Origin of the sequence: Thermus composti (assembly GCF_014647535.1) — a bacterium.
Lineage (GTDB): Bacteria > Deinococcota > Deinococci > Deinococcales > Thermaceae > Thermus > Thermus composti.
Genome location: NZ_BMPJ01000006.1, coordinates 1 through 54,499 on the forward strand (window position 1 = coordinate 1; position 54,499 = coordinate 54,499).

Here is a 54,499-nt window from a genome sequence, read left to right on the forward strand (position 1 = left end):
GTATTTACCCAAGCCCCCTTCTTTATTGGCGTGTCAATGGATATGCGGGTGAATATCCGAAAGGGGGGTTCTTATAGGCTAAGGTCATGGACTGGGAAATCCAAAAGGACCCCGAACGGCTCCTAAAGACCTTCCGCTTCCGGAACTTTCAAGAGGCTCTGGCCTTCGCCCAAAAGGTGGGGGAGTTGGCCGAGCGGCACAACCATCACCCCCGCCTCACCGTGGAGTGGGGAAAGGTAACGGTGGAGTGGTGGACCCACTCCGCAGGGGGGATCACCGAGAAGGACCGGGAGATGGCGCGCCTCACCGATGCCCTCCTTGAGGTAGGGTGAGGGGGATGGAGGCGCGGACCCTCGAGCTGGTCTTCCCCGAGCACACCAACCCTTTGGGGGCCGCCTTCGGCGGTTTCGTCCTGGGGCTCATGGACAAGGTGGGTTCTTACGCCGCCGCCCGGAGGGCCAAAAGGCCCGTGGTCACGGTGGCGGTGAGCAGCGTGGAGTTCAAGGTCCCCATCCGCACGGGGGACCTTCTGGAGGTGGTGGCCCAGGTGGTGCGGGTGGGGCGCACCTCCCTCACCGTGGAGGTAAAGGTGTACAAGGAACGTTTCGGCGAGGAAAATGGGCGCGTCCTCGCCACCCAAGGGGTCCTCACCTACGTGGCGGTGAACGAGAAGGGGGAGCCCGTCCCGGTGGAGGCCCATGCGGGTGCTGATTGACGGGGCCTGCCCCTACTGCCGGGCCTTGGGGCGCACCCTTAAGGCCCTAGATCTAGGGGAGCGCCTTCGGGTAGAACCCCTGCAGGAGGCTAAGGACCTAGATCCCGAGGCCCTCCTCGAGGCCCTCCACGTCCTGGAGGGCGAGCGGGTTCACCGGGGCTTCGCCGCCCTTCTGGCCCTTGCCCGAGGCCTGCCCCTCCTATGGCCCCTCTACCCCTTCCTTCTCCTCCTTAAGCCTATGGACCTAGGGGAGCGGCTTTACCGCTTCCTGGCCCAAAGGAGACCCCGTGCCTGAGCTCCCCGAGGTGGAGACCACCCGAAGGCGGCTTCTCCCCCTTCTTCTGGGCCGTCGGATCCTGGCCTTAGACCACGGGGATCCCAAGCGGTACCGCCACACGGAAAAGGCCCGGGGAAAGCGGGTGGAGGGGCTTTCCCGGCGGGGGAAGTTTCTCCTTCTGGAGCTTTCGGAGGGTTTGGAGGCGGTCATCCACCTGGGGATGACCGGGGGGTTCCGCCTGGAACGGACCCCCCACACCCGCCTGGTCTTCCGGCTGGACCAGGGGGCGCTCTTCTTCCACGACCCCCGCCGCTTCGGCCGGATCTGGGTGGTGGAAAGGGGCGACTACCGGGAAATCCCCCTCCTCACCCGCCTCGGCCCCGAACCCCTTTCCGAGGACTTCCGCTTCCCCACCTTTTGGGAGGAGCTACGGCGTAGCGCCAAACCCCTCAAGGCCCTCCTTCTGGAGCAGCGTTTGGCGGCGGGGGTGGGAAACATCTACGCGGACGAGGCCCTCTTCAGGGCCCGCCTCTCCCCTTTCCTAAAAGGGAAGGAGGTGGAGAAGGAGGAGGCGAAGAGGCTTTTCCTGGCCCTCAAGGCGGTGCTGGCCGAGGCGGTGGCCCTTGGGGGAAGCACCCTCTCCGACCGAAGCTACCAGCAACCCGACGGCCTCCCCGGGGGCTTTCAGGAACGCCACGCCGTCTACGGAAGGGCGGGCCTTCCCTGCCCCGCCTGCGGGACGCCCATCGCCAAGGATGTGGTGGCGGGGCGGGGGACCCACTTCTGCCCCCGGTGTCAGCCCCAGCGCCCCCGGCCCCGGTCCAAGAGGTAGAAGAGGAGGCCGGAAAGAAAGGCCAGGAGGAGGGCGGCGGCCTGGGCCTCCCGGAAGGGACCTTCCCCAGGGCGGCCCAGGCGCTCGTAGATGGCCAGGGTCAGGGTAGTCCACTCAGGCCGCCAAAGGACCAGGCTCGCCCCGAACTCCCCCAGGACGGTGGCCAGGGCCAGGGCCACCCCCGAGGCCAAGGCGGGAAGGATCAGGGGAAGCTCCACCCGAAGAAAGGCCCGAAGGGGCGTGGCCCCCAGGGTCCTCGCCGCCTCCTGGAGGCTCGGAGGAAGGCTCCTCAGGGCGGGGAGGAGGGCCCGGGCGAGGAGGGGGTAGGCCAGGAGGGCGTAGGCGGCGAGGAGGAGGAAGAGGGAGCCCCTTAGGCCGGGGTAGGCCACCAGGTACCCAAGCCCCACGGCCACCGGGCTCACCATGAGGGGAAGGAGGCCGAGGAGGTCTAAAAGGCCGCTTCGCCTGGCGGCCACCCCGTAGGCCACGCCCAAGGGAAGAACGAGGAGAAGGGCGAGGAAGGCGAAGCGAAGGCTGTTGACCAGGGCCAGGGAAAGGGGGGTGAAGGCCTCCGAGGTCCAGGCCCTGGCCAAAGCCTCGAGGTCCAGGCCTGCGAGGAGGGCCCAAAGGGGGGCGTAGAGAAGGGCGAAAAAGCCCCCAAGCCCCAAAGCCCTTCCCCACCCCCCTCCCCCCAGGACCTCTCCCGGGGCCAAGGGAAAGGGGCGGAGGCGGAGGTAAAGGAGGGTGGCCAGGCCCAGGGTCAGGATCTGGAGGGCCATGAGGGCGCTGGCCTCGGGAAAGGCCAGGCGGTAGGCCAAAAGGGTGTAGACCTCCACCTCGAGGGTGGCGTGGCGGGGCCCCCCGAGGAGAAGGGGCACCCCGAAGGCGGAAAAGGCGTAGAGGAAGACGAGAAGCCCCGCCCCCCCGATGGCGGGGAGGAGCAGGGGAAGCCCCACCCGGAGGAAGGCCCGAAAGGGGGTGGCCCCCAGGGTCCTCGCCGCCTGCAAGGGGCCCTCGAGGGCCAAGGCCACGGGGAGAAGCACCCTCAGGGCCAGGCCCAGGTTGTAGAAGACCGCCGCCCAAAGGAGGAGGGCCAGGGTGCCGTAGAGGTCCAGGCCGAGAAGACCCCTAGGCCCCACCAGGGCCAAAAACCCCAGGGCCACCACCGGCGTGGGGAGAACGAAGGGCAAAGTGGAAAGGGCGAGGAAAAGGCCCCTCAAGGGAAAGCGCCGCCGGAATACGAAGGCCAAAGGCAAGGCCACGGCCAGGGTCAGCCCGGCGGAGAGGAGGCCGTAGGCCAGGCTAAAGCGGTAGCGCTCCCAGTAGTAGGGGTTGGCCAGGGCCAGGGCAAACCCCTCCCCCACCCCCAGGGCCAGGACCCGCCCCAGGGGGTAGAAGAGGGCGAAGGCCAGGAAGAGGAGGACGACCCCTCCCGCCAGCCGGGCCACGGGCCTCCTAGCGCCGCCCCCGGCGCACCGCCTCCGGGCTTTGCCCTTGGAGGACCACCTTGGTCCACTCCTCAATCCAGCGCTCCCGGTTCGCCCCTATGGCCTTGGGATCCATCCGTACGCTTCCCAAAGGCTCCGGGGCGAAGCGGAACACCTGGGGAAGCCGGGCGTCCCGGCGGGCAGGGTACATCCACATCTCCGTGGGGAGGTTCTCCTGAACGGGGCGGGAGAGGAGCCAGTCCACAAGCTTCCTGGCCCCTTCCGGGTTTTTAGCCCCCTTGAGGATCCCTACGAACTCCACCTGGAAGAAGGCCAGCTCCGGGAAGAGGTTCCCGGTGGGAGGCTCCTGGTACCGGCCTTCGGAGTAGTAGACCTCGGCGGCGGGGCTTGTGGTGTAGGAGACCACCAGGGGCCTATCCCCCTTGTAGAGGGTGAAGTGGGTGTAGTAGGCCTCGCTCCAGCCCTTGGCCACCCGCACCCCGCCGTCCCGGAGCCTGGCCCAGAAGTCCAGGTACCCGTCCTCCCCGAAGCGGGCTACCGTGGCCATGAGGAAGGCTAGGCCCGGGGAGCTGGTGGCGGGGTTTTGCACCACGAGAAGCCGGGCGTACTCCGGACGGGCCAGGTCCTGAGGGACCTTGGGCAAGGGGCGGTCCTTGAAGAAGGCCTTGTCGTAGTTCAGGCTCACCCAGCCGTAGTCCACGGGGAGGGCCCGGAAGGTGGGGTCCAGGAGGAGGGTGGCCTTGAGGTTCCGGATCTCGGGGCTCCGGTAGGGGACGAGGATGTCCGCCTCGAGGGCCCGGGAAAGGAAGGTGTTGTCAAAGCCGTAAAGGACGTCGGCGATGGGGGCCCCCTTGGTGAGGATGGCCCGGTTCAGGGTCTCCCCCGCATCCCCCGCCTTGAGGATGCGGAGCTTCAGGCCGGTTTCCCGCTCAAACTGGGCGATGAGGTTTTTGTCCAGGGAGAAGCTTTGGTGGGTGAGAAGCGTGACCTCTTGTTGGGCTAGACCGAAGGCCAAAAGGAAGAAGAGCGCCAGGACTTTACGCATAAAACCCCTCCTTGTCACCGGGAGGGGCCCGTCACCTTCCCTACGCCGGCATTACCCGGATCAGGTTCCAAGGGTATCTCTCAGCCCCTTTTGGGGCACCCCCGGTGACAGGTCCAGTCTACCACCTGGGGGCGAGCACCTGGGCCAAGGCGGCGCGGAAGGCCTCGGCGAAGGCCTCGGGGGCGTCTATCCAGGGGTAGTGGCCCGCCCCCGGCACCACCTGGATGGGGGCCTTGAGGCGCTCCGCCACCTCCTCGGCGTAGGGGTAGCTGGTGCCGTCCTTTTCCCCCACCACCAGGGCGACGGGCTTCCGGGAAGGGGTTAGGTAGGGGGTGTAGTCCAGGCGCCAGAGGCCGTTATGCAAAAAGCCCCAGGCGGGGGTGTCAGGGCCCAGGATCCCCGAGCCCTCCGCCAGCCACTCGTACTCCAGGCGGCCCCTGGGGCTTGGGAACATGAGGCGGTCAAAGAGGATTTTGGGCTCCGCCCGCTCCAAAGCCGCCTTCAGGTTCGCCTCGGGGTCGGGTAAGGGCGCTAGCCCCGCCGCCTCCGCCAGGCGGGCGGCAAGCCAGGGGAAGCTCACCCAGGGCCCCAAAAGAAGGGCGCCCTCCGCCTCGGGGTAGCGGCGGAGGACCTCCAGGGTCACCAGGGCCCCGAAGCCGTGGGCGAGGAGGCCGAAGCGCTCAATCCCCAGGGCCTCGGCCAAGGCCAGGGTGTCCTCCACCAAAGCGTCCACGGTGAAAAGCCTGGGGTCTTGGGGCAGCTCCAGGCTACGCCCCGAGCCCCGCTGGTCAAAGTAGACCACCCGGAAGCCCTCCAAATACTCCTGGAGGCCCTCCCGGAGCACGTAGGCGTTCCCCCCGGGCCCCCCGTGGAGGACCAAAAGGGCGGGGGCGTGCTCGTCCCCTACGTCCTCCACGTAAAGCTCCGCCTCCCCTACGGGGATGTACCCGATCTCTTCCCGCATCCCCTATACACTACCCCATCCCGAAGGGCGAAGGCCCAGACCCTGACCCCGGGAAGCCCTTCCGCCTTGGCCTTGGCCTCCTCCGTGGCCCCGAAGACCTGGAGAAGGTAGACCCCCTCCCCCTCCAGAAGCCAGTAGGGGTGGGGAAGCCCCTCGGCCAAGGCCTTAAGGGCCTCGAGGTCCTTCCCCTCCACGAAGAGCACCCTCATCCCTTCCATAGCCTGTGGTAAAGGAGGATCTCGGCGCTCTCCTCCAGGGTGGTCATGAGGCTATAGGCCTGGAGAAGGGCCTCCTCGGGCCTCTCCTTGTCCCCCCGGGCGAAGGCGCCGTGCCCTCTGAGCAAACAGACCGGGTGCCCCTTAAGGGCCTCGGCCACCGCCCTGGCCGCCTCCTCCGTGGCGGAGGTGGTGCCGGGGGCGAGGACGGGGACCTCCTTGAGGTAGTGGGCTCCCTCCAGGTCCAAGGGCACCACCCGGTCCAGGCTCAAGGAGAGGGCCACGGCCACCCGGGGGTGGGCGTGGACCAGGGCCTTGGCCTCCGTTTGCCGGTAGACCTCCCGGTGGATGACGCTTTCCACGCTGGCCCCTTGGGGGAAGGGGCCTTCCAGGGGCACCTCCACCAGGTCCTCCGGGGTGAGCCTCGCCTTCTGCACCCCGCTTTTGGTGATGAGAAACCCCTCCTTGGTGCGCACGGAGAAGTTGCCGGCGGTGGCGGAGATGAGCCTTTGGGCGAAGAGGTCCTCCCCCACCTGACGGAAGGCGTTGTAGAGGCGGGCCAGCACGGGCCCATTATAAAGGCCCCCCGGCGGGACCGGGGGGCTATTGCCTAAGGGGCGGACCCCTAGGCCTGCTTCCCGGGCTGCTCCCGGCGGGGGGCCCGGCGGACGGGGGCCTCCTTGGTGGCCTCCACCGCCTCCTTGCGGGCCTCCTCAATGGCCCTCAGGGTCTTCCGGTCCACCACCTGGGTGAAGCGGACAAAGTCCGAGCCCGTGCCCGCGGGGATCAGGCGGCCCAGGATGACGTTCTCCTTGAGGCCGATGAGCTCGTCCTTCTTGCCGGCGATGGCCGCCTCGGTGAGGACGTGGGTGGTGTTCTGGAAGCTGGCGGCGGAGAGCCAGCTCTTGGTGGAGAGGGCGCTCTTGGTCACCCCCATGAGGAGGGGTTTCCAGGCCACCGGGGTCTTGCCCTCGGCGATGAGGCGCTCGTTCAGGGCCTCCACGTCCCACTTCTCCAGGACCTGGCCCTCGAGGAGGCGGCTATCCCCGGGGTCGGTGACCTCCACGTACTTCATCATCTGGCGCACCACGATCTCAATGTGCTTGTCGTGGAGCTTCACCCCCTGGGCCCGGTAGACCTTCTGGATCTCCTCCACCAGGTAGCGCTCCACCGCCTCGGGGCCCTTGGCCTCCAAAAGCTGGTGGGGGTCAATGGCCCCGCGGGTCAGGGGCTGGCCCGCCTCCACGTAGTCCCCGTCCTTGACGAGAAGGCGGGCGTCCTTGGGGAGCCTGTACTCCTTGGAGAAGCCCTCGGACTCCACGAAGACGGAAAGCTTCTCCTCCGTCTCCTCAATGCGCACCACCCCGTCAATCTCCGAGATCACCGCCTTGGCCTTGGGGCGGCGGGCCTCAAAGAGCTCAATCACGCGGGGCAGACCCTGGGTGATGTCCGCCGCTCCCGCCACGCCGCCCGTGTGGAAGGTGCGCATGGTGAGCTGAGTCCCAGGCTCCCCGATGGACTGGGCGGCCACGATACCCACCGCCTCGCCGATGGAGACGGGCCGGGCCATGGAGAGGTCGTACCCGTAGCACTTCTGGCAGACCCCGTAGCGGGTCTGGCAGGTGAGGGGGCTGCGGACCGGGACCTCCTGGATCTCCCCCGCCTCGGCGGCCCGGATGAGGAGATAGACGTCCTCCATGGTGAGGTAGCGGCCCTCCTCGAGGCGCACCCCCAGGACCTCCACCTCCCGGGCCAGGACCCGCCCGTAAAGCCCCGCCTCAATGTCCGAGCGCTTCCTGAGGCGCAAGGAGCGGGTCACCTCGTCGGGCTGGAAGAGGGGGACGGAGATGTAGTTGGTGGTGCCGCAGTCCGCCTCCCGCACCACGATCTCGTGGGCCACGTCCACCAGCTTCCGGGTGAGGTAGCCGGAGTCGGCGGTGCGGAGGGCGGTGTCCGCCCCGCCTTTACGGGCCCCGTGGCTGGAGATGAAGTACTCCAAGACGGTGAGGCCCTCGCGGAAGGAGGAGCGCACCGGCACCTCAAAGGTCTCCCCCGAGGGCTTCTGCATGAGGCCGCGCATGCCGCAGAGCTGGCGGATCTGCTGGGGGTTACCCCGGGCCCCGGACTGGGCCATCACGTAGAGGGGGTTGAAGGGGTAGTTCTCCTCAAAGTTCTTGAAGACCGCCTGGGTGACCTTCTCCGTGGTCTCGGTCCAGAGCTGGATGATCTGGTCGTACCGCTCCCGGTCGGTGAGGAAGCCCATCTCGTAGGCCTGCTCAATCTGGCGGAGCTTCCGGTCGGCCTCCTCCAGGTACTGCTTCTTCTCCTCCGGGATCACGGCGTCGTCAATGCCGATGGTGATGCCGCTCGTGGTGGAGAAGGCGAAGCCATAGTACTTGAGGGCGTCCAGGAGCCTAGCGGTCTTCTCAATCCCCAGGCGGAGGAAGGCCTGGTAAACCAGGTCCTTGAGGGAGTTCTTCTCCTGGGGCACGTCCAGCTGGATGAGCTCCCAAGCCACCTCCTCGTCCTCCACCGCCTCGGCCACGATGCGGGCGAAGAGGATGCGGCCCGGGCTCGTCTCCAGCCGCTTACCCCGGTAGCGGATGGTGACCAGGTCCTGGAGGTCCAAAAGGCCGTGGGCCACGGCAAGAAGGGCCTCGTCGGGGTTGGCGAAGACGAACTTGAGCCGGCCCACGCTGGTCTCCTTGCCCGCCACCTTGATGGGGGCGTTCAGGTCCACCTCGCCCCGCTCGTAGGCCTCTAGGGCCTCCTCGGGGGTGGCGAACTCCAGGCCCGCGCCCTTCTTCCCCTTACGCACCTGGGTGATGTAGTAGAGGCCCAGGATGATGTCCCGGCTGGGCTTGGCCAGGGGCTCCCCGGAGGCCGGGGAGAGGAGGTTGTGGGCGGAGAGCATCTGGATGCGGGCCTCCGCCTGGGCGAAGGAGGAGAGGGGCACGTGGACCGCCATCTGGTCCCCGTCAAAGTCGGCGTTGAAGGCCTCGCACACCAGGGGGTGGAGCTGGATGGACTGCCCCTCCACCAAGACGGGCTGGAAGGCCTGGATGCCCAAGCGGTGCAGGGTGGGGGCGCGGTTTAGGAGGACCACCTTGCCGTGGATCACCTCCTCCAGGGCGTCCCAGACCTCGTCCTTGATGTCCCGCTGCCGCTCTAGCATGCGCCTCGCCGCCTTGACGTTGGGGGCGATGCCCTTCTCCTCCATCTTCTTGAGGAGGAAGGGCTTGAAGAGCTCCAGGGCCATGCGCTTGGGTAGGCCGCACTGGTGGAGCTTAAGCTGCGGCCCCACCACGATGACGCTCCGGCCCGAGTAGTCCACCCGCTTGCCCAGGAGGTTCTGCCGGAAGCGGCCCTGCTTGCCGGAGAGGATGTCCGTGAGGCTACGGAGGGGCCGGTCGGAGCCGGGGTTGGTCACGGGGGCGCCGCGGCGGCCGTTATCAATGACCGCGTCCACCGCCTCCTGGAGCATCCGCTTCTCGTTGCGGATGATGATCTCCGGGGCGCCCTGGGTCAAAAGCTTCTTCAGGCGGTTGTTGCGGTTGATGAGGCGGCGATAGAGGTCGTTGAGGTCACTGGTGGCGAAGCGGCCCCCGTCCACCTGGACCATGGGGCGGAGGTCCGGGGGAAGGACGGGCACCGCCTCGAGGATCATCCACTCGGGGCGGTTCCCGGAGTCCAGGAAGGCCCGCACGATCTCCAGGCGCTTCCTGGCCTTGGCCCGCCGGGCCCGGGAGGGGTGCTTCATCTCCTCCAAAAGCTCCTTCTCCAGAGCCTCGAGGTCCAGCTCCTTCAGGAGGATCTGGATGGCCTCGGCCCCCATGCGGGCGTCTATGTCGTAGGACTCCACCACCCGCACCACGTTGCGGACCAGGTCCACCTCCACCCGGCCGTGGACCTCGCTTTTCACCTTGCCCCCATCCGCCAGCACGTCCCCCGGGGCCACCCGGTCCCCGGTGGAGACCTCCACGTCGTCCTCAAAGGGGTAGACCCGGGCCTTGACCACCAGGATGCTGGCGGGCTCGTGGAGGTGGACGATCCCCTCGGCCTCGGCGATGACCTCCTCCTCGGGGTCAATGGCGGCCACGATCTTGTCCCCCGCCTCCACCCGGGCCCCCTCGGGCACCACCACGTTCATATGGGGGGCCACCCGGTAGTCCTTGGGCTCGGTCCACTCCAGGAAGAGGGTGAGGTAGACCCGATCCCCCTCCTCCTCGGCCTCCACCTCCCGCACCCTGAGGTGCCGGGGCAGGCGCAAAAGCCCCTTCCCCTCGGCCAGGGGCTGGCCTTTCTCCACCACCTCCCCCTGGACCACCAAGGGGGTAAGCCCCACGGGGAGGAAGTAGGTGGCCACGGGGACGTCCTCCTGGAGGATCCGGAGGATGGCCCCCTCCTCCAGCTCCCTAAGCTCCACCACCCCCTCCTCCTCGGCCCTGAGGAGGTAGGGCTCGGGAAGCTCCGCCAGGACCTCCCCCGGCTTGTAGCTTTCCTTCTCCACCCAGGCGGCGAGGGGCAGGATGAGGGCGGCCCGCTCCTTCCTCAGGTACTCTACCCGGACCCGCCGGGGGAAGCGGTAAAGGGCCACCCCGTCCATGCGGCTCACCACCCCGGGGGCGAGCTCCTGCCCCTTCACCACCTCCTCCCCGTCCTTCACCAGGGCGTCCACCCCAGGGGGCAGGGGGTAGGTCTCCTGCTTGCCGTAGCGGAGCTCCCGGTACTCCTCGTCGGTGAGGAGCTGCCGCTTCTGCACGGGGATGCCGTTTAGGACCGCCCCCTTGGGGTCCAAGACGATGTACTTGTTGAAGTAGAGCACCTGCTCAAGCTCCGTGGCGGAGAGGTCCAAAAGGGTGCCGATCTTGGAGGGGACGTCCTTGACGAACCAGATGTGGGCGGCGGGGGTGGCGAGCTCAATGTGGCCCATGCGGTAGCGGCGGACGATGCTCTTGGTCACCTCCACCCCGCAGCGCTCGCACACCTTGCCCTCAAAGCGCTGGCGCTTGTACTTGCCGCAGGCGCACTCGTAATCCTTGGTGGGACCGAAGATGCGCTCGTCAAAGAGGCCGTCCCGCTCAGGCTTGAGGGTGCGGTAGTTGATGGTCTCGGGCTTCTCCACCTCCCCGTAGCTCCAGGAGCGGATCTTCTCCGGGGAGGCCAAGGCGATGCGGACTTTACGGACTTCTTTTTTCATCGCTCCTCCGCTTTTAGCGCTTAGAGGCCAAGCCCTCAAAGATGTCCACGGGGTTGTCCTTCTCGTCCAGGGTCTGCACGTCCAGGGCCAGGGCCTGGAGCTCCTTCACCAAGACCCGGAAGGACTCGGGCACGCTGGGCTCAGGCACGTCCTCGCCCTTGATGATGGCCTCGTAGGCGGCGTTCCTGCCCTCAATGTCGTCGGACTTGAGGGTGAGCATCTCCTGCAGGGTGTGGGCCGCCCCGTAGGCCTCGAGGGCCCACACCTCCATCTCCCCGAAGCGCTGGCCGCCGAACTGGGCCTTCCCGCCCAAAGGCTGCTGGGTGATGAGGGAGTAGGGACCGGTGGAGCGGGCGTGCATCTTGTCCTCCACCATGTGGTAGAGCTTCATGATGAACATCTGCCCCACCACGATGGGGCCCTCAATGGGCTCCCCGGTGCGGCCGTCGTAGAGGACCACCTTCCCCTGCATGAAGAGCTCCTTAAGCTGCTCCTCCGGGGGCTTGCCCGGGGTGACAAGGCCGAGCTTCTCCGCCCGGCGGAGGACCTCTATCTCCCGCTTGTCCACCCCGAAGCCCTCGACCTTGCGCTTGCCGAAGTAGACCTCAAAGGCCTGGGCGAGGAGTTCCTTGATCTCGGGTTCCTTGGCCCCGTCAAAGATGGGGGAGATGTAGCGCTGGTTCAGGAAGTAGCCGGCGAGGCCCAAATGGGTCTCCAGGATCTGCCCCAGGTTCATCCGGCTGGGGACGCCCAAGGGGTTCAGGATCACGTCCACCGGGGTGCCGTCGGGCAGGTGGGGCATGTCCTCCACGGGGAGGATCTTGGCCACCACCCCCTTGTTCCCGTGGCGGTTGGCCAGCTTGTCCCCCACCTGAAGCTTGCGCTTCTGGGCCACGTAGACCCGCACCACCTCCCGCACCCCGGGCTTGAGCTCCACCCCGGGGTCGCCCCGGCGGAGGCGGGAGGTGCCCACCACGATCCCCCCTTCCCCCGGGGGCACCCGGAGGGAGGTGTCCTTCACGTCCTTGGCCTTTTCCCCGAAGATGGAGCGGAGAAGCCTCTCCTCGGGGGAAGGCTCCTGCTCGCCCTTGAAGCTGGTGCGCCCCACCAGGATGTCCCCCGCCTTCACCTCGGCGCCGATGCGCACGATGCCCTCCTCGTCCAGGTCCCTTAGAGCGGCCTCGGAGAGGTGGGGGATGTCCCGGGTGATGCGCTCGGGGCCCAGCTTGGTGTCCCGGGCCTCAATCTCGTAGCGCTCAATGTGGATGGAGGTGTAGAAGTCCCGCTTGAGGAGCTCCTCGCTGATGATGATGGCGTCCTCAAAGTTGTACCCGTCAAAGGGCATGATGGCCACCAGGACGTTCTGCCCTAGGGCCAAAAAGCCGTTCTCCGAGGCGGGGCCGTCCGCCAGGAGGTCCCCCTTGCGCACCTTCTGCCCCACCCGCACCCTCGGGCGCTGGTCCAAGGCGGTGCCCTGGTTGGAGCGGTAGAAGCGGCGCAAGGGGTACTCCACCAGGCGGCCGTCCTGGTAGCGCACGGCGATGCGGCGGCCGTCCGACGCCACCACCTCCCCGTCCTCCTCGGCGTAGAGGGCGGCCAGGGAGTCCCGCACCACCCGGTCCTCAATCCCCGTCATCACCACCGGGGCCTGGGCCCGGATGAGGGGCACCGCCTGGGTCTGCATGTTGGACCCCATGAGGGCCCGGTTGGCGTCGTCGTGCTCCAGGAAGGGGATGAGGTTGGTGTTCACGGAGAAGACCTGCTTGGGGGAGACGTCCATGAACTCCACCTCTTCCGGGCTAACGATCACGGGCTCCCCCCGCCTCCGGGCCACCACCCGGTCGGTGGCGATGCGGTCGCCCTCCAGGGGGGTGTTGGCCTGGGCGATGGTGTAGCGGTCCTCCTCGGTGGCGGTCATGTAGACCACCTCGTCGGTGACCACCCCGTCCTTCACCCGGCGGTAGGGGGTGCGGATGAAGCCCAGCTCGTCCACCCGGGCGTAGGCGGCCAAGGAGGTGATGAGGCCGATGTTGGCGCCCTCGGGGGTCTCCACCGGGCAGATGCGGCCGTAGTGGGTCCGGTGGACGTCCCGCACGTCAAACCCCGCCCGCTCCCGGGTGAGGCCACCCGGGCCCAGGGCGGAGATCCGGCGCTTGTGGCGCAGGGAGGAAAGGGGGTTGGTCTCGTCCTTGAACTGAGAGAGCTGGCTACGGCTGAAGAACTCCCGGATGGCGGCCTCGAGGGGGCGGTTGTTCACCAGCTTGGCGGGGGTGAGGGAGTCCGGCGTGCCCATGAGCATCCGCTCCCGCACCCCCCGGGCCAGCCGGGCGAGGCCCACCCGGAACTGGTCCGCCATGAGCTCACCCACGGTGCGGATGCGGCGGTTGCCCAGGTGGTCAATGTCGTCCACCTCGTGGCCCGGCACCCCGGCGGTGAGGGCGAAGAGGTAGCGCAGGGTTGGGAGGAAGACCTCGTCCTTGAACTCCCCGTCCTCAAAGCGCACCAAGGTGCGCCCGGAAAGCCGGATCCCCAGCTTCTCCTCCGCCTTGTACCGCCCCGCCTCCCCCAGGTCGTACCGCCTGGGGTCGGCCAGGAGGCCGTGGATGTAGGCCAGGGCCTTTTCCCGCTTGGGCGGGTCCCCGGGGCGGAGGAGGGTGAAGAGGCGGACCATGGCCTCCTCGGGGCGCATGGAAAGCACCGCCTCGTCCAAAAGCCCCTGGACCAGCTCCCCGTAGGCCCCAAGCTCCCGGTTCAGGGCCTCGGCGTCGTACCCCAGGACCCTTAGGAGGAGGACCAGGGGAAACTTGCGCTTGTTGACCTTCATGGAGACGGTGCCGTTTTGTTCCAGCTCCAGGTCAATCCAGGGACCCCGCTTGGGCAAGGGGATAATGCTGGCGATGTAGCGCCCGGGACGGGCGGGGTCGGGGGTGAAGTAGATTCCGGGGGAGCGGTGGATCTGGGAGACGATAACCCGGTCGGCCCCGTTGATGATGAAGGAGCCGTCCTCGGTCATCAGGGGGATGTGCCCCAGGAAGACCTCGTCCTCCTTGATGAGGCCAGTGTCCTTGTGGATGAGCTGGAGCCGGGCGTAAAGAGGGGCCTGGTAGGTAAGGTCCTTCTCCCGGCACTCGTCCTGGGAGAAGGGAGGGTCGCCGATGCGGTACTCCAGGAAGTCCAGGACCAGGCCGCCCTTGCCCTTGTCCCCCTCCTCTATGGGGAAGGTTTCCTTAAAGGCCGCCTGGATGCCGATGTTCTCCCGCTTCTCGGGAGGGACATCGGCCTGGAGCGCCCGTTTGTAGGAAGCCACCTGGATTTCCGTAAGGGGAGGGAGGGGAATAACCTCTCGGATGCGACCAAACCGCTTGATCTCCATGCGCCACCTCTAACGTGGGAAAGCGGGCCGCCCGAGGTAAGCTAACAGGGTTCTTCCGCGGGGGACATCCCCATCCCGCGGCGGCTGGCTCTTACCGTGCTCCCTTGGCCCGACCAAAGAGCACAAACCTTAGCTTAAGGGGTATTCCCGATCCCCGTCAAGCCCAATGGACCCCGAAAGCCTCTTCCGCCTACCGTTCCACCTCCACCTTGATTTTATAGTTGCCCCGCCGGGTTTCGCCAAGCACCTCCAAGAGCTTCAGGCTCCCAAGCCCCTCGGCGAAGAGGGTGTCCCCCGGGGCCATCTCGTCCTTGGGGGAGGCAGGGCGCCCCCTCAAGCGCACCTTCCCCGCCTTGACCCCCTGGGCGAAGTAGCTGCGGGAGACGCCGAAGCCCTTGGCCCCCACCACGTCCACCCGCAAGGAGGGGACCACCAGGGTCCTCACCCTTTCCGTGGCGTCCCGCAAGGCCCCCTCAGGGGGAGCAAGAAGGTCAAGGCCCGCCTCCCTCAGGGCCTGCTCCCCCTCGGGGAGCACCGCCACCAGATACCCATCCTCCCAGGGCACCACGTCCCCTAAGGCCTCTCCCAGGTCCGGGGGCGGCTCCTTCAGGAAGTAGACCCGCACGGGGTCGTCCACCCCGGGGACCTCGGGGGGGTGGAGGACGGCCGCCTTGCGCCGGGCCAAAGGGAAACCCCCGAAGAAGGCCACCTTAAGGCCCTCCTCCCGGGCCCTTCGCTCCAGGAGGGCCTGGGCTTCCAGGTCCAAAAACCCGGTGCGCACCACCCGGCCGCCCCGGGCCCGCTTGAGGTACGCCTCCATCAGGCCTCCTTGAGGGCGAAGCTTAAGGTGGCGCTGGCCCTTTCCTCTCCCTCCACCAAGGCCCGCACCGCCACCTTCCCCAAGCCCCGGCGGAAGAAGAGGACCTCCCCCTCCAGGACCAAAGCGTCCCCGGGGACCACGGGCTTTTTGAAGCGGGCCTCCTCCACCCCCACCAGGAACACAAGCCCCCCGGGCTTGAAGCCGGGCTGCCGGGCGATGGAGCCCACCGCCGCCTGGGCCATGGCCTCGAGGATCAAGACCCCGGGCATGATGGGGTAGCCGGGGAAGTGCCCCTGGAAGTGGGGCTCGTTGTAGGTGACGTTCTTAAGGGCGCGGAAGCCCTTCTCGTCCGCGTGGAGGACCCGGTCTATGAGGAGGAAGGGGTAGCGGTGGGGCAAAAGCCTAAGGATCTCCTGGATGTCCAAGGGGCCTCACCTCCTCAGGACGTCGTCGGAGGAAAGGATGGTGTCCTCGAGGACGTGGAGCATCTCCAGGGCCTTCCCCGTGCCCAGGGCCACGGCCTCTATGGGGTTTTCCGCCACCACCACCGGCACCCCCGTGGCCTCCTGCAGGGCCACGTCCAGGTTCTTCAAAAGCGCCCCGCCCCCGGTGAGGAGGATGCCTCGCTCGTAGATGTCCGAGGCCAGCTCCGGGGGCGTGGTCTCCAGGACGTTCTTCACCCCCTGGAAGATCTTGCTTAGAGGCTCCTGGAGGGCCTCCACCACGTCCTCGGCGGGGATCTCGGCGGTGCGGGGAAGCCCGGAGACCAGGTCCCGGCCCCGGACCTCGGCCACCTCCTTCTCCTCCCCGGGAAGGAGCTTGGCCCGGCCCAGCCGGATCTTCAGCTCCTCGGCGGTGCGCTCCCCGATGAGGAGGTTGTACTTCTGGCGAATGTGGAGGATGATGGCCTGGTCCATCTCGTTCCCGGCGATACGAAGGCTTTCCGAGCGCACGATCCCCCCCAGGGAGATGACGGCGATGTCCGTGGAGCCCCCGCCGATGTCCACCACCATGCTCCCCGTGGGCTCGGCCACGTTGATCCCGGCCCCGATGGCCGCCGCCAGGGGCTCCTCAATGAGGTAGACCTTCTGGGCCAGGGCGGAGACCGCCTGGACCACCGCCCGCCTCTCCACGTCCGTGACCCCCGAGGGCACGCCCACCATCACCCGGGGCTTGAAGAAGCGGCTCATGGGGGAGAGCACCTTTTGCAGGAAGAGGAGGAGCATCCGCTCGGTGAGGGCGTAGTCGGCGATGACCCCGTCCTTCAAGGGGCGCACGGCCACGATGTTGCCGGGGGTGCGCCCCAGCATCCGGTAGGCCTCGGCCCCCACCGCCTTCACCTCCTTCTTCCCCTGGACCACGGCGATCACCGAGGGCTCCTTGAGGACAATGCCCTTCCCCCGCACGTAGATGAGGACGCTGGCCGTCCCCAGGTCAATCCCGATGTCCTCGCCCCGAAGCATATCGCCCCATTTTAGCCTACCGGGCGTACTCCACCGCCCGGGTCTCCCGCACCACGGTCACCTGGACCTGGCCGGGGTAGTTCATCTCCCGCTCAATGCGGTTCGCGATCTCCCGGGCCAAAAGCGTGGCCTTGGCGTCGGAAACCTTCTCGGGCTTGACGATGACCCGCACCTCCCGGCCCGCCTGGACGGCGAAGGCCTGCTCCACCCCGGGGAAGGAGAGGGCGATGCGCTCCAGGGCCTCCAGGCGCTGGAGGTACTCCTCGAGGCTCTCCCGCCTGGCCCCGGGCCGCGCCGCCGAGAGGGCGTCCGCCGCCGCCACCAAGACGGCGTAGGTGGTCTCGGCGTTCTCCGGGTCGTGGTGGTGGGCGATGGCGTCCACCACCTCCTTGGGCTCCCCGAAGCGGCGGGCCAGGGCGATGCCGATCTCCACGTGGCTTCCCTCCACCTCCCGGTCCACGCTCTTGCCGATATCGTGTAGAAGCCCGGCCCTCCGGGCGAGGGCGGCATCCAGGCCCAGCTCCGCCGCCATGATCCCGGCGAGGTGGGCCACCTGGACCGAGTGTTTGAGGACGTTTTGGCCGTAGCTAGAGCGGAAGTGGAGCCTCCCCAAAAGCTGGATGAGGCCGGGTTTCAGGCTCACCACCCCCGCCTCCAAGGCGGCCTCCTCGCCCCTCTCGTAGATGAAGGTCTTCATCTCCTGCTTGGCCTTCTCCACCACCTCCTCAATGCGGCTCGGGTGGATGCGCCCGTCCTTCAAGAGTTCCTCCAGGGCCATGCGGGCGATCTCCCGGCGCACGGGGTTGAAGGAGGAAAGCAGGACCGCCTCGGGGGTGTCGTCAATGATCAGGTCCACCCCGGTTAAAGCCTCAAAGGTGCGGATGTTCCGCCCCTCCCGGCCGATGATCCGGCCCTTCATGGCGTCGGAGGGAATGGGCACCACGGTGACGGCAAGCTGGGCGGCGGTCTCCGAGGCCTGGCGCTGCATGGCCTGGGCCAGGATCTTCTGGGCCTCCCGCTTGGCCTCGAGGCGCGCCTTTTCTAGGGCGGCCCGCACCTTCTGGGCCTTCTCCTCCTCCAACTCCTGGTCTAATTTCTCCAGGATGCGCCGCCTGGCCTCCTCCGGGGAGAGGCCCGCCACCTCGTAAAGCTTCCGCTCCACCTCCTTTTCCCGCTCAAAAAGGGCCGCCTCCCGGGCCTTTAAGGCCTCCTCCTGGGCGTCCAGCTTCAGGGCCCGGGCGTCCAGGGCCTCCCCCCGCTTGGAAAGCCTTTCCGCCTCGCGGCGGAGTTCCTCCCTTTCTTCTTTTAGGCGCTCCCTCTCAGCCTTAAGCTCCTCCTGGAGGGCTTTAAGCCGCTCTCTCTCCGCCTTAAGCTCTTCCCGCTCCAGCCTTAGGCGCTCCTCCCGCCCGGCGAGGCGCTCCTTAAGCTCCGCCTCCAAGGCCTCCGCCCTTTGGCGGAACGCCTCTTCCAGCTCCCGCCTGCGGGCCTGGAGCTGGGCCTCGGTCTCCTCCCGGAGGGCCCTGGCCTCCCTTTGGGCCGCCTCGAGGATCTCCCGGGCCTCCTTGCGGGCCGTCTCCAAAGCCTCCTGGGCCTCGGCCTTGGCCGCCTCCAGGAGGCGCTTGGCCTCGAGGGCCGAGGCCTCGTCCCCCCGGCGCCGCCAGAAGAGGGCCCCGGCGAGGGCCAGGACCAAAAGGAGAAGGACCGCATCCAAGGGGCTCATTCCGCCTCCTCGTCCCCGCTTGCCGCCAGGACCACCTGGTCGGAACGTTCCAGCACCTTGGCCCGGATCTCCTCCAGAAGCTCAGGGCGCTCCCTCAGGTACTCGGCCGCCTTCTCCTTGCCCTGGCCCAAGCGGTGCTCCCCGTAGGAGAACCAGCTCCCCGCCTTCTCAATGACCCCGGCGGCCACGGCCACGTTCACCAGGTCCATGACCGGGTCCAAGCCTCTGCCGAAGTAGATCTCCAGCTCCGCCTCGCGGAAGGGGGGGGCCAGCTTGTTCTTCACCACCTTGACCTTGACCCGGATGCCCACCGCCTCGTTGCCCACCTTGATGGGCTGGCCGCTCCTGCGCACGTCCAGGCGCACGCTGGCGTAGAACTTGAGGGCCCTCCCCCCGGGGGTGGTCTCGGGGTTGCCGTACATCACCCCCACCTTCTCCCGCACCTGGTTGATGAAGATGGCGGCGGTGTTGCTCTTGGCGAGGACGGCGGTGAGCTTCCTTAAGGCCTGGCTCATGAGCCTGGCCTGGAGGCCCACGTGCTGGTCCCCCATCTCCCCCTCAATCTCCGCCTTGGGCACCAGGGCGGCCACCGAGTCCACCACCACCACGTCCACCGCCCCCGAGCGGGCGAGGAGCTCCACGATCTCCAAAGCCTGCTCCCCGGTGTCGGGCTGGGAGACCAGGAGGTTCTCCACGTCCACCCCGAGCCGCTTGGCGTAGAGGGGGTCTAGGGCGTGCTCCGCGTCCACGAAGGCGGCCACCCCCCCCTGCTTCTGGGCCTGGGCGATGATGGTGAGGGCCAGGGTGGTCTTGCCCCCGGACTCCGGGCCGTAGATCTCAATGACCCGTCCCCGGGGGATCCCCCCGATCCCCAAGGCCAGGTCCAGACCCAAGGAGCCCGTGGGGATCACGTCCACCTGGAGCCTGGGCATCTCCCCCAGGCGCATGATGGCCCCCTTGCCAAACTCCTTTTCAATGGTCTTCAGGGCGTTTTCCAGGGCTTTCCTCTTGTTCTCGTCCATGCTCACCTCTTAAGGGGAATTTTTCCAGAATCGTGTAGATGGGGCCCTTGGGCTTGAGCTCCGAGCGCACCAGGGCGAACTCCGTCACCGGCCACTCCAGGCCGAAGACCACGGGGGGCACCCTAGGGGCCGGGGCCTTGCGGCGGGCCAGGGTGATGTGGGGCTTGAAGGGCTTGTCCCCCCCCGCCCTTAAGGCCTCCTCCCCCAAGGCCTCCGCCACCCCCTCCCGCAAGGCCTCGGCCAGGAAAGCGAAGCCCTCCCCTTCCGCCTTGGCGAACCAGACCCGGGGGGTGCCCTCGTTGGGGAAGTAGCCCGTGCCCCGGATGCGGGCGGTGAAGGGAGGGAAGTTCCGCCCCAGGCGGTGGCCCAGGGCGATGAGGTCCTCCAGGTCCCTTTCGGGCCTTTCCCCCAGGAAAAGGAGGGTGAGGTGGAGCTGGTGGGGCGGGACCTCCTTCCAGCCCTTGAAGGGGGCCACCTTCCCCTGGGCCTCCACCAGGGCCCGCCGCACGTCCTCGGGAAGAAAAACCGCGAAGAAGAGCCTCATGTCAGTAAAAGGGCCAAAGCCGCGTAGACACTCCGCCACCTTACCGCCTCCCGGTCCCCGGGGAAGCGGTAGCGCCGGGCCTCCACCCCTTTAGGCCCCGCCAGGGCCACGTAGACCACGCCCGGGGGCTCGCCCTCGAGGGGATCCGGCCCCGCCACCCCGGTGGTGGCCAGGGCGTAGGTGGCGCCGAAGAGCCTCCGGCAGGCCTCCGCCATGGCCTTGGCCGTCTCGGCGGAAACCGTCTTGGAAAGGAGGTCCTCCGGCACACCGAAGCGGGCCTTGGCCCCTACGGAATAGGATACCACGCCCCCCAAATAAAAGCGGCTTGCCCCCGGCACGCGGGTGATCTCCGCTCCCAAAAGCCCCCCGGTGAGGCTTTCCATGGTGGAAAGGGTAGCCCCTTCCCGCTCCAAGCGCCTTTTCACCGCCTCGGCCAGGGTGATCTCCCCCTCGCCCCAGATCTCCTTGAGGAGCTTCTTCTTGATCTTCTCCGCAAGCTCCGCCACCCGGTCCTCCCGGCCCCGGATCACCACCTCCACCCCGTGGAGCTTGGGGTAGGTGCCCACCTCCACCTCCTCTTCCCGCGCGAAGAGGGGCCCAAGCCGCTCCACGATGTCCGACTCCCCGATGCCCCAGGTCTTGAGCACGCGCTCGGCGTAGGGCCTTTGGGGAAGGCCCAGCTTGGGCAAAACCTCCCGCCACATGGGCCGCCACTCCATGGGAGGCCCCGGCAAAAGCACCAGGTCCTTCCCCTCCTTGCGCACCCACCACCCGGGGGCGGTGCCCAAGGGGTTGGGGAGCCAGGTGGCGGAGGGGATATTCAGGGCCTGCTTGCGGTTGGCCTCGGGCATGGCCCGGCCCCGGGCGCGGAAGAGGGCCTCTATCGCCTTAAGCATGGCCTCGTCCAGCTCCAAGGGCTCCCCTAGGGCCAGGGCCACCGCCTCCCGGGTCACGTCGTCGGGGGTGGGGCCGAGCCCCCCGGAGAGCACCACGAGCCTGGCCCGCTCCCAGGCCGCCCGCACCTCCCGGGCCAGGACCTCGGGCTCGTCGGCCACCCGGAGGGTCCTTTCCACCTTGAGGGCGTAGGGCTTGAGGCTCCTTGCGATCTCCGCCGTGTTGGTGTCCAAGGTTTCCCCGTAAAGAAGCTCGGTGCCTACCCCCAGGATCTCCGCCCTCATGCCGCCTCCTTGAAGGGGAGGCCCTCCAGGAGGTACCGCCCCCCCTTCCCTTCCACCACCGCCCCCAGGGGCACCTCCTTCCGCACCACGGCAAGGCCCAGGAGGCCGAAGGGGGTCTCTAAAAGGCGCTTCGCCTCTCCCACCCGCTTTCCCTCCAGGAAAAGCTCCGCCGGGGCCTCGCCCCCCTCCAGGGCCCTAAGGCCCACCAGGCGGTAGGGCACCTCCTTGCCCTCGGTGCGGGCCATGATCTCCTGGCCCACGTAGCACCCCTTGCCGTAGTCCACCAGGTGGAGGAGACCCACGCTTTGGGGGAGTTCCCCTTGGATGTCCGAGAGGAGGGGAAGGCCCTTGAGGAGGGTGTAGAGGGGGTAGAGCTCCATAGGAAGCGCCCCTTCGGCCCCTTCGGCGAGCACTTCCCGCCCGTCGGCGTAGAGGAGGCGGAAGAGGGGAAGCGCCACAAGCTCCACCTGGTCAAAGACGATGTAGCGCCGCAGGCGTTTTTCCAAGCCCTCGAGGCTCCCCCAAGGGGCGAGGAGGAAGCCCTCGGGGTGGGGGAAGAGGGTGGCCGCCTCCTCTATCTGCCCCTTGTGGTTGAGGAAAAGGGCCCCCGCGGGCCCCTGAAGCCGCCTTAGGTCCCGGGTGCACTGCCCCTGGAGGAAGGAGAAGGCATCGGGCCCCCGCACCAGCAAAACCCCCGGGAAGGCGAAGAAGCCTTCCCCGGAGAGGGCCTTGGCCAGAAGGGCCTCCATGCCTCCCATTATTGACCAAAGGGTCAGGAAAGAGGAGAATGCGGTCCGTGCGGTTTTTCTGGGGCTCCTTCCTGGCGATTTTTCTGGTGGGGGTGATCGTGGCCCTCCCGGGGGCGGCCCTGCCCCTCTGGCGGGCGCGGTACGGGGTGGGGGGAGAGGTCTCCTTTTTCTACACCGCCCTTCTTTTAGGCCTTCTCCTGGGGGTGCGCTTGGGCCAGGGGGAAAAGCGCCATCCTCTTTTCCCTTTAGCCTTGGGCCTGGTAGGGCTCGCCTTCCTGGGCCTGGCCTTAGCCCCCACCTACGCCTGGGTGGTGCCCTTAGCCTTCCTTTTGGGCCTGGGGGAAGGGATGGTAAACGTCCACGGGAATAGCCTGGTGGGGGAGCTCTACCCGGAAAGGCGGGTGGAGCTTCTGAACCGGGTGAACGTGGCCTTCGGCCTGGGGGCGGTCTTCACCCCCCTGGCCCTCACCTTCCTCCCCTACCCCCTCCTCCTGGTCCTGGCGGGGGGGCTGGCCTGGGCGGCAGCCTTCCTGGTCTGGAAGGCGCCCAAGGTGGCCCAGACCCCCAGGGAGCGAAGGGGTGCCCTCTGGCCCTTTTTGCTCCTGGTGGGCCTGTACACGGGCCTCGAGGGGGCGTTGGCCACCTGGAACCGGGTGTGGCTCGAGGCCCTGGGCCACGCCACCGCCCTGGGGGGCCTTCTCCTAAGCCTTTACTGGCTCTTTTTGGCCCTGGGAAGGCTTCTCCTGGCTAGGCGGGTGGCGAAGGACCCCTTGAGGGCCCTCCAAAGGCTCCTCCTCGGGGTGATGGGCCTTCTCCTCCTTAACCTCCACCCCAAGGCCGCCCTCCTCTTCCCCCTGGCGGGCTTCCTGCTAGGGCCCCTCTTCTCCACCCTCTTTGCCCTGGTCCAGGCCCGCTTCGGCCACCGGGCCCTGGGAGGGCTCATGTACGCCGGGGCGGCGGGGAGCACCCTGATCCCCGGGCTTTTCGCCCTCCTCCCCGTTTCCGGGATCCCCTGGGGCCTCCTCGCCCTAAGCCTCGCCCTTTATCTCCTGCTTTGGGAAATGGCCCGGGAGGTGAGCCGTGGTTAAGGCCATCCTCTTTGACCTAGACGGCACCTTAGCGGACACCGACCCCTTGCACCTCCTCGCCTGGCGGGAGGTCCTTAGGCCCTATGGCCTTACGGTGGACCCCGCCTTCTACCGGGAAAGGATCTCGGGAAGGCTTAACCCCGAGATCGTGCGGGACCTCCTGGGCCTGGAAGGGGAGGAGGCGGAAAGCCTCATCGCGGCCAAGGAGGCCCGCTTCCGGGAGCTCGCCCAAGGGCTAAAGCCCCTCCCGGGCCTCCCCGAGTTCCTGGAAAGGATACGGGAAAAGGGGCTTTCCTGGGGCGTGGTGACCAACGCCCCTAAGGAAAACGCTCACCACGTCCTGAAGGCCCTGGGGCTAAAGCCGCCTCTTCTCATCCTGGCGGAGGAGGTGGGCCGGGGGAAGCCCGACCCCCTCCCCTACCGGGTGGCCTTGGAGCGCCTGGGGGTGGCCCCCGAGGAGGCTTTGGCCTTTGAGGACTCCCCTTCCGGGGTGAGAAGCGCCGTGGGGGCGGGGATTCCCACCTACGCCCTCCTCACAGGGCACGGGGTGGAGGCCCTCCTCGAGGCGGGGGCCAAGGGGGTTTTCCGGGACTTCCGGGAAGCCCTAAGCCTCCTTTAGGGCGTACCGGGCGAAGGCCTCCTCGTCAAAGCGGCCCTCCACCAGGTCCTCCCAGTAAAGCCACCCCTCCCGGAAGGCGGGGAAGGGGAAGAAGCTCCCCTCGGCCTTGAGGTGGAAGGCGAGCTCCGAGGGCTCGGTGACCCCCTGTTGGAAGGCGAGGAGGGCCGACTGGTAGGCCCCGAAACTGCTTTGGGCCTGGCTTCCCACCATGGCCTTTTTGCCCTTCTCCCGGGCCAAGGCCAGCATCTCCAGGGTCCAGGTGATGCCGGTGCGCGCGGGCTTGAGGTTCAGGATGTCAAAGGTGTTGAGCTCAAGCTCCCGCCTGAGGTCCTTGGGGGTCATGGCGGAGTCGTCGGCGATGAGGGGGAGGATGCCCTTTTCCCGAAGCCTTTTCCGGGCCTCCACCCGCTCTATGAGCAAGGGCTCTTCCACGTAGAGGAGGCCTAGCTCCTTCCAGGCCCAAAGGTAGCGCTCCGCCTCCTCGGGGGAGAGGGTCTCGTTGGCGTCGGCGTAGAACTGGGCCTCGGGGAGGGCTTCCTTAAGGCGAAGGAGGCGCTTCGTGTCCGCCTCGAGGTCCCGCCCCACCTTCACCTTGAAGACCTTCACCCCCGCCCCGTAGGCCATGCGGGCGTCCTCCAAAACCTCCTCCTCGGACCCAAGGCCCAGGATGTAGGCCACCCGCACCCGGTGCTTGGCGGGCTTCAGGACCTGGTGAAGCTCCTCCCCCTCGCTCCTCGCCCAAGCCTCCCAGATGGCGGTGTCCAAGGCCCCTTTAAGGCCAAAGTTGTAGGGAAAGGCCTCGAGGACCTTACGGATCCCCTCCTGGTCGTCGGCCTCGAGGCCCAAAAGCTTGGGCTTCAGGTACGCAAGCCCCGCCCTCACGCTCCCCAGGGTCTCACCGTAGATGGTGGGCCTTATGGCCACCTCCGCCCGGCCCACGGAGCCATCGGCAAGCTCCACCTCCAAAAGGGCGTGCTCCAAGGCGGCAAGCTCCGAGGCCTTCCCCCAGCGCAAGGGGGCTTTTAGGGGAATGCGAAAGGGGATGAGGCGGATCGCCTTCAGGGTCGGCATAGACCTCATTCTAAAAGGCCCCTTTCCCGGAGGAAGCGCTTTACCTTCTGGACCTCCTCTCCCGGGGACAGGGCCTCGGTGTCTAGGACCAGGGCCCGGGGGTGGCCCGAAAGGAGGCGCAAGGGGCCCTCGGGGTCGTAGTTCCGCTTCTCCTCGGCCACGATCTTGAGCTTGGCCAAAACCTCCTCCCACGGGGCCAAGGCCAGGGCCTCCGCAAGCTCCTCGGGGGCCAGGACCCCTTCCGCCAGGGCCTTAAGGGCGGCAAGCTCCTCCGCCTTCAGAGCCACCCGGTCAAAGGCGTCCTTCCGGGCGAGGAGCCTTTTAAGCCGGGTGGCCTCCCGGGCGTGGAGGAGGACGAAATGGGCCTTGGGGAGGTTTTCCAGGGCGAAGGCCACCTCCTTCTCCCCCCTTAGGCCGTCAAAGAGGAGGAGGGGCTTAGGGGCCGCGTAGCCCCGGGCCAAAACCTCCGCCACCCCGCCCGGAAACTCCTCCCGGAAAAGCCGGGTGTAGCGGAAGCGCTCCTCCCGGGGGATGGGGGGCTTGGCCCCGTAGCGGGGGAGGACGTAGCGGTCCACGAGCTCCCGGCGGTCGGGAAGCCGGGGAAGGCCTAAGGCCTCCACCAGGGTGCTCTTCCCCACCCCGGTGAGGCCCACCAGGACGAGAAGGGGCACCTCCCGCACGGGAACCAGGGAGGAAAGGGGCTTTAGGGAAAAGGCCACCTCCATGGCCCCATCCTACCTGGTAGGATGGAAGGGCTATGAAGCGGCTTCTGGCCCTTTTGGCCTTGGCCCTGGGCCTCGCCCTGGCCCAGGCCCCCGCCTACCCGGAAAACACCCTGGGCCTAGGCTACGCCCCGGAAAAGGGCTTCTACCTGCAAGGAGGCCTCCTCCTGCCCTTCAACCCCTTGGGCATAGACACGGGCCTGGACGCCCAGGTCCTCCTTTCCCAAAGCCCCGAGGCCTACGCCCTCCTCAAGGCCAACCTCTTCCCCGGCCTCGTGGTGGAAAGCCTCTTCGCCTCGGTGGGCCTCGGCCTGGACCTCCGCTACCCCTTCGGGGCCCACGTGGGGCCGGTGGCCAGCCTGGAGCTTCCCGGGGGGGCCCTCTCGGGAACCCTGGGCCTCGGCTACCAGGCGGGAAGCGGCCTCCACCTGGCCTGGGGAGCGGGCTTCAGGCTCTACCTGGAGCCTTTGGCCCTGGAGGTCTCGGCTTCGGACCGCTTTCCCTTCCTCCTGAGCCTCCTCTACCTCTGGTAGCCCGTGCGGCGGATCCCCCTTCTCCTCTTCTCCCTCCCGGCCCTGGCCACCCTGGGGCTTTTCGTCCTCTACCCCTTTTTGGACGTCCTTCGCTTTTCCACCTGGGAGTGGTCGGGGCTTTCCGAGCCCAAGCCCGTGGGGCTTAGGAACTACCGGGACCTCCTCCAAGACCCCGCCTTCTGGGGAAGCCTCTGGGTCACCCTGAAGTTTTGGCTCCTGGCCCTCCCCCCCTTCCTCGGCCTCTCCCTCCTTCTCGCCTTCCTCCTAGAGGGCACCCCCTACGAGCGCCTGGCCAAGGGGCTCCTCTTCCTCCCGGGCCTCGTCACCCTCGGGGGGGCCACCCTCTCCTGGTACACCCTCTTCACCCCCGAGTACGGGGCCTTGGCCTCCTTCCTTCCCATCCCCCCCTGGGACCGGGAGGGGTTTTGGGCTTTGGTGATGGTGGTGGTCTTCACCCTCTGGCGGCACCTGGGCTACGGGGTTCTGGTGGCCTCGGCCCGGCTTAAGGCCATCCCCAAAACCCTTCTGGAAGCCGCCTACGTGGACGGGGCGGGGCCTTTGGAGGCCTTGCGCTACGTGGTCCTCCCCCTCATGCGCCCGGCGGTGGCCTTCTTGGTGGTGGTGGGGACGATCCTCTCCCTGCAGTCCTACGCCGCCGTCTTCCTCCTCACCCGAGGGGGGCCCTACGGGGCCACCCGGGTTTTGGGCTACTACCTCTACGAGGCGGGCTTTGAGAACTTCCGCCTGGGCTACGCCGCCGCCCTCACCGTGGTGATCCTCCTCCTCACCCTGTTTTTCGCCTACGCCCAGCTAAGGCTTTTGCGCTACGGGGAGGAGTAGCGGTGGCGGGCCAGGTCGCGGAGGTGGCCGGCGAAGTCCACGTTGAGGAAGAGCTTTCCCTGGGCGTGGAAGAAGTAGAGGTAGGGCCGGCCCTTCTCGTCCTGCCGCACCGGGTTTAAGACGGAAAGAAGCGCCCTCTGCCCCGGGTTGCCGATGGGCCCTGGGGGGAGGCCCCTATAGCGGTAGGTGTTGTAGGGGGAGTCCACGGCGAAGTCCCCATCGGGCCGGGAAAGCTCGGGAAGCCTTTTCCCCAGGGCGTAGGCCACGGTGGGGTCCGCCTGGAGGGGCATCCCCCGCTCCAGGCGGTTCAGGAAGACCCCGGCGATGTAGGGCATCTCCTCGGGGCTTCCCGCCTCGGCCTGGACGATGGAGGCCAGGGTCACCCACTGGTGGACGGAAAGCCCCCGCTCGGCCAGCAAAGCCCGCACCGGGGGGGTGAGCTCCTGGGCGAAGCGGCGGAGCATGGCCAAAACCACCTCCTCGGGGGTGGCCAGGAGGTCAAAGGTGTAGGTGGCGGGGAAGAGGTAGCCCTCCAGGGTCTTGCCCTCCACGTAAGGGGGCTTGAGGGCCCCGGGGTTTTCCACGAGCCTGAGGAAGCCCTCCCCGTCAAGCCCCGCCCGGGTAAGCCTTTGGGCGTAGTCCACCGCCCTCTCCCCCTCGGGGAAGACCAGGGTGACGCTTAAGGGCTTCTCCCCGCCGGTGAGGGCCCGGGCCAGGCGGAAAGCCCCCTCCCCCTTCAGGCGGTAGACCCCGGGAACGAGGCGCTTGGCCCGGCCCGAGAAGCGGAGGTAGGCGGAGAAGAGGTAGCCCGAGCGCAAAAGCCCGGCCTCCTCCAGGATCCGGGCGGCCTCCGCCCCCGTGGCCCCCCGGGGGATGCGCACCACCGCCTCCTTTCCCGTGGGACCGAGAAGCCACAGGGCGTAGAGGAGGAGGAGGGCGAAGGTGAGGAAGAGGGCGAAGACACCCCTAAGGATCCAAACCCTAGAGCCTTCGGGCAAGGTAGTCCTCCAGGAGCACCACGGCCGAAAGCTCGTCCAGCTTGCCCTTGTCCCGGCGCACCCTTTTGGGGGCGTTTTGCAAGCGCCTTTGGGCGAGCTTCGTGGTGAAGCGCTCGTCTAAAAGCTCCACCTCGAGGCCCTCCCGCCTTAGGGCTTCCACCAAGGGGAGGACCTTCTGGGCCTGGGGGCTTTCCTTGAGGTCGGTGCGCAAGGGAAGGCCCACCACGAGCTTCCCAAGCCCTTCCCGCCGCGCGAAGTCCAAAATAGCCGCCACATCCGCCTCCAGGCCCTTTCGCACCAGGTAGCCCCGGCCGAAGGCGAAGGGGCTTCCCTCCTCGCCCACGGCGAGGCCGATCCGGGCCTCCCCCACGTCCAGGGCGCCCACCCGCATGGGCTCAGGGCAAAAGCCCGGGCAGGGCCTCCCGGGCCTTCTCCGCCTCCAGCCCCGCCCCCTGGGCCAAGGCCCCCTTGCCGCCCCCCCGGCCCCCCGCCGCCTGGGTGAGGGCGCGGAAGAGGGCGCCGGCCTCGAGGCCCTTTTCCTGGGCCTTCGGGGAAAGCTTCAGCACCGCCTGCCCCCCGGAAAGCACCAAGGCCACGTCCGCCCCCCGGGCCACCAGGTCGTCTGCCGCCTGGCGGAGGGCCTTGGCGTCCAGGCCGGGAAGCTCCGCCACCGTCCACTTCAGGCCCCCCTTCTCCTCCAGGGAAGGCCCCCCGCCCCCCAAGGCCGCCTGGACCAAGCGGGCCTTGAGGCGTTCCACCTCCCGCTCCTTCTCCTTGAGCTCGGCAAGGAGCTTCTCCAGCCGCTCCTCCAGGGCAGCCTCCCCCACCTCGAGGCGCTCGGCAAGGGCCTTCAGGCGGTTTAGGCTCCCCCGGGCGAAGCGGATGGCGGCCTCCCCCGCCACCGCCTCTATACGGCGCACCCCGGCGGAGACCGCCTCCTCGCTCCGGATGAGGAAGGCCCCGATCTCCCCGGTACGGCGCACGTGGCACCCGCCGCAAAGCTCCTTGGACTCGAGGCCGGGCAGGGGGCTTCCCTCCACCCGCACCACGCGGACCACCTCCCCGTACTTCTCCCCGAAGAGGGCCATGGCCCCCTCCTTCTTGGCCTCCTCCAGGGGCATGTAGCGCCAGGTGACGGGGAAGTCGGCCATGATCCAGCGGTTGATGAGAAGCTCAATCCGCTCCAGCTCCTCGGGCTTCAAGGGCTCGGGGTGGGTGAAGTCAAAGCGGAGGCGGTCTGGGGCCACCAGGCTTCCCGCCTGGCGCACGTGGGGGCCCAAGACCGCCCGAAGGGCGGCGTGGAGGAGGTGGGTGGCGGTGTGGTGGCGCTCGGTATCCCGCCTTTTCGGGTCCACCACCGCCCGCACCCGCTCCCCTACCCTCAGCACCCCTTCCTCCACCCGGGCCTTATGGAGAAAGATCCCCCGCTCGGTCTTCTTGGTGGTCTCCACCCGGGCCCGGCCCCCCGGCCACTCCAGAAGGCCAAAGTCCCCGATCTGGCCGCCTCCCTCGGCATAGAAGGGGGTCTTGTCCAGAACCACCTGGACCTCGGTGCCGGGGCCCGCCTCCAAAAGGCTTTGGTCCCCGGCGAGGAGGGCCAGGACCTCGGCCTCGGCCTCAAGGGTGTTGTAGCCCAGAAACTCCGTGGCCCCCCGCTCGGCGTAAAGCTCCTCCAGGACCTGGGCGCTTTTCTTGAAGATCTCCCGCTCAAAGGCCATGGCGGCCCGGGAGCGCTCTTGTTGCTCCTCCAGGGCCTCCTTAAACCCCTCGGTGTCCACGCCGAAGCCCCTTTCGGCGGCGATCTCCACGGTGAGGTCCAGGGGGAAGCCGTAGGTGTCGTAAAGCCTGAAGGCCTCCCGCCCGGGCAGCACCTCCCCCGGCTTCAGCCCGGAAAGGAGGGCGTCCAGGCGCTTGAGGCCCCCCTCCAGGGTCTCCAGGAAGCGCTCCTCCTCGAGGCGGATCTGCTTCTCCACCGCCGGGAGGTTTTCCCGCATCTCCGGGTAGAAGTCCCCAAGAAGCTCGGCCACCAGGGGGGCGAGCCGGTGGAGGAAGGGCTCGGCAAGCCCCAGGAGGTAGCCGTGCCTAAGGGCCCGGCGGAGGAGGCGGCGGATCACGTAGCCCCGGCCGGTGTTGGAAAAGGTCACCCCGTCGGCCAAGGCCGCCACCACCGCCCGCACGTGGTCGGCGATGACCCGGTGGCTCACGCTTTCCTTGCCCTGGTAGGGCTTGCCGCTCCAGCGGGCCACCTCCTCAATGAGGGGGTAGAAGGTGTCCGTGCGGTAGAAGTCTTCCACGTCCTGGAGGATGGCCGCCACCCGGTAGAGGCCCATGCCCGTGTCGATGTTCTTCTGAGGCAGGGGCTTGAGGATCCCGGGGCCGGGGATGGGGCCTTGGCGGTCGTACTGGGTGAAGACCAGGTTCCAGATCTCCACGAAGCGGTCCCCGCTTCCCGTGTTGGGGCCGGTCTCGTCGGGGGTGCCGTAGGCGGGGCCCCGGTCGTAGAAGATCTCCGAGCAGGGGCCGCTAGGCCCGTTGGGCCCGTGGGTGATGGCCCCGCCCGGCCAGTAGTTCTCGTCCTCGCCGAAGCGGCCAATCCTCTCCTCGGGAACCCCCACCAGGTCGCGCCAGATCCCGTAGGCCTCGTCGTCGTCCTGGAAGACGGTGACCCAAAGCCGGTTGGGGTCCAGCTTCAGGTGCTCCGTGAGGAACTCCCAGGCCCAGAGGATGGCCTCCTTCTTGAAGTAGTCCCCGAAGGAGAAGTTGCCCAGCATCTCAAAGAAGGTGTTGTGCCGCCCCGTGCGGCCCACGTTCTCTATGTCCCCCACCCTCAGGCACTTCTGGCAGGTGGTGACCCGGCGCCACTCCTTGCCGAAGAAGATGGGCTTCGCCCCCAGGAAGTAGGGCTTCAAGGGGGCCATCCCCGCCGAGGTGAAGAGAAGGGAAGGGTCGTTCTCGGGGATCAGGCTAAAGGAGGGAAGCCGTAGGTGGCCCTTGCCCTCAAAGAAGGAAAGAAACGCCTCTCGGATCTCCGCCGTGCGCATCCCTCTGATTATAGGACCACGAGGGGCACCTCCTCCCCCTCGGGGAGGAGGAAGGCCCGGACCCCGTCGGTGCCGAAGATCACGTAGGGCACCCGCCAGCGGGCCTCCTTGCGGTCCGTGGGACTGGGAAAGGCAGGCCCCCTGGGGTGGGAGTGGTAGATGGCGAGGAGGCTCAAGCCCTCCCCTTCCAGCGCCTTGAGGGCCTTGAGGAGGGCTAGAGGCTCCGCCAGGTAGCCCACCTCCGGGTGGGGGTGGACGTTGGGCAAGGGGATGACCTTTTCCACCTCCCGCCTACCCCCCCAAAGCCCCACCCCCTCCTTGGGGGCCTCCCTTTGCAGGTGGGCCCGGGTTTCTTGCAAAAGCCTCCTGGGAACGTAGAGGACCTGGGACAATCGCCCCCTCCTTAGCCCTATACTATGGGCACCAAGAAGGAGGGAACATGATCCGGACCCTCGCCCTGGTGGGCCACGCGAGAAGCGGCAAAACCACCCTCACGGAAGCGCTCCTTTACCACACGGGGGTCAAGGAGCGCATGGGGCGGGTGGAGGAGGGCACCACCACCACCGACTACACCCCCGAGGCCAAGCTCCACCGCACCACGGTGCGCACCGGGGTGGCCCCCCTCCTTTACCGGGGCCACCGCCTCTTCCTCCTGGACGCCCCCGGCTACGGGGACTTCGTGGGGGAGATCCGGGGGGCTTTGGAGGCGGCGGACGCCGCCCTCGTGGCGGTCTCAGCGGAAAGCGGGGTCCAGGTGGGGACGGAGAGGGCCTGGACCGTGGCGGAAAGGCTCGGCCTCCCCCGGATGGTGGTGGTGACCAAGCTGGACAAGGGCGGGGACTACTACGCCCTCCTCCAGGACCTCCGGGCCACCTTGGGGCCCATCCTCCCCATAGACCTGCCCCTCTACGAGGGGGGGAAGTGGGTGGGCCTCGTGGACGTCTTCCACGGCAAGGCCTACCGCTACGAGGGCGGCAAGGAGGTGGAGGTGGCGGTGCCCGAGGAGGAAAAGACCCGGGTGGAAAGCTTCCGCCAGGAGGTCCTCGAGGCCATCGTGGAGACGGACGAGGGCCTTTTGGAGAAGTACCTGGAAGGGGAGGAGGTCACGGGGGAAGCCCTGGAGAAGGCCTTCCACGAGGCGGTGCGGAAAGGCCTCCTCTACCCTGTGGCCCTGGCCTCCGGGGAAACGGGCATCGGGGTCCTGCCCCTTTTGGACCTGGTCCTGGAGGCCCTCCCCTCCCCCACGGAGCGCTTCGGGGAGGGCCCCGCCCTGGCCAAGGTCTTCAAGGTGCAGGTGGACCCCTTCATGGGCCAGGTGGCCTACGTGCGCCTCTACCGGGGCCAGCTAAGCCCCGGGGACACCCTCCAAAGCGAGGCCGGGCCGGTGCGCCTCCCCCACCTCTACGTGCCCATGGGGAAGGATCTTCTGGAGGTGGAGGCGGCCGAGGCCGGGTACATCCTGGGCCTCCCCAAAGCGGACGGGCTCCACCGGGGCATGGTCCTCTGGCAAGGGGAAAAGCCGGAAAGCGAGGCCGTTCCCTTCGCCCGCCTGCCCGACCCCAACGTCCCCGTGACCTTAAGACCCAAGGGGCGCACGGACGAGGCCAGGCTGGGGGAGGCCTTGAGGAAGCTTCTAGAGGAGGACCCAAGCCTGAAGCTAGAGCGGCAGGAGGAGACCGGGGAGCTTCTCCTGTGGGGGCACGGGGAGCTCCACCTCACCACCGCCAAGGAGCGCCTTTCGGACCACGGGGTGGAGGTGGAGTTCTCCGTGCCCAAGGTGCCCTACCGGGAGGCCATCAAGAAGGTGGCCGAGGGCCAGGGCAAGTACAAGAAGCAAACCGGGGGCCACGGCCAGTACGGGGACGTGTGGCTGAGGCTGGAGCCCGCAAGCGCCTACAGCTTTGAGTGGCGGATCACCGGCGGGGTCATCCCCAGCAAGTACCAGGAGGCCATAGAGAAGGGGATCCTCGAGGCCGCCAAAAAGGGCGTTCTTGCGGGCTACCCGGTGATGGGCTTCAGGGCCATCGTCTACAACGGCTCCTACCACGAGGTGGACTCCTCCGACCTCGCCTTCCAGATCGCCGCCAGCCTCGCCTTCAAAAAGGTCATGGCCGAGGCGAACCCCACGCTCCTGGAGCCCATCTACCGCCTCAAGGTCCTCGTCCCCCAGGAGCGGGTGGGGGATGTCCTCTCCGACCTTCAAGCCCGGCGGGGCCGCATCCTGGGCATGGAGCAGGAGGGGGCCCTGAGCGTGGTCCAGGCGGAGGTGCCCTTGGCCGAGGTCCTGGAGTACTACAAGGCCCTCCCCAGCCTCACCGGGGGGGCGGGGGCCTACACCCTGGAGTTCAGCCACTACGCCGAGGTGCCCCCCCACCTGGCCCAAAGGATCGTCCAGGAGCGCCGCGCCCAGGGGGAGTAGATGGAAGCCCTAAGGCGCCTCCAGGAGGCTTTAAACCAGACCCTCTTCGGCCAGGAGGAGGCCATAGAGGCCCTCCTGGCCACCCTCCTCGCCGGCGGGCACGCCCTTTTGGAGGGGATGCCGGGCCTTGGGAAGACCCTCTTGGCGGAAAGCTTCGCCCGGGGAAGCGGCCTAAGCTACAAGCGCATCCAGTTCACCCCGGACCTCCTCCCCCAGGACCTCACGGGGAGCGAGGTTTTCCGGGAAGGCCGCTTCGTCTTCGTCCCGGGCCCCCTCTTCGCCCAGGTGGTCCTGGCGGACGAGATCAACCGGGCCCCGCCCAAGGTGCAGTCGGCCCTCCTCGAGGCCATGCAGGAGCGGGCGGTGACCGCAGGGGGGGTGCGCCACCCCCTGCCCGAGCCCTTCTTCGTCATCGCCACGCAAAACCCCCTGGAGCTGGAGGGCACCTACCCCTTGCCCGAGGCCCAGCTGGACCGCTTCACCGCCAAGATCTCCTTCCGCCCCCCAAGGCGGGAGGTGTGGCTTCGGATCCTCACCGAGGAGCCCAAGGCCCCAGACCCCCTCCCCGTGGACTTCCCTAAGGCCCAAAGGGAGGCGAAGGAGGTGCGGGTGGCCAAGGAGGCCCTTTCGGCCATCACCCACGTGGCCTTCCTCACCCAGGAGGACAGGCGCCTCCGCATGGGGCTTTCCCCCCGGGGGGCCAAGGCCTGGCTCGCCCTGGCCAAGGCCCTGGCCTACCTCCGGGAAAAGCCCTTCGTGGACTGGAAGGAGCTCAAGGACGCCGCCTTCCTCGCCCTCCCCCACCGCCTCTTCCTCACGGAGGAAGCCCTCTACGAGGGGGAAAGCGCCGAGGAGGTGCTGCGGGAAGCTTTAAGGAAAGGAGGGATTCCATGAGGTGGGTGCGGTTTTTCCACGAGGTGGGCCTCGAGGATGTGCCCCTGGTGGGCGGCAAAAACGCCTCCTTGGGGGAGATGATCCGGGAGCTTTCCCCCCTAGGGGTCAAGGTGCCCGGGGGGTTTGCCACCACCAGCGAGGCCTACTGGCACTTTCTGGAGCATAACGGCCTGAAGGAGGCCATCGCCAAGGAGCTAGAAGGGCTAGACCCGGAGGACCCCACGGCCCTGCAAAGGGCGAGCCGCCGCCTGCGGAACCTGATCCTGAAAGGGGAGTACCCTAAGGACCTCCGGGAGGAGATCCTGAAGGCCTACCGCAGGCTTTCCGAGGAGGCGGGGGAGGAGGAGATCCCCGTGGCCGTGCGCTCCAGTGCCACCGCCGAGGACCTGCCCACGGCGAGCTTCGCCGGGCAGCAGGAAAGCTACCTTTACGTGCGAGGGGAAGAGGACCTCCTCCTCCACGTGAAGCGGGCCATGGCAAGCCTCTTCAGCGGGCCATCAGCTACCGGGCCCACATGGGCTTTGACCACCTCAAGGTGGCCCTCTCCGTGGGGGTGCAGCGGATGGTGCGGGCGGATAGCGCCTCCAGCGGGGTCATCTTCACCTTGGACCCCGACACCGGGCACCGGGGCTTCGTCTACGTCACGGCCATCTATGGCCTGGGGGAGAACATCGTCCAGGGGCGGGTGATCCCGGACGGGTACTACGTGCACAAGGAAGCCCTCAAGGCGGGGTACAAAGCCTTGGTCTACAAGCGCCTGGGGGCCAAGGAGCTCACCCTGGTCTACGACCCCAAGGAGGGCCGCCTGAAGAACCGCCCCACGCCCGTCTACCTGCGCCAGCGCTTCGCCCTCGAGGACGAGGAGGTCCTCCGCCTCGCCGACTGGTCCTTGAAAATTGAGGCGCACTACTCCAAGAAGCGGGGAAGCCCCACCCCCATGGACATTGAGTGGGCCAAGGACGGCCCCACGGGGGAGCTTTTCATCCTCCAGGCCCGGCCCGAGACGGTCCACTCGCAAAAAAGCCCCGTGCTCCGGGTCTACCGCCTCCGGGAAAGGGGCGAGGTCCTGGCCGAGGGCCTGGCGGTGGGAGAGACCATCGCCACGGGCAAAGCCCGCATCCTCAAGGACCCCAAGGAGATGGACCGCTTCCGGGAGGGCGAGGTCCTCGTCACCGAGACCACCAACCCCGACTGGGAACCCATCATGAAGAAGGCGGCGGCCATCGTCACCGAAAGGGGCGGGCGCACCTCCCACGCCGCCATCGTGGCCCGGGAGCTGGGGGTGCCGGCGGTGGTGGGGGCGGTGGGGGCCACCCGGAGCATCCCCGAAGGGGAGGCGGTGACCGTCTCCTGCGCCGAGGGGGAGAAAGGCCGGGTCTAGCGGGGAAGCCTGGCCTTTGAGGTGGAGGAGATCCGCCCCGAAACCCTTCCCCGGACCAGGACCCGGATCCTGGTCAACGTGGGCACCCCGGAGGAGGCCCTAAGGGTGAGCCTCCTCCCCACGGACGGGGTGGGGCTTGCCCGGATGGAGTTCATCTTCGCAAGCCACGTCCGGGTCCACCCCCTGGCCCTCACCCGGTTTGAGATCCTTCCCCCCGAGGTGAAGCGCCAGGTGGAGGAGCTCACCGAGGCCTACCGCGACAAGCGGGCCTACTTCGTGGAGACCTTAAGCCAAGGCATCGCCCTCATCGCCGCCGCCTTCCACCCGAGGCCGGTGATCCTCCGCTTCTCCGACTTCAAGACCAACGAGTACGCCCGGCTTGTGGGCGGGCACCTCTTTGAGCCCAAGGAGGAAAACCCCTGCTGGGCTGGCGGGGGCGAGCCGCTACTACCACCCGGACTACAAGGAGGGCTTCCTCCTGGAGGTGGCCGCGGTGAAGCGGGTGCGGGAGGAGACGGGCCTTAAAAACCTACACGTGATGGTCCCCTTCTGCCGCACCCCCGAGGAGGGGGAGAAGGTCCTAAAGGCCATGGCGGAAGGGGGGCTTAGGCGGGGAGAGGAGGGCCTCGAGGTCTACGTGATGGCGGAGATCTTCTCCAACGTCCTCGAGGCCGAGGCCTTCGCCGAGCTCTTTGACGGCTTCTCCATCGGCTCCAACGACCTCACCCAGCTCGCCTTGGGCCTGGACCGGGACTCGGAAAGGGTGGGCCACCTCTTTGACGAGCGGCGGGAGACGGTGAAGCGCCTGGCGGCCATGCTCATTGAGAAGGCCCACGCCAAGGGGAAGAAGGTGGGGATCTGCGGCCAGGCCCCTTCCGACTACCCGGAGTTCGCCGCCTTCCTGGTGGAAAGGGGCATTGACTCCCTAAGCCTCAACCCCGATGCCCTCCTGCGCACGGGGCGCAAGGTGGCGGAGGTGGAAAAAACCCTCGGGATCGGGTAGCCTGGGGCATGGTCCGCGAGCCCTTCAACGCCCTAAGCCACGCCCTGGGGGTCCCCTTGGCCCTTCTGGGAAGCTTCTTCCTCTTCCTCCTGGCCCCCAAGGAGGCCTGGCCTGCCCTAGGGGTCTTCGGCCTCACCATGGCCCTCATGTTCGGGGCCAGCGCCCTCTACCACGCCCTACGGGTGGGAGACCGCCTCCTGGGCTGGCTCAGGCGGCTGGACCACGCCGCCATCTTTCTCTTCATCGCCGGAAGCTACACCCCCTTTCTCCTAGAGGGCCTCGAGGAGGGCCCCAGGGCCTTCGCCCTCGGGCTCGTCTGGGGGCTTGCCCTTCTGGGGGTGGGCTTCCGCCTCTTCTTCCTCCGGGCCCCCCGGTGGCTCTACACCCTGGCCTACCTGGGGCTTGGGTGGCTTTCCGTCTTGTTCCTGCCTCGCCTGGGCCTCTCCTTGCCCACCTTCCTCCTCCTCGGCCTCGGAGGGGTCTTCTACACCCTGGGGGCCCTGGTCTACGGGAGGAAGCGCCCCGACCCCTGGCCCGAGCGGGTGGGCTTCCACGGGCTTTGGCACGTCCTCGTCCTCCTGGGAAGCCTCTTTATGTACCTGGCGGTCTTGAGCCTCTACACCTAGCTTTCTCATGAGAAAGTGAGGTATCCTGAAGGGCATGGAACCCCCTCTGATCCTCATCGTGGAGGACGAGAAGGACATCGCCCGCTTCATTGAGCTGGAGCTCCAGGCGGAAGGCTACCGCACGGAAGTGGCCCACGACGGGATCACCGGCCTTTCCAAGTTCCGGGAGACCAACCCCAACCTGGTGATCCTGGACCTGATGCTCCCCGTCATGGACGGGATTGAGGTGGCCAAGCGGATCCGCAAGACCTCCAACGTGCCCATCCTCATCCTCACCGCCAAGGACCGGGTGGAGGACAAGGTGGAGGGCCTGGACGCCGGGGCGGACGACTATTTGGTGAAGCCCTTCTCCATAGAGGAGCTTCTCGCCCGGGTGCGGGCCCACCTGCGCCGGGTCACCCCGGCCATCACCGGGGAGATCCGGGTGGCGGACCTCATCATCAACCTGGAAGGAAGGGAGGTCTTCCGGGGAAGCCGCCGGATTGAGCTTTCCAACAAGGAGTTTGAGCTTTTGGAGCTCCTCGCCAAGAACCCGGGCAAGGTCTTCAGCCGCTACGAGATTGAGGAGAAGGTCTGGCCCGGCTACCAAGGGGGGAGCAACGTGGTGGACGTCTACATCGGCTACCTGCGCAAGAAGCTGGAGGCGGGGGGCGAGCGCCGCCTCATCCACACGGTGCGGGGGGTGGGGTACGTCCTCAGGGAGGACTAAGCCCAAGCCCCGGCCTCGGCATGACCCTTAGGACCCGGATCACCCTCCTCACGGCGGGGCTTCTCCTCGTGGCCTTTTTGGTCCTCGGCTTCGCCCTTGAGGGACTCCTTCGCAACTTCCTCTACGGGAGCCTGCGCGCCGACCTGAAGGAGGCGGCCAACCAGGTGGTGCGCCTCCTCAACCTGGGGGGGCAGGCCCTCTTGGAGGCCGGCCTCCCCCCGAGCCTTTACGCCGAGGTCCAGCTCCTCCCCGAGGAGGACCCGGCCCTCCTCGCCCGGGAAGGCGGGATCAGCCTGCAGAAAAGCCCCGCCCTGGGAAGCCAGCGCCTCCTCCTCCAGGAGGCGGACTACCGGACGCTTCTGGAGCGGGGAGAGGTGTGGGCCAAGGTGGAGCTTCCCCGGGAGGGGAGGCCCCTTCCCCTCTTGGTCTACGCCCGGCGGGTGGAGGTAAACGTGGCAGGCTCGGTGTGGGAGGGCGCCCTCCTGGTGGGCCGGCCCACAGAGGACCTCGAGGCCACCCTAAGCCAGTTCGCCCGCATCTACGCGGGCACGGCCCTCTTCGTCCTCCTCCTTTCCCTCTTCCTCGCCCGCGGCCTCGTGGCCCGGGCCCTAGAGCCCTTGGAGTGGGTGGCCAGGCGGGCCGAGGCCATGACGGAGCGCCCCGAGCCCCTGCCCGAGCCCGAGGGGGAGGACGAGGTGGCGAGCCTGGTCCGGGCCCTAAACGGGATGCTCTCCCGGATGCAGAAGGCCTTTGAGGCCCAGACCCGCTTCCTCCAGGACGCCTCCCACGAGCTCAGAACCCCCATCACCGCCATCCTGGGGCACGTGGGCTACCTCCTCCGCCGCACCCCCCTCACCGAGGCCCAGCGGGAAAGCCTGGAGATCGTGAAGCGGGAGGCGGAGCGGATGGGGAAGCTGGTCTCGGACCTTCTGGACCTTTCCCAAAGCGGCACCTGGCGCATAGAGCCCGTGCCCGTGCGGGTCCTGGACCTTTTGGAGGAGGTGCGGGAGGAGTTCAAACGGAGCTTTGAGGGGGAGATCCGGGTGGAGGCCCCCCCCGAGGTCTGGGTGCGGGGCGACCCCAACCGGCTCCACCAGGTCCTGGCCAACCTCCTCGCCAACGCCATCAAGGCCAAGGCCAAGACCATCCACCTCAAGGCCTTCGGGCTTGGGGAAAGGGTTTTGGTGCGGGTGGAGGACGACGGGGAGGGAATCCCCAAGGAGCACCTCCCCCACCTCTTTGAACGCTTCTACCGGGTGGACAAGGCAAGGGACCGGGAACGGGGCGGGTCGGGCCTGGGACTTGCCATCGTGAAGGCCATCCTCGAGGCCCACGGGGGGGAGGTCTGGGTGGAAAGCGAGGTGGGCAAGGGGACGGCCTTCAGCTTTTCCCTTCCCGCAAGCGGGCCACCGCCTCCTCCACCGTGATCTCCCCCTTGCGCAGGGCCTCCAGCACCTTAAGGCGGCTTTCCCCGGCCTCCGCCTCCTCCTCGTAGCCCAAGGCCTTGAGGAGGGCCCGCACGAAAGGCCGTGGGGCTACTGGAGCCTCGAGGGGTGCCGGGACCCCAGGAAAGGAGCCCCCAAAAAGGCGAAGAGGAGAAGGGCGTAGGCCAAAAGGAGAAGCCCCGCCCGGGGGTACCCCCGAAGCCTTTCCTCCAGGAGGAAATAAAGGGTGAGGGAAGCCCAGCCCAAAAGCACCGAAACCTCCTTGGGGTCTAGGCTAAGGGGGCTTCCGAAGTAGCCGAAGGCCCAGGCCATGCCGCTTCCCAAGCCCAAGGTGGTGGCCACGTACCCCACCCGCAGGTACCCCATCTCCAGCCGCCTCAGGCTCCAAAGGGGGGCGGCCTCCAGGGCCCGCTCGGGGGCCCGGCGGAGCCTTAAGTCCTGGAGGGCGCACATCACCCCCGCCCCCACCCCCACCGCAAGGGCCAGGTAGCCCACCAGAAAGGCCCCGGCGTGGAAGAGGGTGAGGGCCAAGGGAAGCCCTCCCCCAGGGTGGGGCAGGGCCTTGAGGGCGAAAAGCCCTAAGGCCAAGGCCAAGAAGCCCAGGTAGCGCCCCAAGGCCTTTAGCCTAGGCCGCTCCAAAAGGGTCTTCCCCCGGAGGGCAAGAAGCCCCCCCAGGACCAGGGCCACCTGGGCGGGCCCCGCCAGAAGGCCCTCCTCCCAGGCGTGGAGGAAGGCCGCCCCCAAAAGGGCAAGGCCCCCCAGGGCCAAGGCCCGGGGGAGGAAGACCCCCAAGGCCACGCCACCCACCCCGAGAAGGGCCAGGGCCAGGGTCATACCCGCCTGAGCTTAAGGAGGGCGCACTCCCCGGGGCAGGGAGGGCCCGCAAGCCGGGAAAGGGCGCGCCGTTTGAGGGAAAGGATCAAGGGGTGGGCGAGCCGGCCCGCCTCCTTGTGGAGCTCCACGGGGTCTTTCCCCAGGTCCCCTTGGGCCACCTGGGCTTTGGCCCAGGCCTCGAGGGCCCGGATGGCCTCCCGCACCCGGTGGCCGGCGTACCACTCCAGGTAGTCCCCGATCGCCTTCTCTATGAGGGCCTCCACCTTGGGGATCTCCCCCTCACGGGCCTTTAGGTTCCGGTCCACCACCCGCTTGAGGTCGTCCAGGTTGTAGAGGTAGGCGTGGGGAAGGCTTCCCACCCGGGGGTCAATGTTCCGGGGCAGGGCGATGTCAATGAGGAAGAGGGGTTTGGCCCGCTTGGGCAGGTCCTCCGGCCCCACCAGGTAGCGGGGGGCGGCGGCCGAGGCCACCACCAGATCCGCCTGGCGGAGGACCTGGGGAAGGGCGGGAAGGCCGTAGGCCTCGCCGCCAAAGCGCTCCGCCAGGGCCCGGGCCTTTTCCTCCGTGCGGTTCACCACGAGGATCCGCCCCACCCCGTGGGCCTTGAGGTGGGTGAGGAAGAGCTCCGCCATCTCCCCCGCCCCCAGCACGGCCACGGCAAGCCCGGAAAGGTCCCCGTAAACCGCCAGGGCCAGGTCCAAGGCGGCGTAGGCCACGCTCACCGCCCCCATGCCGATGCCCGTCTCGCTCCGGGCCCTTTTGCCCAGGGCGATGGCCGACTGGAAGGCCTTCTCCAGGAGGCTTTCCGTGGCGTTGTGCTTGCGGGCCAGGAAGAGGGCCTCCCGCACCTGGCCCAGGATCTGGGCCTCCCCCACCACCAAGGAGTCCAGCCCCGCCGCCACCCGGTAGAGGTGGCGGAGGGCCTCCACTCCCTCCTTCACGTAGAGGTGGTGGGGGCTCACCCCCCTCGCCAGGAGGAGGGCCTTGGCCTTCTCGGGGCTTCCCACCCCGTAGACCTCCGTGCGGTTGCAGGTGGAAAGGACCACCCCAAGGCCCAGGCGCCTAAGGGCGGCGGGGAGGGCCACCAGGGGGTCCAAGGCCGCCCTTTCCCGCACCTCCAGGGGGGCGGTCTTGTGGGAGAGGCCCACCAGGTAAAGGGGCAGGGCCATAGGCTTCCCCAAGTATAGGCCACCCAGGTAGGGACATTCGCCCTAAGTACCCCACTGCGGCGGGGGCGCCAAAAGGGGCTTCCCGAGCCTCATTTCGGGCACCCCGCGTCGCGTGCGGCCACTTAGCGCCCCAAGGCCCGGAGGATGGCCCCAAAAAGCCCCTCTAGGCCCGGGCTTTCCGCCTCCACCACGGGGAAGCCAAGCCTCCTCGCCTCCTCTCCGGTGCTCGGACCGATGCAGGCCGCCACGGGGCGCCTTGGGGTGTGGCGGGCGAAGGCCCTAACCCCGCTCGGGCTAAAGAAGGCCACCACCTGGGCCCTTTCCAGGAGGGCCTTTTCCCCGGGGGAAAGGGGCCTTTCCCGGGTGGCGTAGACCTCGAGGCGCTCCACCCGCACCCCCCGCGCCCTCAAGCCCTCCTCCAGGTCCTTCCCCGCCAGGTCCCCGGCTACGAAGAGGACCCTTTCCGCCGGGGGAAAGGTCTGGGCCAGGTCCTTCGCCGTGGCCCGAGGAGGGAGGAAAGCCGGGGGAAGCCCCCCCGCCCGCAGGACCTCCCCCGTCCCCTCCCCCACCGCCGCCACCTTAAGGGGGGGGTGGCCCGCCTCCTGCCAGGCCCCAAGGAGCCTTTTCGCCCCCTCCTTGGAGGTCACGGCCACGTAGTCCCAAGGCGCCAAGAGCCTCTTTGGAAGCTCCCCTAGCCCCGGGAGGTCCACCTGCTCCAAAAGGGCCACCTCCGCCGCCTCCACCCCCAAGGCGGCAAGCCTGTTTAGGAGCTCCTTATCCTTCCCCCGGGTCAGAAGAACCACGGCTTCTTAGCACCTTGTGAAAGAGCTTCATGGCGGCAAGGGCCCGGGGGAAGCCCAGAAAGAGGGCGGACTGGATTATAGCCTCCCGCACCTCCTCCTCCTTGGCCCCCACCCTTAAGGCCCCTTCCAGGTGGGTGGCGAGCTCCTTGGGGCTTCCCAGGGCGATGAGGGCGGTGATGGCGAGGAGTTCCCGGGTCTTCAGGTCCAGCCCGGGGCGGGCCAGGACCTCCTCGTAGGCGAAGTCCCGGATGTAGCGGAAAAGGTCCTCGTCCACCTCCTCGAGGCTTTCCTCAATGGCCTTTGCCTTCTCCCCCCAGATGGCCTCCCGGACGCTCATGGGAGAAAGTCTAGCACCGCGGAAAGGCGGGGAAGGGCCTTGGGGTTCTGCCCCAAGGGGTCAAAGAGGAGCGCCTTGACCCCGGCCGCCTCCGCCCCCAGGAGGTCCGCCTCCGAGTCCCCCACGTGCACCGCCTCCTCCGGGGCCACCCCAAGGGCCTCCAGGGCCTCCTGGAAGAGCCTGGGGTCGGGCTTGGCGTAGCCCGAGAGGGCGCTCACCGCGAGGTGCTGGAAGTAGCCCTTAAGGCCCACCACCTCCAGGATCTCCGGCAAGGTGACGTCCCAGTTGGAGACCACCGCAAGCCGGTAGCCCCGCTCCCTCAAGGCCTCCAAGACCTCCTTGGCCCCGGGGGTGAGGGGCCAGAGGGCGGGGTCTTTCCAGCGGGAGACCAGCTCCTGAGCCAGGGCCTCGGCGTGGGCCTCGAGGCCCATCCCCGCAAGGAGCCTCCGGTGGAAGGCCCGCCAGAGGGCGAGGGCGCTTTCCAGGTCCCGGGCCTTCAGGTGGTTTTCCTCGTAGAAGCGAAAGGCCTCCAGGGCCGCCTGCCTGGGGTCCTTGGTGGGCTTTAGGCCCCGCCTTTCCAGGAGAGGGAAAAGCCAGAAGCGGGGGTTTGCCAGGATCAAGGTGTTCCCCACGTCAAAGAGCACGGCCCGGACCATAGCTCAAGTCTATACCCCTTCCCTCTAACCCGGGGCTAACCCGGCCACGCTACGCTTTTCATAGCAAGGGGGTGAAAGGGGATGCGATGGCTCCTAGGAAGCCTGGCCCTTCTGGTACCGGCCCTGGCCCAGACCTTTGAGGTGGTCTCGGGGGAGGCCCGCTACCGGGTGCGGGAGCAGCTGGTCCAGATCGGCTTCGCCGAGGCCGTGGGCACTACGAAAGCGGTAAGCGGGCAGGTGGTCCTCCAGGGGAACCAAGTAAGCGGCCTTTTCACCGTGGACCTGAGGGAACTCAGGAGCGACCAGGCCCGGCGGGACAACTACCTGCGGCAGAACACCCTGGAAACCCACCGCTTCCCCACCGCCACCTTCCGCCCCAAAAGGGTGGAGGGCCTCCCCAACCCCTTCCCCCGAAGCGGCAAGGCGGTCTTACGGGTGGTGGGGGACCTCACCCTGAAGGACGTGACGGAGGAGGTGGTCTGGGAGGGGGAAGCGGAGTTCCGCGGCGATGAGGTGAGGGTCTTCCTGAAGACCGAGTTCCCCTTTGAGAAGTTCCGCCTGGCCCAGCCCCGGGTGTCGGTGGTCCTCAGCGTGGAAAACCGCATCCGGCTAGAGGCGGACCTGACCTTGAGGCGGAAATGAAGCGGCGCGCCTTTTTGGGGCTATTCCTCCTTCCCCTGGCCCGGGGGCAGGCCTGCACCCCCACCCCCGCCCTCACGGAAGGCCCCTACTACCTGCGGGAGGTGCCCAGGCGGCAGGACCTGCGGGAGGGGCTTTTTGGCGTTCCCTTGCGCCTTCTCCTTCGTGTGCAGGACCGGGCCTGCAGGCCCATGGGGGGAGTCCGGGTGGACCTCTGGCACGCGGACGCCCAAGGCCGCTACTCGGGGGTGCAGGCCCCCGGGGTCTTCTGCCGGGGCTGGCAGGCCACGGACGAGGGGGGAGAGGTGGCCTTCCTCACCCTCTTCCCCGGCTGGTACCCAGGCCGCACCCCCCACCTCCACCTGCGGGTGGAGGCGGGGGGCCGGGCCTTCGCCACCCAGCTCTTCTTCCCCGAGGAGGTCCAGCGGGCGGTCTACGCCAAGCCCCCTTACCGGGAGCGGGGGATGCCCCGGGTGGGAAACCGCCAAGACGGCCTCTTCCGGGCCGACCTCCTCCTTCCCCTAACCCCCGAAGGGGAAGGCTTCCTGGGGCGCTTCCTCCTCACCCTGCCGTGGTAGCGTAAGGGGCATGATCGCCCGCTACCAGACCCCGGAGATGGCCGCCCTCTGGTCCGAGGAGAACCGCTACCGGATGTGGGCCCTTGTGGAGGCCTACGCCCTCGAGGCCTGGGAGGCCCTGGGCCAGGTGCCTAAGGGCCTTGCGGCGAGGCTCCTTAAGAAGCTAGAGGAAAGGCCCCTGGACGCCGCCTTCGCCCAAAGGGTGGCGGAGCTGGAGGCGGTAACCCGGCACGACCTGGTGGCCTTCACCCGGGCCCTCGCCGAGTGGGCGGAAGACGAGGAGGTGGGCCGCTATCTCCACTTAGGCCTCACCAGCTCGGACATCGTGGACACGGCGCAAAACGCCCTCCTGGTGCGGGCCTTGGACCTCATCCTGGAAGAGCTACAAGGGGTAGCGGAGGCCCTTAAGCGCCTGGCCCTCCGCTACAAGCACACCCCCGCCATCGCCCGCACCCACGGGGTCCACGCCGAGCCCACGAGCTTTGGCCTAAGGTTCCTCTCCTTTCTCGCCGCCTTCCAAAGGGACGAGGAAAGGCTTAGGCGGGCGCGGGAGACCATCGGGGTCGCCATGCTCTCGGGCTCCGTGGGCAACTACGCCCACGTTCCCCCTGAGGTGGAGGCCCACGTGGCCGGGCGCCTCGGCCTCGAGCCCGAGCCCGTTTCCACCCAGGTGGTCCCCCGGGACCGGCACGCCGAGGTCCTCTCCGCCCTCGCCATCCTGGGAGGGAACCTGGAGCGGGTGGCGGTGGAGCTAAGGCACCTGCAGCGCACCGAGGTCCTCGAGGCCCAAGAGCCCTTCCGGGAGGGCCAGACGGGAAGCTCCTCCATGCCCCACAAGAAAAACCCCGTGAGCCTGGAAAACCTCACCGGGGTGGCGAGGCTCCTAAGGGGCTACCTCGTGCCCGTTCTGGAAAACATCGCCCTCTGGCACGAGCGGGACATCTCCCACTCCTCCGTGGAAAGGGTGGCCCTTCCCGACGCCACTACCCTGGCCCACTACGCCCTAAGGCGGCTTAGGGGGATCCTGGAAGGCCTCGAGGTCTTTGAGGAAAACCTAGCCAAAAACCTGGACCTCACCCGGGGCCTCGTCTACTCCCAGCAGGTCCTGAACGCCCTCATCCAAAGGGGCCTTCCCCGGGATCAGGCCTACGCCCTGGTCCAGCGGAACGCCCTAAGGAGCTGGGAGGAAGGGAAAAGCTTCCTTGAACTTCTGGAGCAAGATCCCGAAAACCCTTTAAAGGGCGAGGCCCTAAGGGCCCTCTTTGACCCCGCGCCCTTCCTCAAGCACGTGGACGCCATCTACGCCCGGTTTGGCCTTTAGCCCTTCACATGAACCCTGCCCTAAAACGTTCCGCTAAGGGGTGGTAAAGGTTGAACCGCTGTATCCGCCTCTGGGCCGAGAAGGCTTTAGGGCGGGGATCCCTGGGCTCCAGGACAAGCGAGGCCGTCGGGGATTGACCTCACACACCCCTCCTAGCCTCACCCAGCGCCAGCCTTGGGGGAGTTTGGAGGGCCCTTCGGTCATGGGCTTCCCTCCTGGGTGAACAGCTTCTCCCAAAGGTCATCCTTATCAACGGCCTGCGGGTTTTCCCGGTCCAGGTGCCAGCGCAACGGGTTTTCCGCGATGTATCGCCGTATGCGGTTTAGGGATTCGTCGTGGCGGATGATGTGTTCGTAATAGTTGCGTTGCCACAAACGCCGGCGAAACGGCGGCCAACCCCGGGTTTTCACCCCGTGAATGTATCCGACCGTGGTACGGGATTTAAACGCCCCAACGATATCCCCAACGGTAGGGGCAACCCTTGTGGTTGCCCCATCATGGGCAGGCACAAGGCCTGCCCCTACAGGATCGGTGATAACGAGGATGCCGTGAACATGATTGGGCATGACGACAAACGCATCCAATTCCACCCCAGGAAAACGTTTTGCTAACCTTTCCCATTCCGCAACCACCATCCGCCCCGCGTCGTTCAAGCGCATTGCATCGCCAACGACCTCCCCAAATAAACACGCGCGATCCTGCGTGCAAATGGTAACGAAATACGCCCCTGCCTGTGTGTAATCGTATCCCTTCAGGCGAAGGCTGCGCCGGTGGTGTCTTTCCGGGTCAAACCCCATGCTTTTCGCCTCCTTTGGGGTTGTTGCCAAGGCTGGGGTAAAAGTGCGGGTGTCCTTAAGTAGATCTTACCCCAGCGATCCTATGACATGCGGGGAAACCACCCCCCGCCGCTCCTAGCGCCGCGGTCCTGGGCTAGCCCCCAAGGGGCTAGCTGGAGAGCCCCCGGAAAAAGGGCGCCCCCTCGTGCCCACGGGGTCAGGGAAAGGATGCCCCATTTTCGGGTACCCGGGATGGAGCTGAAAGAGGCGCAAAGGCGCCAGGGCCAGGCGCATACCCCCCTTGTGCCCTACAATGGGAGCAAAGGGCCCTGGGCCCCTTGAGGGAGAGGCATGGAGAAGCTCTACGAGGGCAAGGCCAAGGTGCTCTACCGGGAAGGCCCGGACACCTTGAGGGTCTACTTCAAGGACGAGGCCACGGCTTTTAACGCCCAAAAACGGGGGGTGATCCCCGGCAAGGGGGTGGTGAATAACCGGGTCTCCGCCGCCCTCTTCCGCTACCTCGAGGCCCACGGGGTCAGGACCCACTTCCTGGAGGAGGTCTCCGAGCGGGAGATGCGGGTGAAGCGGGTGGAGATCCTCCCCCTAGAGGTCATCCTCCGCTTTAGGGCGGCGGGAAGCTTCGCCCGGCGCTACGGCCTAGAGGAGGGGGCCCCGCTTAAGGCGCCCCTAGTGGAGTTCTCCCTGAAAAACGACGCCTTAGGCGACCCCCTGATCTGCGAGAACGCCGTCTTGGCCCTGGGGCTTGCGGGGGAGGCGGAGCTTGCGGCGGTGAAGGCCACCGCCCTAAGGGTGGGGGAACTCCTCAAGGGCTTCTTCGCCCAAAGGGGCTTAGAGCTCGTGGACTTCAAGCTGGAGTTCGGAAGGAGGAACGGGGAGATCCTCCTCGCCGACGAGATCAGCCCCGACACCATGCGCCTTTGGGACGAGCGCGGGGAGCCTTTGGACAAGGACCGCTTCCGCAAGGACCTAGGGGGCGTGGAGGAGGCCTACCAGGAGGTCCTAAGGCGGGTTTTGGGAGGGTAGATGCCGAGGTACCAGGCCACGCTCCTCATTGAGCTCAAAGACGGGATCCTGGACCCCCAGGGCCGGGCGGTGGAAGGGGTCCTTCGCGACCTGGGGCAGGAGGTGGAGTCGGTGCGGGTGGGGAAGGTGCTGGAGGTGGTCTTCCCGGCGGAGGACCTCCAAAGGGCCGAGGAGAAGGCCCAGGCCATCGGGCGCCTCCTGGCCAACCCGGTGATGGAGGTCTACACCCTGGAGGCCCTGAGGGAACTATGAGGTGGGCCATCGTCCGCTTCCCCGGGTCCAACTGCGACGAGGACGCCCGCTTCGCCCTGGAGAAGGTGGGGATCCGGGCGGAGTACGTCTGGCACACGGAAAGGGACCTGAAGGGCTTTGACGGGGTCTTCCTCCCCGGGGGGTTTAGCTACGGGGACTACCTGAGGGCGGGGGCCCTGGCCGCCAAGAGCCCGGTGATGGAGGCGGTGCGCCGCTTCGCCGAGGAAGGGCGGTACGTGGTGGGGGTCTGCAACGGCTTCCAGATCCTCACCGAGGCCGGGCTTCTGCCGGGGGCCCTCCTCGCCAACCTGAACCTCCACTTCACCTGCAAGGAGGTGGGGGTGCAGGTGGAGCGGAACGACCTCCCCTTCACCCGGCTTTACCCAAGGGGAAAGGTGCTTAGGCTCCCCATCGCCCACGCCGAGGGGCGCTACTACGCCGATCCCGAAACCCTGGCCCGGCTCGAGGGGGAAGGCCTCGTGGTCTTCCGCTACGCCCCCCTAAAGGACGAGGCGGACTACAACCCCAACGGGAGCCTTCACGACATCGCCGGGATCGTGAACGAGGGGGGCAACGTCCTCGGCCTGATGCCCCATCCCGAAAGGGCCGTGGACGAGGTCTTGGGCAACGCTGACGGGCTTCCCTTCTTCCTGGGGCTCGTCAAGGAGGTGGTACGGTGAAACCTAAAGCCATCACTTTTGACTTCTGGGGCACCCTCTTCACCGAGGGGGAGGCGTTTTTGGAACGGGTCATGCCCGCCCGCTACGAGGTCCTCCTGGACGCCCTCTCCGAGGCGGGCCACCCGGCGGAGGAGGCCGAGGTGCGGGAGGCCTACCGGCAGGCGGCCTTGGCCTTTGAGGAGGCCTGGAAGGCGGGGGAGCACATGTCCGTCTACGAGCGGGTCGCCCGCATCTTCGCCCTCCTCGGCGCCCCCCACGACCCCGGCCTCATCGCCCTCACCGCAAGGAAGCTGGAGGAGACCTCTCTCCTCGTGGACCTTAAGCCCCTTCCCGGGGTGGAGGTCCTTAAGGACCTCGCCAAGAAGTACCCCCTGGCCCTCGTTTCCGACACCGGCATGACCCCGGGCCGCCTCCTGAGGGAGCACCTGAAGCGGCAGGGCCTGGACGTCTTCCTGGCCTATAGCTTCTCCGACGAGACAGGCTTCGTGAAGCCCAGGCCCGAGGCCTTCCAGACGGCCCTCGAGGCCTTAGGCGTGGCCCCGGAAGAGGCCTTGCACGTGGGGGACCTGCCCCAGACGGACATCAAGGGGGCCTTCGCCACCGGCTACCCTTGGGCGGTGCAGTACGTGGGCCTGAGGGAGGTGAACGGGGAGGTTAAGCCCACGGCCAAGGTGAAGGACCACCGGGAACTCCTTTCTCTCCTGGAATGATGGAAGCCCTGGCCGAGGAGATCGGGATCCCAAAGGAGGAGTACCGGGAGATCCTCCAGAGGCTTGGGCGGGAGCCCAACCGGGTGGAGCTCCTCCTTTTCAAGGTGATGTGGAGCGAGCACTGCGCCTACAAGAACTCCCGCCCCCTCCTCAAGGAACTGCCCAAGGAGGGGGAGGCGGTCCTCCAGGGCCCCGGGGAGAACGCCGGCGTGGTGCGCATCGGCGAGGGCTGGGCCGTGGCCTTCAAGATAGAAAGCCACAACCACCCCTCCGCCGTGGAGCCCTTCCAGGGGGCGGCCACCGGGGTGGGGGGGATCCTGCGGGACATCATGAGCATGGGGGCGAGGCCCATCGCCCTTCTAGACTCCCTCCGCTTTGGCCCCCCCGAGGGGCGAAGCCGCTACCTCTTCAAAGGGGTGGTCTCGGGGATCGCCTTCTACGGCAACGCCATCGGCGTGCCCACGGTGGGCGGGGATCTCTATTTCCACGAGGGCTACCGGGAAAACCCCCTGGTGAACGCCATGTGCCTGGGGCTTCTTAAGGAGGAGCACCTGAAGAAAAGCCGGGCCTCCTTGGGCCGGCCCATCTACTACGCCGGGGCCAAGACGGGCCGGGACGGGATCGGGGGGGCGGCCTTCGCAAGCCGGGAACTCAAGGAAGAGAAGGAGGAGGACCGGCCCGCCGTCCAGGTGGGGGACCCCTTTTTGGGGAAGCTCCTCATGGAGGCCACCCTCGAGGCCATAGAACGGGACCTGGTGGAAGGCGTCCAGGACATGGGGGCGGCGGGGCTCACCAGTAGCCTGGCCGAGCTCGCCCACAAGTCGGGCCTCGGGGTGGAGCTCAACCTGGACCTCGTCCCCACCCGGGAGGAGGGGATGGCCCCCGAGGAGCTCCTCCTCTCGGAAAGCCAGGAGCGCATGGTCCTGGTGCCCAAGGCGGGCAAGGAGGCGGAGCTGGAGGCGGTCTTCCGCAGGTGGGGCCTGGACTGCGTCCCCGTGGCCAGGACCATCCCGGAAAGGGTCTTCCGGGTCCTATACCGGGGGAAGGTGGTGGCCGAGGTCCCCACCGAGGCCCTGGCAGAGGCCCCCACCTACGTGCGCCTGGCCCAGGAAGACCCCGAGATAAGGCGCCTCCGGGAAAGGCCCATCCCGCCCCTCGAGGCGGACCCCAAGGAGGTCTTAAAAGGGCTTCTCGCCTCCCCCAACCTGGCAAGCCGCGAGGCGGTCTACGAGCGGTACGACCACCAGGTGGGGACCCGCACCGCCCTCCTCCCCGGCCAAGGGGATGCCGCCATCCTCTGGATCAAGGGGACCCACCTGGGCGTGGCCGCCAAGGTGGACCAAAACCCCCGGTATAGCCGCCTCCACCCCCGGCTTGGGGCCATGCACGCCCTGGCCGAGGCCTGCCGCAACGTCTCCGTGGTGGGGGCGAGGCCCCTCGCCTACACCGACGGCCTGAACCTGGGAAGCCCCGAGACCCCGGAAGGCTATTACGAGCTCAAGGAGACGGTAGAGGGCCTAAAGGAGGCAAGCGCCGCCCTAGGGGTCCCCGTGGTCTCGGGGAACGTCTCCCTCTACAACGAGGCGGGGGGCCGCCGCATCCCCCCCACGGCCATGGTGGGGGTGGTGGGGGTCCTGGACGTAAGGCGCCGGGCGGAGATGGGCTTTAGGCGCCCCGGGGAGGTGGTGGTCCTCATTGGAGAGGAAAGGGGGTCCCTTGGGGCGAGCGAGGTGCTCTACCTCCTCACCAAGGAGGAGTTCGGCCACCCCCCTGCCCTGGACCTTAGGCGGGAGAAGGCGGTGCAGGAAACGATCCGGGACCTCATCGCCTCAGGCCTCACCCAGACCGCCCACGACGTGGCGGAGGGGGGGCTTCTTGTGGCCCTCGCGGAGATGACCTTCCCCTACGGCCTTGGGGCCACGGTGGAGGTGCGGGAAGAAGGCCTCGAGGCCCTCTTCGGCGAGGCCCCAAGCCGCATCCTCTTCACCGTGGAGAAGGCCCGGCTCCAGGAGGCCACCCTCCTCCTGGAGGAGCGGGGCCTCCCCTACCGCATCCTGGGGGAGACCGGGGGGAAGACCCTCACGGTCCTCACCCCCAAGGGGGTGCTAGAGTGGGAGGTGGCCGAGCTTAAGGCCCTCTGGCAACGCCCCTTGCGGGAGGTCTTGGATGGATAAGCCCAGGGAGGAGTGCGGGGTCTTGGGGCTTTGGAGCGAAAGCCCCTTGGACGTGGCGGGGCTTTTGCACCTAGGGCTTCTCGCCCTGCAGCATAGGGGCCAGGAGGCGGCGGGCATCGCCGTGAGCGACGGCCAAACGTTCCTGGTGGAAAAGGACCTAGGTCTCGTGAACCAGGTCTTCACCGAGGAGCGCCTGCAAAAGCTCCGCCTGCCGGAAGCCCGCCTGGGCATCGCCCACACCCGCTACTCCACCACGGGCTCCAACCTGCGCTTCAACGCCCAGCCCCTCACCGCCCGCACCGCCCACGGGGTCTTGGGCATCGCCCATAACGGCAACTTCACCAACGCCAAGCCCTTGCGGGACCGGCTCCTCCAGGAGGGGGCCACCTTCCAGAGCACCTCGGACACCGAGGTGATGCTTCTCCTCCTCGCCCGCCTCGCCCACCTTTCCCTCCCCGAGGCCGCCGCCGAGGCCATGCGGCTCCTAGAGGGGGGGTATTCCGTCCTCCTCATGAACCGCAAAATCCTCCTCGCCCTCCGCGACCCCCACGGGGTGAGGCCTTTGGTCCTGGGCAAGGCCCCTTGGGGCTACGCCTTCGCCTCCGAGCCCCCGGCCTTGGAACTCCTGGGGGCCACCTACCTGCGGGACGTGCGCCCCGGGGAGGTGGTCTGGGTGGAGGAAGGGGAGCTCAAAAGCCTCCAGGTGCTTCCCCCAGCGCCTTCCCCTTGCGCCTTTGAGTGGATCTACTTCGCCCGGCCCGATAGCCTCCTGGACGGCACTGAGGCCTACGCCGCCCGGGTGCGGATGGGGGAGGAGCTCTTCCGGGAAGCCCCCGCCGAGGCCGACCTCGTGGTCCCCGTGCCCGACTCCGGCATCGGGGCCGCCGTGGGCTACGCCCGGGCAAGCGGCCTTCCCCTGGAGTTCGGCCTCTACAAGAACCCCTACGCCGGCCGCACCTTCATCCAGCCCACCCAGGAGCTACGGGACCTGAAGACCCGCCTCAAGCTCTCCCCCACGGGGGCGGTGAAGGGGAAGCGGGTGGTCCTCATAGATGACTCCATCGTCCGGGGCACCACGAGCCGCCGCATCGTGCGCATGCTTAAGGAGGCGGGGGCCCTCGAGGTCCACTTCCGGGTCTCTAGCCCCCCCATCCGCTTCCCCTGCTACTACGGTATAGACACCGCCGCCCGCAAGGAGCTCATCGCCGCCGAGAAGAGCGTGGAGGAGATCCGGGCCTACATCGGGGCGGACTCCTTGGCCTTCCTCTCGGAGGAGGGGGTGAGGCGGGCCATCGGGAGGCCCGTCTGCCTCGCCTGCTTCAACGGCCGCTACCCGGCGGGCGTCCCCGAGGAGGGGGAGAAGCTCGCCCTAGAGCTTTTCTAGGACGAGGATCCGGGGATAAACACCCCCCTGCTCCACCACCCGGGCGTGGCGGAGGGCGAAGCCTCGAGGAAGGGCCCGCTTGAGGAGGGCGGGGCGCAGGGTGAGGAGGGCGACCCTGCCCCCGGGAGGGAGGAGGGCCAAGGCCCCCTCCAGAAAGTCCCGGTAAAGGCCCCATAGGGCCTCCCTCCGGCCCAAGCGGAGGCCGTGGGGCGGGTTGGCGAGAATCCGGTCCACCTCGGGAAAGAAGCGGGGGAGGTGGCGGGCGTCGGCCCGGAGGAAGCGGATCCAGGAAAGCCCCGAGGCCAGGGCCGCCTCTTGGGCGCACCTGAGCCTTTCCTCGTCCAGGTCCCCGGCGTAGACGGGGCTTGCGGGACCCAGGGTGCTCGCCGCCTCGAGGGCGATGGTCCCCGAGCCCGTGAAGGGGTCCAAAAGGCGCATCCCGGGGCGGGCGCCCGAGAGGCGGAGGAGAGCCTGGGCGAGGACGGGGGTGAGGCTTCCCCGAAAGGCCGCCTTGGGGAAGCGGCGGGAGAGGGGCCTTTCCGTGAGCTGGACCCCGAGGAAGGCCTCCTCTCCCCGGACGTCCACCCGGACCCGCACGGCCGGGCACTTCAGGTCCACGGGCACGCGGTAGGCCCGGTGGAGGGCCTCCCCCACCCGCCTCTCCACCTCGGGGCTCGTGAAGGGGTGTTCCCCTTCCCGCCGGGCCTCCACGCGGAAGCTTTGGGCCCCCACAAGCTCGGGCCAGGGGAGGGCCAAGGCGGCCCGCTCCAAAGCCCTCAAAGGGTCCTCCCGGGAAAGGGGCATCCGGGCCCGGAAGAGGACGAGGTGGTGAGCGAGGCGCAGGGGAAGGACCTCCAAAGGGCCTTCCCAAGGGATGCGGACCCGGCCCTTCCGGGCGTCCACCTCCGCCCCTTCCGTGGGGCGAAGGGCGGAAAGCTCCTCTAGAAGGAGGTCTTCCAGGCCCGGGTGGGTGGTGGCCTCAAGCCACATGGGCCTCTTCCGCCAAGGACCCAAGGACCGCCCGCCGGCCCTCCAGCTCCTCAAGCCGCGCCAAAAGGGCCTCGCACCGGTCCCGGTAAAGCCCCCGGAAGCGCTCCTCCTGCCGGGCAAGGCCCGCCTCCAAGGCCTCCTCCAAGGCCCTTCGCACGGCGGCGTAGGCCTCCTTAAGGCCCTGGGAGAGGAGGCGCTTCGCCCGCTCCTTCCGCCTCGGCAGGACGGAAAGGGTGAGGAAGGCCACGAAAAACCCCGCCAAAAGCCCGGTGAGGTCCGCCACCAGCCCCTTGAGCACCAGGGTCAGGGCCGCCCCCAGGCCGAGCCCCCCCACGCCCCCCGCCAGGGTGCGCACCACCGCCTCCTGGGCCAGGCCGGAAAGCCGCGCCGCCTCCTCCTCGGGGCGGAAGCGGGCGAGGGCCTCCTCCAAGGGGGCGAGGAAGGGCTCCTCCCCCTTGGGGACGGGACGGGCCTCCTTGAGGAGGGTGAGGGCGTCCAGAAGGAGCTCCTCCTCCCTGCGGGCAAGCCAGCGCAAGGCCTCCCCCACCGCCCGCTCCAGCCTGGCTCCGGCGTCCTGGACCACCTCCTTGAGGAAGCTTTCCCGGAAGGCCTTGGCGTTTAGGAGGTCGGGGAGGCGGCCCAGGCGCACCGTCTCGTCCAGGAAGCGGTGGCCCCGTTCCTCCACCTCCCGGAAGACCCGCTCCACCAGGGCCACCTGGCCGGCGAAGTCCCGCCGGACCCGCTCCTTGTGCCGGGCCAGGAGGGCCTCGAGGGCCTCGCAGGTGGCCAGGGCCTGCCGCACCGCCTCTACCTCCTGGCCCAAGGCCGCCTCCCCTTCCCTAAGGAGGCGCCGCAAAACCCCCAAGGCGGCCCCCAGCTTCAGGGGAAGGGCCTTTTCCGAGAGGGTGCGGGCCACGTGGGCCCTGAGGCGCTCCAGCCCCTCGTCCTTTCCCGCCTTGCCCAGCCTGGCGGAGACCAGGAACACGGGCACCTCCTCCCCCAAGACCTCCCTCGCCCCCTGGGCCGCGTAGCGGGCCACCGCCTCCCGGTCCTCCTCGGAGAGGAGGTCCGTCTTGTTCACCACCAGGACCACCTTCTTCCCCCAGTCCCGGATGAGGCCCAGGAACTCCGCCTCGGAGCGGGTAAGGGGGCGGTCGGCGCTGGTGACGAAGAGGATGAGGTCCGCCCGGGGAAGGAA

Annotated in this window: 51 protein-coding genes, 2 pseudogenes and 1 riboswitch (1 of these 54 cut by a window edge); of the genes and pseudogenes, 23 read left to right on the forward strand and 30 right to left on the reverse strand. The window is 67.9% G+C overall.

Features of this window, described 5'->3' with window-relative positions; all coding sequences use genetic code 11:
* The first annotated feature begins 86 nt into the window (after positions 1–86).
* Genes IEX93_RS03240 through IEX93_RS03255 form a run of 4 tightly spaced genes read left to right on the forward strand, consistent with a single transcriptional unit; the run spans position 87 to position 1,824 of the window.
* Entirely contained in the window at positions 87–332 is a 246-nt protein-coding gene (locus IEX93_RS03240; RefSeq protein ID WP_188846407.1) for a 4a-hydroxytetrahydrobiopterin dehydratase, read from the forward strand.
* Between the two features lie 5 nt (positions 333–337).
* Entirely contained in the window at positions 338–715 is a 378-nt protein-coding gene (locus IEX93_RS03245) for an acyl-CoA thioesterase (RefSeq protein WP_188846409.1), read from the forward strand.
* Positions 699–1,010, forward strand: a complete 312-nt coding sequence (locus tag IEX93_RS03250) for a DCC1-like thiol-disulfide oxidoreductase family protein (RefSeq protein ID WP_188846411.1) — start codon at positions 699–701, stop codon at positions 1,008–1,010. Before IEX93_RS03245 ends, IEX93_RS03250 begins: the two co-directional genes overlap by 17 nt.
* On the forward strand, positions 1,003–1,824 hold the full coding sequence (locus IEX93_RS03255) for a DNA-formamidopyrimidine glycosylase (protein ID WP_188846413.1): 822 nt from the start codon (positions 1,003–1,005) through the stop codon (positions 1,822–1,824). Before IEX93_RS03250 ends, IEX93_RS03255 begins: the two co-directional genes overlap by 8 nt.
* On the opposite strand, the gene IEX93_RS03260 is transcribed toward IEX93_RS03255, so the two are convergent.
* The 15 genes from IEX93_RS03260 to IEX93_RS03330 form a co-directional block, all read right to left on the reverse strand.
* On the reverse strand, positions 1,788–3,263 hold the full coding sequence (locus IEX93_RS03260; RefSeq protein WP_188846591.1) for an ABC transporter permease: 1,476 nt from the start codon (positions 3,261–3,263) through the stop codon (positions 1,788–1,790). The two genes, IEX93_RS03255 and IEX93_RS03260, sit on opposite strands and share 37 nt — an antisense overlap.
* Before the next feature lie 16 nt (positions 3,264–3,279).
* Entirely contained in the window at positions 3,280–4,317 is a 1,038-nt protein-coding gene (locus IEX93_RS03265; protein ID WP_188846415.1) for a thiamine ABC transporter substrate-binding protein, read from the reverse strand.
* A gap of 19 nt (positions 4,318–4,336) precedes the next feature.
* Positions 4,337–4,430: riboswitch (TPP riboswitch) on the reverse strand.
* 5 nt (positions 4,431–4,435) lie between these two features.
* Entirely contained in the window at positions 4,436–5,281 is an 846-nt protein-coding gene (locus IEX93_RS03270; RefSeq protein WP_188846417.1) for an alpha/beta fold hydrolase, read from the reverse strand.
* On the reverse strand, positions 5,251–5,490 hold the full coding sequence (locus IEX93_RS03275; protein ID WP_188846419.1) for a hypothetical protein: 240 nt from the start codon (positions 5,488–5,490) through the stop codon (positions 5,251–5,253). Before IEX93_RS03275 ends, IEX93_RS03270 begins: the two co-directional genes overlap by 31 nt.
* The gene (locus IEX93_RS03280) at positions 5,487–6,062 is read right to left on the reverse strand and encodes a fuculose-1-phosphate aldolase (protein WP_188846421.1); all 576 of its coding nucleotides are present in this window, start codon (positions 6,060–6,062) and stop codon (positions 5,487–5,489) included. Before IEX93_RS03280 ends, IEX93_RS03275 begins: the two co-directional genes overlap by 4 nt.
* A 59-nt stretch (positions 6,063–6,121) precedes the next feature.
* Positions 6,122–10,696, reverse strand: a complete 4,575-nt coding sequence (gene rpoC, locus IEX93_RS03285) for a DNA-directed RNA polymerase subunit beta' (protein ID WP_188846423.1) — start codon at positions 10,694–10,696, stop codon at positions 6,122–6,124.
* A gap of 13 nt (positions 10,697–10,709) precedes the next feature.
* Positions 10,710–14,069, reverse strand: coding sequence for a DNA-directed RNA polymerase subunit beta (rpoB, locus tag IEX93_RS03290; protein ID WP_188846425.1), 3,360 nt, complete (start codon positions 14,067–14,069; stop codon positions 10,710–10,712).
* A 190-nt stretch (positions 14,070–14,259) separates the two neighbouring features.
* Positions 14,260–14,889, reverse strand: coding sequence for an RNA-binding protein (locus tag IEX93_RS03295; protein WP_188846427.1), 630 nt, complete (start codon positions 14,887–14,889; stop codon positions 14,260–14,262).
* On the reverse strand, positions 14,889–15,314 hold the full coding sequence (fabZ, locus tag IEX93_RS03300) for a 3-hydroxyacyl-ACP dehydratase FabZ (protein WP_188846429.1): 426 nt from the start codon (positions 15,312–15,314) through the stop codon (positions 14,889–14,891). The genes IEX93_RS03295 and fabZ overlap by 1 nt, the downstream gene beginning before the upstream one ends.
* Before the next feature lie 6 nt (positions 15,315–15,320).
* Complete coding sequence (locus IEX93_RS03305; protein ID WP_188846432.1) at positions 15,321–16,352, reverse strand: rod shape-determining protein; 1,032 nt, start codon at positions 16,350–16,352, stop codon at positions 15,321–15,323.
* A 16-nt stretch (positions 16,353–16,368) separates the two neighbouring features.
* Positions 16,369–18,072 (reverse strand): ribonuclease Y, encoded by a 1,704-nt coding sequence (rny, locus tag IEX93_RS03310; protein ID WP_188846434.1) that lies wholly within the window; start codon positions 18,070–18,072, stop codon positions 16,369–16,371.
* Positions 18,069–19,094: a recombinase RecA gene (recA, locus tag IEX93_RS03315; protein WP_188846436.1), complete on the reverse strand. Its 1,026-nt coding sequence runs from the start codon at positions 19,092–19,094 to the stop codon at positions 18,069–18,071. The genes rny and recA overlap by 4 nt, the downstream gene beginning before the upstream one ends.
* Positions 19,045–19,638 carry an RNA 2',3'-cyclic phosphodiesterase gene (gene thpR / locus IEX93_RS03320; RefSeq protein WP_188846438.1) on the reverse strand — a complete coding sequence of 198 codons (594 nt, stop codon included), beginning with the start codon at positions 19,636–19,638 and terminating at the stop codon, positions 19,045–19,047. Before thpR ends, recA begins: the two co-directional genes overlap by 50 nt.
* Positions 19,635–20,816 (reverse strand): CinA family nicotinamide mononucleotide deamidase-related protein, encoded by a 1,182-nt coding sequence (locus tag IEX93_RS03325; protein ID WP_188846440.1) that lies wholly within the window; start codon positions 20,814–20,816, stop codon positions 19,635–19,637. Before IEX93_RS03325 ends, thpR begins: the two co-directional genes overlap by 4 nt.
* Positions 20,813–21,565, reverse strand: coding sequence for a YgfZ/GcvT domain-containing protein (locus IEX93_RS03330; RefSeq protein ID WP_188846442.1), 753 nt, complete (start codon positions 21,563–21,565; stop codon positions 20,813–20,815). Before IEX93_RS03330 ends, IEX93_RS03325 begins: the two co-directional genes overlap by 4 nt.
* On the opposite strand from IEX93_RS03330, the pseudogene IEX93_RS03335 reads away from it, so the two are divergent.
* Both IEX93_RS03335 and IEX93_RS03340 read left to right on the forward strand, forming a co-directional pair.
* Positions 21,565–22,653: pseudogene (locus IEX93_RS03335) on the forward strand (MFS transporter); the annotation flags it as partial. The gene IEX93_RS03330 and the pseudogene IEX93_RS03335 sit on opposite strands and share 1 nt — an antisense overlap.
* Positions 22,646–23,272 (forward strand): HAD family hydrolase, encoded by a 627-nt coding sequence (locus IEX93_RS03340; protein WP_188846446.1) that lies wholly within the window; start codon positions 22,646–22,648, stop codon positions 23,270–23,272. The pseudogene IEX93_RS03335 and the gene IEX93_RS03340, both read left to right, overlap by 8 nt.
* On the opposite strand, the gene IEX93_RS03345 is transcribed toward IEX93_RS03340, so the two are convergent.
* Complete coding sequence (locus tag IEX93_RS03345; RefSeq protein WP_188846448.1) at positions 23,258–24,343, reverse strand: enolase C-terminal domain-like protein; 1,086 nt, start codon at positions 24,341–24,343, stop codon at positions 23,258–23,260. The genes IEX93_RS03340 and IEX93_RS03345 overlap by 15 nt on opposite strands.
* A gap of 5 nt (positions 24,344–24,348) precedes the next feature.
* Complete coding sequence (locus IEX93_RS03350; RefSeq protein WP_188846450.1) at positions 24,349–25,068, reverse strand: DEAD/DEAH box helicase family protein; 720 nt, start codon at positions 25,066–25,068, stop codon at positions 24,349–24,351.
* 32 nt (positions 25,069–25,100) lie between these two features.
* On the opposite strand from IEX93_RS03350, the gene IEX93_RS03355 reads away from it, so the two are divergent.
* Both IEX93_RS03355 and IEX93_RS03360 read left to right on the forward strand, forming a co-directional pair.
* Positions 25,101–25,598, forward strand: a complete 498-nt coding sequence (locus IEX93_RS03355) for a bioflim formation protein (RefSeq protein ID WP_188846452.1) — start codon at positions 25,101–25,103, stop codon at positions 25,596–25,598.
* Positions 25,599–25,601: 3 nt separating this feature from the next.
* Positions 25,602–26,438, forward strand: a complete 837-nt coding sequence (locus tag IEX93_RS03360) for a carbohydrate ABC transporter permease (protein ID WP_188846454.1) — start codon at positions 25,602–25,604, stop codon at positions 26,436–26,438.
* Here the strand turns inward: IEX93_RS03360 and mltG are convergent.
* The 4 genes from mltG to IEX93_RS03380 are packed head-to-tail and all read right to left on the reverse strand — an operon-like array spanning position 26,423 to position 30,869.
* Positions 26,423–27,436 carry an endolytic transglycosylase MltG gene (gene mltG, locus IEX93_RS03365; protein WP_188846456.1) on the reverse strand — a complete coding sequence of 338 codons (1,014 nt, stop codon included), beginning with the start codon at positions 27,434–27,436 and terminating at the stop codon, positions 26,423–26,425. The genes IEX93_RS03360 and mltG overlap by 16 nt on opposite strands.
* Positions 27,420–27,827: a Holliday junction resolvase RuvX gene (ruvX, locus tag IEX93_RS03370; RefSeq protein ID WP_188846458.1), complete on the reverse strand. Its 408-nt coding sequence runs from the start codon at positions 27,825–27,827 to the stop codon at positions 27,420–27,422. The genes mltG and ruvX overlap by 17 nt, the downstream gene beginning before the upstream one ends.
* Before the next feature lie 4 nt (positions 27,828–27,831).
* On the reverse strand, positions 27,832–30,477 hold the full coding sequence (gene alaS, locus IEX93_RS03375) for an alanine--tRNA ligase (RefSeq protein WP_188846460.1): 2,646 nt from the start codon (positions 30,475–30,477) through the stop codon (positions 27,832–27,834).
* Between the two features lie 8 nt (positions 30,478–30,485).
* Positions 30,486–30,869, reverse strand: a complete 384-nt coding sequence (locus IEX93_RS03380) for a M67 family metallopeptidase (protein ID WP_188846462.1) — start codon at positions 30,867–30,869, stop codon at positions 30,486–30,488.
* Positions 30,870–30,916: 47 nt separating this feature from the next.
* Here IEX93_RS03380 and IEX93_RS03385 point away from each other — a divergent pair, with 47 nt between their 5' ends.
* From IEX93_RS03385 to IEX93_RS03410, 6 genes and pseudogenes are all read left to right on the forward strand, one after another.
* Positions 30,917–32,896, forward strand: a complete 1,980-nt coding sequence (locus IEX93_RS03385) for an elongation factor G (protein ID WP_188846464.1) — start codon at positions 30,917–30,919, stop codon at positions 32,894–32,896.
* Positions 32,897–33,790: an AAA family ATPase gene (locus tag IEX93_RS03390; RefSeq protein WP_188846466.1), complete on the forward strand. Its 894-nt coding sequence runs from the start codon at positions 32,897–32,899 to the stop codon at positions 33,788–33,790.
* Positions 33,787–36,174 (forward strand): annotated as a pseudogene (gene ppsA / locus IEX93_RS11700) (phosphoenolpyruvate synthase). Before IEX93_RS03390 ends, ppsA begins: the two are co-directional and overlap by 4 nt.
* A gap of 8 nt (positions 36,175–36,182) precedes the next feature.
* Positions 36,183–36,800 (forward strand): PAQR family membrane homeostasis protein TrhA, encoded by a 618-nt coding sequence (gene trhA, locus IEX93_RS03400; RefSeq protein ID WP_188846475.1) that lies wholly within the window; start codon positions 36,183–36,185, stop codon positions 36,798–36,800.
* A 34-nt stretch (positions 36,801–36,834) separates the two neighbouring features.
* On the forward strand, positions 36,835–37,509 hold the full coding sequence (locus tag IEX93_RS03405; protein WP_188846477.1) for a response regulator transcription factor: 675 nt from the start codon (positions 36,835–36,837) through the stop codon (positions 37,507–37,509).
* Positions 37,510–37,529: 20 nt separating this feature from the next.
* Positions 37,530–38,936 carry a sensor histidine kinase gene (locus IEX93_RS03410; protein ID WP_188846479.1) on the forward strand — a complete coding sequence of 469 codons (1,407 nt, stop codon included), beginning with the start codon at positions 37,530–37,532 and terminating at the stop codon, positions 38,934–38,936.
* On the opposite strand, the gene IEX93_RS03415 is transcribed toward IEX93_RS03410, so the two are convergent.
* The 6 genes from IEX93_RS03415 to IEX93_RS03440 form a co-directional block, all read right to left on the reverse strand.
* Complete coding sequence (locus tag IEX93_RS03415; RefSeq protein WP_229906087.1) at positions 38,890–39,030, reverse strand: DUF2089 domain-containing protein; 141 nt, start codon at positions 39,028–39,030, stop codon at positions 38,890–38,892. The two genes, IEX93_RS03410 and IEX93_RS03415, sit on opposite strands and share 47 nt — an antisense overlap.
* Before the next feature lie 14 nt (positions 39,031–39,044).
* Entirely contained in the window at positions 39,045–39,788 is a 744-nt protein-coding gene (ccsA, locus tag IEX93_RS03420; RefSeq protein WP_188846487.1) for a cytochrome c biogenesis protein CcsA, read from the reverse strand.
* The gene (gene hemA / locus IEX93_RS03425) at positions 39,785–40,957 is read right to left on the reverse strand and encodes a glutamyl-tRNA reductase (protein WP_188846489.1); all 1,173 of its coding nucleotides are present in this window, start codon (positions 40,955–40,957) and stop codon (positions 39,785–39,787) included. The genes ccsA and hemA overlap by 4 nt, the downstream gene beginning before the upstream one ends.
* A 122-nt stretch (positions 40,958–41,079) precedes the next feature.
* Complete coding sequence (locus tag IEX93_RS03430; protein WP_188846491.1) at positions 41,080–41,760, reverse strand: uroporphyrinogen-III synthase; 681 nt, start codon at positions 41,758–41,760, stop codon at positions 41,080–41,082.
* Positions 41,732–42,097, reverse strand: a complete 366-nt coding sequence (locus IEX93_RS03435) for a carboxymuconolactone decarboxylase family protein (RefSeq protein WP_188846493.1) — start codon at positions 42,095–42,097, stop codon at positions 41,732–41,734. Before IEX93_RS03435 ends, IEX93_RS03430 begins: the two co-directional genes overlap by 29 nt.
* Complete coding sequence (locus IEX93_RS03440) at positions 42,094–42,753, reverse strand: HAD family hydrolase (RefSeq protein ID WP_188846495.1); 660 nt, start codon at positions 42,751–42,753, stop codon at positions 42,094–42,096. Before IEX93_RS03440 ends, IEX93_RS03435 begins: the two co-directional genes overlap by 4 nt.
* Positions 42,754–42,834: 81 nt before the next feature.
* Between IEX93_RS03440 and IEX93_RS03445 the strand changes: the two genes are divergently transcribed.
* Genes IEX93_RS03445 through purB form a run of 3 tightly spaced genes read left to right on the forward strand, consistent with a single transcriptional unit; the run spans position 42,835 to position 45,291 of the window.
* Complete coding sequence (locus IEX93_RS03445) at positions 42,835–43,395, forward strand: YceI family protein (protein WP_188846497.1); 561 nt, start codon at positions 42,835–42,837, stop codon at positions 43,393–43,395.
* Positions 43,392–43,970: an intradiol ring-cleavage dioxygenase gene (locus IEX93_RS03450; protein ID WP_188846499.1), complete on the forward strand. Its 579-nt coding sequence runs from the start codon at positions 43,392–43,394 to the stop codon at positions 43,968–43,970. The genes IEX93_RS03445 and IEX93_RS03450 overlap by 4 nt, the downstream gene beginning before the upstream one ends.
* A 10-nt stretch (positions 43,971–43,980) precedes the next feature.
* Positions 43,981–45,291: an adenylosuccinate lyase gene (gene purB, locus IEX93_RS03455; protein ID WP_188846502.1), complete on the forward strand. Its 1,311-nt coding sequence runs from the start codon at positions 43,981–43,983 to the stop codon at positions 45,289–45,291.
* A gap of 200 nt (positions 45,292–45,491) precedes the next feature.
* Here the strand turns inward: purB and IEX93_RS03460 are convergent, their stop codons facing one another.
* Positions 45,492–46,088 (reverse strand): transposase, encoded by a 597-nt coding sequence (locus IEX93_RS03460; RefSeq protein ID WP_188846505.1) that lies wholly within the window; start codon positions 46,086–46,088, stop codon positions 45,492–45,494.
* A 330-nt stretch (positions 46,089–46,418) separates the two neighbouring features.
* On the opposite strand from IEX93_RS03460, the gene purC reads away from it, so the two are divergent.
* The 6 genes from purC to purF are packed head-to-tail and all read left to right on the forward strand — an operon-like array spanning position 46,419 to position 52,311.
* On the forward strand, positions 46,419–47,111 hold the full coding sequence (gene purC / locus IEX93_RS03465; protein ID WP_188846507.1) for a phosphoribosylaminoimidazolesuccinocarboxamide synthase: 693 nt from the start codon (positions 46,419–46,421) through the stop codon (positions 47,109–47,111).
* Complete coding sequence (purS, locus tag IEX93_RS03470; protein WP_188846509.1) at positions 47,112–47,363, forward strand: phosphoribosylformylglycinamidine synthase subunit PurS; 252 nt, start codon at positions 47,112–47,114, stop codon at positions 47,361–47,363.
* A complete protein-coding gene (gene purQ, locus IEX93_RS03475; protein WP_188846511.1) occupies positions 47,360–48,043 on the forward strand; it encodes a phosphoribosylformylglycinamidine synthase subunit PurQ in 684 nt (227 codons plus the stop codon). Before purS ends, purQ begins: the two co-directional genes overlap by 4 nt.
* Positions 48,040–48,753, forward strand: a complete 714-nt coding sequence (locus IEX93_RS03480) for an HAD family hydrolase (protein WP_188846513.1) — start codon at positions 48,040–48,042, stop codon at positions 48,751–48,753. Before purQ ends, IEX93_RS03480 begins: the two co-directional genes overlap by 4 nt.
* Positions 48,753–50,927, forward strand: coding sequence for a phosphoribosylformylglycinamidine synthase subunit PurL (gene purL / locus IEX93_RS03485; RefSeq protein WP_188846515.1), 2,175 nt, complete (start codon positions 48,753–48,755; stop codon positions 50,925–50,927). The genes IEX93_RS03480 and purL overlap by 1 nt, the downstream gene beginning before the upstream one ends.
* A complete protein-coding gene (purF, locus tag IEX93_RS03490) occupies positions 50,920–52,311 on the forward strand; it encodes an amidophosphoribosyltransferase (RefSeq protein WP_188846517.1) in 1,392 nt (463 codons plus the stop codon). The genes purL and purF overlap by 8 nt, the downstream gene beginning before the upstream one ends.
* On the opposite strand, the gene IEX93_RS03495 is transcribed toward purF, so the two are convergent.
* Positions 52,297–53,301 carry a THUMP domain-containing protein gene (locus IEX93_RS03495; RefSeq protein WP_188846519.1) on the reverse strand — a complete coding sequence of 335 codons (1,005 nt, stop codon included), beginning with the start codon at positions 53,299–53,301 and terminating at the stop codon, positions 52,297–52,299. The two genes, purF and IEX93_RS03495, sit on opposite strands and share 15 nt — an antisense overlap.
* On the reverse strand, positions 53,291–54,499 hold the 3' portion of the coding sequence (locus IEX93_RS11705; protein ID WP_188846521.1) for a dynamin family protein. It continues 393 nt past the right edge of the window; only the last 1,209 of its 1,602 coding nucleotides appear in the window; its start codon lies off the right edge, out of view; its stop codon occupies positions 53,291–53,293. The genes IEX93_RS03495 and IEX93_RS11705 overlap by 11 nt, the downstream gene beginning before the upstream one ends.

Excerpts from the sequence above, each read along its gene's own strand:
- IEX93_RS03240 (WP_188846407.1), top strand. The coding sequence starts at position 87 with ATGGACTGGGAAATCCAAAAGGACCCCGAACGGCTCCTAAAGACCTTC.
- IEX93_RS03245 (WP_188846409.1), top strand. The coding sequence starts at position 338 with ATGGAGGCGCGGACCCTCGAGCTGGTCTTCCCCGAGCACACCAACCCT.
- IEX93_RS03250 (WP_188846411.1), top strand. The coding sequence starts at position 699 with ATGCGGGTGCTGATTGACGGGGCCTGCCCCTACTGCCGGGCCTTGGGG.
- IEX93_RS03265 (WP_188846415.1), bottom strand. The coding sequence starts at position 4,317 with ATGCGTAAAGTCCTGGCGCTCTTCTTCCTTTTGGCCTTCGGTCTAGCC.
- IEX93_RS03270 (WP_188846417.1), bottom strand. The coding sequence starts at position 5,281 with ATGCGGGAAGAGATCGGGTACATCCCCGTAGGGGAGGCGGAGCTTTAC.
- IEX93_RS03275 (WP_188846419.1), bottom strand. The coding sequence starts at position 5,490 with ATGAGGGTGCTCTTCGTGGAGGGGAAGGACCTCGAGGCCCTTAAGGCC.
- rpoC (WP_188846423.1), bottom strand. The coding sequence starts at position 10,696 with ATGAAAAAAGAAGTCCGTAAAGTCCGCATCGCCTTGGCCTCCCCGGAG.
- rpoB (WP_188846425.1), bottom strand. The coding sequence starts at position 14,069 with ATGGAGATCAAGCGGTTTGGTCGCATCCGAGAGGTTATTCCCCTCCCT.
- IEX93_RS03295 (WP_188846427.1), bottom strand. The coding sequence starts at position 14,889 with ATGGAGGCGTACCTCAAGCGGGCCCGGGGCGGCCGGGTGGTGCGCACC.
- IEX93_RS03305 (WP_188846432.1), bottom strand. The coding sequence starts at position 16,352 with ATGCTTCGGGGCGAGGACATCGGGATTGACCTGGGGACGGCCAGCGTC.
- rny (WP_188846434.1), bottom strand. The coding sequence starts at position 18,072 with ATGAGCCCCTTGGATGCGGTCCTTCTCCTTTTGGTCCTGGCCCTCGCC.
- recA (WP_188846436.1), bottom strand. The coding sequence starts at position 19,094 with ATGGACGAGAACAAGAGGAAAGCCCTGGAAAACGCCCTGAAGACCATT.
- thpR (WP_188846438.1), bottom strand. The coding sequence starts at position 19,638 with ATGAGGCTCTTCTTCGCGGTTTTTCTTCCCGAGGACGTGCGGCGGGCC.
- IEX93_RS03325 (WP_188846440.1), bottom strand. The coding sequence starts at position 20,816 with ATGAGGGCGGAGATCCTGGGGGTAGGCACCGAGCTTCTTTACGGGGAA.
- IEX93_RS03330 (WP_188846442.1), bottom strand. The coding sequence starts at position 21,565 with ATGGAGGCCCTTCTGGCCAAGGCCCTCTCCGGGGAAGGCTTCTTCGCC.
- IEX93_RS03345 (WP_188846448.1), bottom strand. The coding sequence starts at position 24,343 with ATGCCGACCCTGAAGGCGATCCGCCTCATCCCCTTTCGCATTCCCCTA.
- IEX93_RS03350 (WP_188846450.1), bottom strand. The coding sequence starts at position 25,068 with ATGGAGGTGGCCTTTTCCCTAAAGCCCCTTTCCTCCCTGGTTCCCGTG.
- IEX93_RS03355 (WP_188846452.1), top strand. The coding sequence starts at position 25,101 with ATGAAGCGGCTTCTGGCCCTTTTGGCCTTGGCCCTGGGCCTCGCCCTG.
- ruvX (WP_188846458.1), bottom strand. The coding sequence starts at position 27,827 with ATGCGGGTGGGCGCCCTGGACGTGGGGGAGGCCCGGATCGGCCTCGCC.
- alaS (WP_188846460.1), bottom strand. The coding sequence starts at position 30,477 with ATGCGCACGGCGGAGATCCGAGAGGCGTTTCTTTCCTTCTTTGAGGGC.
- IEX93_RS03385 (WP_188846464.1), top strand. The coding sequence starts at position 30,917 with ATGATCCGGACCCTCGCCCTGGTGGGCCACGCGAGAAGCGGCAAAACC.
- IEX93_RS03390 (WP_188846466.1), top strand. The coding sequence starts at position 32,897 with ATGGAAGCCCTAAGGCGCCTCCAGGAGGCTTTAAACCAGACCCTCTTC.
- trhA (WP_188846475.1), top strand. The coding sequence starts at position 36,183 with ATGGTCCGCGAGCCCTTCAACGCCCTAAGCCACGCCCTGGGGGTCCCC.
- IEX93_RS03405 (WP_188846477.1), top strand. The coding sequence starts at position 36,835 with ATGGAACCCCCTCTGATCCTCATCGTGGAGGACGAGAAGGACATCGCC.
- IEX93_RS03410 (WP_188846479.1), top strand. The coding sequence starts at position 37,530 with ATGACCCTTAGGACCCGGATCACCCTCCTCACGGCGGGGCTTCTCCTC.
- ccsA (WP_188846487.1), bottom strand. The coding sequence starts at position 39,788 with ATGACCCTGGCCCTGGCCCTTCTCGGGGTGGGTGGCGTGGCCTTGGGG.
- hemA (WP_188846489.1), bottom strand. The coding sequence starts at position 40,957 with ATGGCCCTGCCCCTTTACCTGGTGGGCCTCTCCCACAAGACCGCCCCC.
- IEX93_RS03435 (WP_188846493.1), bottom strand. The coding sequence starts at position 42,097 with ATGAGCGTCCGGGAGGCCATCTGGGGGGAGAAGGCAAAGGCCATTGAG.
- IEX93_RS03440 (WP_188846495.1), bottom strand. The coding sequence starts at position 42,753 with ATGGTCCGGGCCGTGCTCTTTGACGTGGGGAACACCTTGATCCTGGCA.
- IEX93_RS03445 (WP_188846497.1), top strand. The coding sequence starts at position 42,835 with ATGCGATGGCTCCTAGGAAGCCTGGCCCTTCTGGTACCGGCCCTGGCC.
- IEX93_RS03450 (WP_188846499.1), top strand. The coding sequence starts at position 43,392 with ATGAAGCGGCGCGCCTTTTTGGGGCTATTCCTCCTTCCCCTGGCCCGG.
- purB (WP_188846502.1), top strand. The coding sequence starts at position 43,981 with ATGATCGCCCGCTACCAGACCCCGGAGATGGCCGCCCTCTGGTCCGAG.
- IEX93_RS03460 (WP_188846505.1), bottom strand. The coding sequence starts at position 46,088 with ATGGGGTTTGACCCGGAAAGACACCACCGGCGCAGCCTTCGCCTGAAG.
- purC (WP_188846507.1), top strand. The coding sequence starts at position 46,419 with ATGGAGAAGCTCTACGAGGGCAAGGCCAAGGTGCTCTACCGGGAAGGC.
- purS (WP_188846509.1), top strand. The coding sequence starts at position 47,112 with ATGCCGAGGTACCAGGCCACGCTCCTCATTGAGCTCAAAGACGGGATC.
- purQ (WP_188846511.1), top strand. The coding sequence starts at position 47,360 with ATGAGGTGGGCCATCGTCCGCTTCCCCGGGTCCAACTGCGACGAGGAC.
- purL (WP_188846515.1), top strand. The coding sequence starts at position 48,753 with ATGGAAGCCCTGGCCGAGGAGATCGGGATCCCAAAGGAGGAGTACCGG.
- purF (WP_188846517.1), top strand. The coding sequence starts at position 50,920 with ATGGATAAGCCCAGGGAGGAGTGCGGGGTCTTGGGGCTTTGGAGCGAA.
- IEX93_RS03495 (WP_188846519.1), bottom strand. The coding sequence starts at position 53,301 with ATGTGGCTTGAGGCCACCACCCACCCGGGCCTGGAAGACCTCCTTCTA.